This is a genomic window from Streptomyces sp. NPDC048484, from assembly GCF_040651415.1.
Lineage (GTDB): Bacteria > Actinomycetota > Actinomycetes > Streptomycetales > Streptomycetaceae > Streptomyces.
In genome coordinates, this window is the sequence record NZ_JBEZJY010000019.1 from 1 (window position 1) to 56,897 (window position 56,897).

Consider the following 56,897-nt stretch of genomic DNA (forward strand, 5'->3'; position numbering starts at 1 on the left):
CCCGGGTCTGGGAGCGGTGGCGTCGTATGGTCCGCGAGAACGGCGGTCAGCTGGACGAGCTGAAGGCCGGCTTCACCGGCCTGGGCGTGGACACCAGTATCGAGATCCGGCGGATTCCGATGACACCCCAGTTCAAGCTGTATGTGATCAACGACGAACACATGCTGTTCGGCCCGTATCCGGTGCTTCCGCGCAAGATCCAGATTCCCCGTCAGGACCGCCCCGCGGAGGACGAGGCCGTCGACTCGCTGGATGTGCTGGGCCTCGGCTCGACCCTCTCGTACCACCGCTTGGAGGCGGACGAGAGAACGCACGATTCCCTCTTCTTCGGCAGCATGAAGGAATGGTTTACGTCGAACTGGGAGTGTTGGCCGGAAATTATGCGTTTAAAAAGGGAGACCGGGGTGGCAGCCCCGGAAAGGTAGGTGCCGTGTTACTTACCGACAGTGATCGGATGCTGTCCAAATGGTGACACGAGGTGAAAGTAGTCACTCCAGTCGCTACTCTTTGCGCGCATGGTCTCCCTTCAGCCCCGTGGAGCGCGCCAGTCACTGGTCCGCCTCTTCGCGGAGGTGCGCCGCCGCGGCCGCGACGGGCGGGTGGTTTCCGGCCACCACAACTCCAACCGGGTCGCCCACCTGCGACAGCCGCTGGCATTCCTGCTGGGAGCGGAGTCAGGGAACGTCCTCGCCAAGTTCCGTACGCCCCTTCCCGCCGTCGAGGTCGTACCGCGGATCTGGCGCCGCGAGTCGGAGATCCTGCGGGTCGTCGGGGCGCATGTGGGTGAAGTCCCCTACTGTCTGGCGGACTTCGGCGCATGGTCGCTGCACGGCTACCTCGACGGGCGGGCGCTGGCCGAGGAGACGCCCACGGGGCCGATCGGCAGCGCACGGCTGATGGAGCTGGCCGAGTTCTTCGCCCGCCTCGCCGGGGTGCCCGAGAAGGAACTGCCCCCGCTGCCCGCCAACTGGCCCGCGGAGGGCGACAGCCTGGGCTTCCTCGGCTGGCTCGCCCGGTTCGCGGAGCGGGAGGTGCACCAGTCCAATCGCCTGCGCTTCGGCGGCCTCTTCGACGCGGTGGGCATCCCAATCGACGCGGTGGACCGCTTCATGGGCTCGGTGTCCGGGCTGACCCGGCGTCCTTTCTCCGTGCTCCACACGGACGTCCACCGGGCCAATGTGGTGGTCGTGCCCGGACCCGGACCGGAGGGCGGACACCTGTCGGTCATCGACTGGGAACTCGCCCTGTACGGCGACCCGTTGCATGACCTGGCCACCCATCTGGTGCGGATGGACTACGACAAGACGGAACAGAGCCTGATGACCGCCATGTGGGCGGACGCGATGCGGCGCGCGGGCCACGCCGACATGACCGTCGACATGGACCAGGACCTGCCTGTCTATCTCGGCTTCGAGTATGTGCAGTCGGTGTTCCCCGACGTGCTCCGCGCGGCGCTGGCCCTCCCCGACCGCCCCGGCGAGCAGGACCTCACCGAGGCGGCCGGGCGAATCGGCCGGGCGCTGCGCCGGGCACGGGAACCACTGGGCCTCACGGACAGGATCCCGGACGTACGGGACGTCGGTGTGGCGCTCCGCGAGTGGCACACCAGGGACATGGCGGTCCGTGCGGACGGTACGGAACCTGCGGACGGTACCGACCGCACGGAGGGGCCCGGCAGCGGGCAGGAGCTGGAGCAGGAGCAGGAGCAGGAGCAGAAGCAGAAGCAGGAACACGGACAGGGACGGGAGGGGTCGGAGGGGTCGGCAGGTTCGGGTTCGGGGCGGTTGCGACGGGCGAAGCTCATGGAGCGGACCAGGCGCGGGAAGCGGCTCGAACGGCTCGAACGGCCTGACCGGCACGAGGACATCGACGCCGCGGACCGTGCGGACCGTGCGGACCGTATGGAGTCCACCGGCGTCGGAGGATGACCGAGCGGCAGCGACCCCGGGACGGGGCTGCCGGCACAGCGGTGCAGTGAATGGAGCGGTATGACTGCCGACATCGACGAGGTCAGGGATGCCAGGGATGTCAGGGATGTCAGGGGAGCGCGGAGACTGCTCGCGAACGCGCGGTGCGTGCTCTTCGACTTCGACGGTCCGATCTGCCGGCTGTTTCCCGAGGACCGGTCGAGGGAGGTCGCCAGGAAACTCCGGGAGACGACCGACGAGTTCGGCGCCGGAGACGTACTGACGGCGGAGGAGCGCACCGACAAGGACCCCCATGTGGTGCTGAGGGCGGTGCACCGGGCGGGGCGGGGCCGGGACATGCCGGGCCTGCTGGAGGAGTTGGAGAAGCTGGTGGTGGCGGGTGAAGTGGAGGCCACGCACACGGCATGGCCCACACCGGACGCCGACGGACTGATCGACGTCCTGTCGAAGCGGCGGACACGGATGGCCGTGGTCACCAACAACTCGCCGCTGGCTGCCCAGGCCTACCTCGATCGCGCAGGCCTGCTCCACCACTTCACGGCCATCGAAGGCCGCACCACCGACCCCGCTCGCATGAAGCCCGACCCCGACGTCGTGTTCCGCGCTCTGGGAAGCCTGGGCCTCGGTCCCGAAGACGCGGTGATGATCGGCGACACCGGAACGGACGTCGAGGCGGCCGAACAGGCAGGCGTGAGCTTCATCGGATACGGGCGCAACCCTGAGAAACGGGGGCGCTTGCGTGATGCCGGGGCAAGGGTCGTACTCGGCTCGTACGCTCCGTTGCTCCAACAGGGGCGGGAGGGCGGGAGTCCGGAAGGTGCGTAGGCTCGGGGCATGGGTCAGACGGGTGCGAAGGGCGCTGCGGGTGCGAAGGGCGCTGCGGGCGCGACCGGAGCGGTAGGCGCGACCGGAGCGGTGAACGCGACCGGAGTGGTGGGGCTGCGTGAGCGCAAGAAGCTGCGGATGTACCAGGACGTCTCCGACATCGCCATCTCGCTCTTTCTGGAGAAGGGGTTCGAGAGGGTCTCCGTAGCGGAGGTCGCCGCCGCGGCCGAGATCTCCAAGCCGACTCTCTTCCGGTACTTCTCCTCCAAGGAGGATCTCGTCCTGTACCGGTTCGCCGATCATGAGACCGAGGCCGCGCGAGTGGTCGGGGAACGGGCGCCCGGGCAGTCCGTGATCGACGCGCTGCGGCTGCACTACCTCGCCGGGATCGAGCGGAGCGACCCGGTGACCGGGGTCAACGGCGATCCGCACATTCTCGCCTTTCACCGGCTGCTGTACGGAACTCCGTCCCTGGTGGCACGGCTCTACGAGTATCTGGAGCGGTCGGAAGAGGCGCTCGCGGCCGCACTCGGCGGGAACCTGGAGGCACGGCTCGCCGCCGGCCAGGTCGTCGCCGTGCAGCGGATTCTCGCGATGGACAACTGGAGACGGATCGCGAGAGGCGAGGACGTCACGAAGGTGCGGCGGGACGCCTTCGCCGCGGCCGAGGGTGCCTTCACGAGGCTGGGGCAAGGACTGGCAGTGTACGCAACCGGATAAGAAATTTAACTCGGTTACGGTATTCGCGTATCCTCGCCCGAATGACGTCAGCCGACCCGTCCCGCGACCCGTCCCTCCGCGACCCCGCCCGCGTCCTCTCCTGCGCCGCCTCCCACGTCGCCTCCCGCGACGAGTCGCTCGCCGCCTCCCTCCGCCGCGAACGCGACCACCACGCCCTCTGCCGTGCCGCCCTTGCCGCGATGGTCGACGGGGCCCAGGAGCACGTCGTCACCGGAGAGGACGTGTCCGCCTCCGGGGCCGACGCCGAAGTGCTCGGGTACCGGCTCCGCAGCCGGGCGAAGGAGATGCGGGAGCTGCCCGAAGGGCCGTTGTTCTTCGGACGGTTGGACTTCGCCCGCTCGGACTCCGGTCAAGCAGGCCCGGGCCCCGGTGGACCGGACTCAGAAAGCGACCGTCGGGGCGCCGCCGGTGACCATGCCGGGCAGAGCTATCACATCGGGCGCCGGAGGATCTCCGAGCATCCCGCGGCTCCGCCCCTCGTCGTCGACTGGCGTGCCCCCGTCTCCCGCGCCTTCTATCAGGCGAGTGCTCGTGATCCACAGGGTGTGGAGGTACGGCGGCGGTTCGGCTGGGCGCCGGGGAGCCGGGGGGAGCCGGCCGACCTCACGGGGCTGGAGGACGAGCACCTCAGGGACGTACGCCCGGAGGCCGGTCGGGCGGAGAGCCGCATCCTCACGAGCGAGATCGAGCGGCCCCGGGTCGGCCCGATGCGTGACATCGCCGCGACCATCCAGCCGGACCAGGACGATCTCGTACGGGCTGACCTCGCCGTGTCCGTGTGCGTGCAGGGCGCCCCCGGCACCGGCAAGACGGCCGTCGGGCTGCACCGGGCCGCGTACCTGCTCTACACCCACCCGCAGCGCATCCGGCGTGCAGGACTGCTGATCCTCGGGCCGAACCCCACTTTCCTCTCCTACATCTCGGCGGTGCTGCCCGCGCTCGGCGAGACCGGCGTGCGGCAGTCCACGATCGGCGACGAGATCGCCCGGCATCCGGTGGGCGGCGAGGACGACGAGAGCGCCGCCGTCGTCAAGCACGACGCCCGCATGGCGGAGGTGCTGCGGCGCGCCCTGTACGCCCGGGTGAGCCCGGCCGCGGCTGACGACCTCGACGACCTCGACGACCTCGCCGTGCCGGACGGTTCGTACCGCTGGCGGGTGCCCGCCGGGGTGCTCGCGCGGATCGTGGCGGGCGTACGGGCCGAGGAGCCGCCGTACGCCGTCGGACGTGAGCGCGTACGGACCCGGGTCGTCCGGTACGTACAGGAGCGGGCCGAGCTGCGGGCCGGGCCCCAGACGAACGCCTGGCTGCAGAAGGTTTCGCGGTCGCGGCCCGTCGGCGCGTACGTCGAAGCGGTGTGGCCGAAGGCGCGGCCGGAGGAAGTCGTCGCGGAGCTGCTCACCGATCCGGCCGCGCTCGCCGCGGCGGCGGACGGGCTGCTGGACGCGGACGAGCAGAAGGCGATCCTCTGGGCGAGGCCGCCCCGGTCGTGGAAGTCCGCCCGATGGTCCACGGCCGATCTGGTACTGCTCGACGAGGTCGCGGGGCTGATCGAACACCCCGCCGGATACGGCCACATGGTCATCGATGAGGCACAGGACCTGTCGCCGATGGAGTGCCGTGCGATCGGCCGGCGTGCCGCCTTCGGGTCGGTCACGGTCCTCGGTGATCTCGCGCAGGGGACCACGCCGTGGGCTGCACGGGAGTGGGGCGAGCTGCTCGCTCAGCTGGGGAAACCTGAGGCGTCGGTGGTTCCGTTGACCACCGGGTTCCGCGTGCCCGAGGTGGTGGTCGAGCTGGCGAACCGGCTCCTTGCCCGGCTGGATGTCGTGGTGCCGCCGGGCCGCTCCCTGCGCAAGGACGGCGAGTTGCGGATCCGCCGCACGGACGACGTGCTGCACGAGACGGTCGGGGCCGTCCGCCGGGCGCTCACGTACGAAGGGTCCGTGGGAGTCATCACGGCCGACTCGGAAGTCGTACGGGTACGGGAGGCGCTCGGCGCCGCCGGGGTCGAGGTCGCCGACGTGGACCAACTCGGCGCGCGCGTCACTGTGTTGGGTGCCGGTGTCGCGAAGGGACTTGAGTACGACCATGTCGTCGCCGTGGAGCCGGCGGCGATCACGGAGGACCGAGGACGCGGGGGAGGAGAAGGAGGAGAAGGAGGAGGGGTTGGGCGTGGGCGTGGGCTTGGGCTTGGGCTGCATCAGCTGTACGTCGTGCTGACGCGGGCGGTGTCCAGGCTGGACGTCGTACACGCGCGGCCGTTGCCGTTCGAGTGAGGCCGTTGCTGAGTGAGTAAGTGAGGCCGGCCCGCGAGCCCCCTCCCATTCCCACGCGGGTACGCGGGTACGCGGGCACGCGGTCCGGTCCCGTCCGGCCCGGTGGTCCTAGTGGGCGGACCCGGTCGGTACGTCAAGTACGGGGATCAACTGCTCCTCCTCGTACGTCAGGTGTGCCTCCAGCGCGATGGTGAGGCGTTCGACCTCCTCGCGCACGTGCTGCGGGTCTGCCGAGTCCGCGCCGATGACCTGCTTCAACTCCGTTGTCAGCGCCGCGATCTGCACGTGTTCCTCGCGCAGGCGGTCCAGGGTCGGGCTGAGCTCCGGGTGGTGGTCGGCCAGGAACGGGAACATGGCGATGTCCTCGCCGGTGTGGTGGTTGTGCAGTCCCTGGCAGAAGGTCAGGCAGTTGATACGGAGCTGGGCGCCGAGAGCGGGGCCGGCGTCACTCATCTCCGCGCGTATCAGGGCGAGTTCGCGGCGGAAGGCGTCGTGGATCACCTTTACGTACTCGGCCATGGAAGAGGCGTTGACGTTCGGCGGGCCACCGCTCGCGATCTCGTGCAGGGCGATCACCGGAAGCACCCGGCTGGTCTTGGCCTGGTACTCCGCCCAGCCGGAGTCGGCCTCGACCGCCCGGGCGAAGGCATCGTCGCGTGCGACGCCCTCCAGGACCTCGGCCTTGGCGTCGTACGTGAACACCCCTGTCTCGACGGTGACTTGAGGCTGCGCGACGAGGTTGTGGAACCAGTCCGGATGCTTCGGCGCACCGCCGGCCGAAGCGATGACCAGCACGCTGCCGTCGCCGTTGGCGTAGTAGCCGACCGGGGTGGTGTGCCGCTCGCCGGAACGGCCTCCCGTGGTGGTGAGCAGGAGCAGCCGGGCGCCCTCGAAATAGCCGCCGACCTCCCCGGAGTTGGCTCGGAATTCTTCGATGACCTGCTGGTTGAAGTCGTTGGGCATTCTCTTCTTTCTTCTCGGTGAATTCTGGAAATCGGCATGAGGAATCGCCACGGGGCGAATCCGATCCCGCCCGCGGTGGAGGAGCGCAGCGGCACAAGTGCCGTGCCGCAGCGGGGAAGTGGTGAGGATGGTGACGCGGCGAGGTACGCGGATGCATGTCAGCGAGGTACGCGGGCGCGTGTCAGCTGTTAACGAGGTGCGCGGATACGCGGAAGCGTCACGCTTGGCGCACTGGGAAAGGGCGGCCCTCTGGCCTGCCCGGGCCTCACTCGGAGGCCGGGAACCCTACTGTTTGTTGGCCATTGGCCGACCCGGCAGTCACGGCGAAAAGATTAGGGGAATGCGCGCGTACAAGCAATGTTTCGTTTTCAGCCCGGGCCCGGAGACCTGGGGTTGGGGGCAGGGGCAGGGGCAGGGGCCGGGGCCGAGGCGGATCGGACGCGGCTCACGGTGGACCGCCGACACCCGCCCGTGGTCGACTCCCTGCCATGAGTCTGTCGGTCGATGTGTATGTGCCTCGTGCGGAGGGTGGCATCGAGGTGCTGGACATTCCTCCCGGCTGCTCCGACGTGGCGGGCTGGGAACGTTGGCGCACCGAGGTGTGGGGGTCCGAGCCGGTCCGTTCGCTGGGCGCGCGGTTCCTTCCGCGGCTGGCCACCGAGGACCTCACCGTGGCGCCGGACGAGGTGTCCGCCCTCATCGCCGAGTGCGACCTCATACGAACGCACCTGGCGCGGATCGCGGAGCACATGCGGGCGGAGCCGGAGACAGGGCCGGGGAAGTCCCCGGCCGAGCACGCCGACGATGTGAGCCGCCGCCTGGACAACATCGTGGACGCGGCCCGGCGGGCGTTGAACGTAGAGGGCGGGATCATCATCTGGTGACCAACGGCCGTACGGGACACGCGCGCACGACAACCCCCAGGCCAGGTCCTTGGCGGCGGTCCTTGGCGGCCGATAACGCACTTGATGCGACTGCATTGTTCTGTGCGAAAAGAAGACTTCTTCTTTCAGCCAGTACCAATACCGTTTCAGGACGTTTGTTCAGTCGCGTCGCACGTACGGACCATTCCCGACCGTAGAGGATTTTCCCGTGCTCAGTGTTTCTGCAGTCTCCAGTCCGTCGGACGGCTGCGCGTCGTCTGCATTTCCGTCCCGGCGCTCCGTGCGCCGTATGCGGTTCGGCCTCAGGATCGGTATGGCGGCCGCGGTTGTGATGTGCGCCTCGGCTGCGGCGCCGGCATCCACCGTGACCCCCGAGCCGCCGCCGCGATCGCAGCCCGCCGGCGGCCGGGATTTCCCGATGCGGATCGTCGCCTATGTGGCGAACAGCGGATCGGCGAGTGTTTCCTCTTTTGACGTCCGGCTGGAGAGGCCCGTCACCACCACGCCGGTCGGCAAGGGCCCGACGGGGGTGGGCGCGGCCCCCGACGGATCCCACGTCTACGTGGCGAACGGCCTGGCCAACAGCGTCTCCTTCATCGAGACCACGGGTCATAAAGTCGTGGCGAACGTGCCGGTCGGAACGTACCCCTTCGCCGCCGTCCCCAGCCGGGACGGTAAACGCGTGCTGTCTGCCAACTGGGGCAGCGACACCGTGTCCGTCATTGATACGGCCGCCCGGAAAGTCATCGCGACGACGCGGGTCGGTGAGCTTCCCCACAGCATCGCCACCATTCCCGACGGGAGGTCGTTCGTCACGGACAGCGGCACCAATGACGTCACTGTGCTCTCCAAGGCGAACCGGGCGGAGTCACGAATTCGAGTGGGGCATTTCCCCAGCGGCATCACCAGCACCAAGGGTGGGGAAAGGGTGTATGTCGCCAATACGGGATCCGGCAGCATTTCGGTCATCGACACGGCCACCGGCAGAGTGACAGCCACCTGGCCGGTCGGAAAAGCCCCCCTCGGCCTTTCCGTGAGCCCGGACGGCCAGCGCCTCTACGCCGCCGACTCCGGTGCGAACACGCTGTTGATCATCGACACCTCCTCGGGCCAGGTCCTCAAGCGCGTCCCCGTGGGCAAGACACCGCAGGGTGTGGCCATCAGCCCCGGCGGCAGCCGGGTATGGGTCACCAACGAGGCGTCCGACACCGTTTCCGTGATCGATCCGGCGACGGCGAAAGTACGGGTCACCCTGCCCACCGGACACCTCCCGGAAGGCATCGCGATCACTCCCCGATGAGCGCGATCACTCCCCGACGGGAACGACCAGCACTCCCCGACGAGAACGACCAGCACTTCCCAGCCGCCGACAGCCCGCAGGAGGCGTCAGGCGGTGGAGCCCGCCGTGTCACCGGCACGTCGGGAAGAGGATCGCGGCGACCGCAGGTGGTCGTGAAGGGCTGCGAAGGCCGTGCACGTGAGGGGGAGGGTCAGGGCCGCGGTGACCAGGATGCCGACGACGACGGGGGCGAGGATGCCGGCGTAGTAGGCGGCGAAGAAGTTACCCGTGACTTGTTCGAGGAGGGCCCGTACGACCGGTCGCAGCGGCAGGGCGAGCTGCACCACCAGCCGGAGCACCCCGGCGGTGAGCGCGGCCAACGGCAGCCCAAGAGCGAGGACGCGGGCCACCCCGGCGCGCGTCCACACCAGTGACCAGGAACGGCGCAGGGCCGCGCGGGGAGCGAGGCCGCCTGCCGCGGCGGCCGGGGCGAGGCTGAGCCCGAGGCGCAGCAGCACGGCGACGAACACGGCCGCCGCCGGGGAGGCCGCGACGAGTGTGTGGGGCCACGACCCGCGTTCCAGGGGTTGTGGGGTGTCGAGATGGTTTCCGGTGAGACTGTCCGCCACGAAACTGACGATCAGCGGCAGGGGCCATACGATCAGGCCGCGCAGCGTGTACACGGCGAGCACCGGTCGCAGCCGCGCGCGGACTGCGACCGGCGGCCGATCGTCCTTCGCGGGTGCGTGAGTCCCCGCTGTGACGGCTCGGGAGCAGACGCTCTGCAGGGCCGCGCTGCCGGTGCCGAGGAGAAGCAGGAAGAGCGGGAGCGTGTACAGGGCGACCAGCGCCAGGTCTGTGTAGTCGTGCAGGTAGGGGTCCTCGACCTGCTGATACCAGATGCGCTGGTTCCGCATACGGGTGAAGAGGGGCCAGGCGAGAGCGAATATCGCGGCCGTCAGCAGCAGCCCGACCAGTCCGGACAGGCCGACGACACGTACCGTCGCACCCGCCAGAGTGCCCCGGTGCCGTCGCAGGGCCGCAATCGTCGTGGCGGAGACGACCGGACGGGCGATCAGCCGGCCGTCATGGCGCGGTGAACACTCTCGCGGAGCAGGGCGCGACGCCGCTCGTGCAGTTCGGAGGGCTCCTGTGCGGTCGCCGCGTAGACGTTGCTGACCGGTGACCACGCCATGGACATGGCGATGACCAGGGCCATCACGTCGAACGGGTCTCCCTGGCGTACCCGGCCGGCGGCCTGAGCCTCGGTGATGGCGCGCAGTTTATTGTCGTCGAGGCGGTCGGGGTCGTCGACCAGGTGGCCGGCCGGGCGTCGCTCCAGGCGGGCCCAGGTGGCCAGCCGGATGAGGTCGGGGCGGCGAAGGTACTCGTCGTAGAGGCGTACGGCCCAGTCCGCGAGGTCGGCGGCGTCGATCGGGACGACGTTCACGATCCGCTCCAGCGAGCCGAAGAAGATGGCGTCGAAGAGCCCGTCCTTGCTGCCGAAGTAGGCGTAGAGCTGCGCCTTGTTGGTGCGTGCGGCGGCCACGATCCGCTCGACGCGTGCTCCGGCGATCCCGTGCTCGGCGAATTCCTGGGTCGCCACCTCGAGGATGCGCTGGTACGTCGCGGCTCCGCGCGCGGTCAGGGGCTGATCAGCCATGCCCTCAGGTTACCAAACAGAACAGTTGGTTTGCCTGGCGCGCCGGATGGGCCTACTCTCAAATAGACCGACCAGTCTGTCTATGAGGAGGCGTTATGCGGAACACGGTTGGCTGGCAGGTGGAAGGTGCGTCGGGGACGCTGCGGCGGGGGCCACTGGAACGGCGCGAGCTGCGCCCCGACGACCTCGCGGTCCGGGTGGACTTCTGCGGCGTCTGCCACTCCGATCTGCACGCCGTCAGTGCCCGGGACGGCGAAGAGGGCCGGCCCCTGGTGCCCGGACACGAGTTCACGGGCGTGGTGACGGAGACCGGACCCGCGGTCACCCGCTTCACCGTCGGCGACCCCGTGGCGGTCGGCAACATCGTCGATTCGTGCGGCGAGTGCCCCATGTGCCGGGCCGGCCAGGAGAACTTCTGCCACGCCTTCCCGACCCTGACCTACGGCGGCGTCGACCGGTACGACGGGTCAACGACCCTGGGTGGCTACTCCCGCGAGTACGTCGTCCGCGACCGGTTCGCCTACCTTCTTCCCGCCGGTCTGGATCCGGCGGCTGCCGCTCCTCTGCTCTGTGCCGGGGTCACCGTCTGGGAGCCCCTGCACAGCCTGGGCGTCGGGCCTCACAGCCGCGTCGCCGTGGCAGGGCTGGGCGGCCTGGGCCATCTCGCGGTCAAGATCGCCGTGGCGCTCGGAGCCGACACCTCGGTCATCAGCCGCTCACCCGACAAGGCCGACGATGCCCGTCGTCTCGGCGCCCACGGTCTCATCGTCTCCACGGACCCGGAACAGCTGGCCGACGCCCGCGACCGGTTCGATGTCGTCATCGACACCATCTCGGCCCCGCACGAGCTCGGCCCGTACCTGCGCATGGTCGCCATCGACGGCACGCTCAGCCACCTCGGGCACCTTGGACCTGTCACCGTGGAGACCACCGACCTGCTCGTGGGACGCAAGAAGCTCAGCTCCGCGGGCAGCGGCGGCAGGCCCGCGACCGCCGCCATGCTGGACTTCTGCGCGAAGCACGGCATCACCGCCGACATCGAACTGCTCCCCTCGGCACGAGTGAACGAGGCCTTCGACCGTCTCCGGCGCAACGACGTCCGCTACCGCTTCGTACTCGACCTGTCCGACCTGTCCGACCTGTCTGACCGGTCCGACCTGTCTGACCGGTCCGACCTGTCCGGCCGGTCCGACCTGGGCTGAACGGCGCAGACGCAGACCGGGAACCGCAGTACGTCCGAGGGCCGTTGGTCGTGCGTCCGGTACCGGGCCTCGATGGGAACCCGCGACGGGAGCCCTCAATGGGAACAAGGACGCCGCCCGTCCCGAGCCCGACCTGCCCGGCACGCTCCTGATCTCCGCCGGCCTGTTCGCCATCGCGTCTGGAGGACCTGCCGCGCAGGTGACTACGCTGAGACGACGTCAGTGGAATGGGACAGGTGTGGCGTGGAGTCGTCGAAGCCGTTCGCAGCGGGGGATCCCGAGCGGGTCGGGCCGTACCGGATCGTGGGGCGCCTGGGCGAGGGCGGGATGGGGCGCGTCTACCTCGGACTCTCGCGCAGCGGACGGGAGTTCGCGGTCAAGGTGGTGCGGCCGGAACTGTCGGAGGATCCGTCGTTCCGGCGGCGGTTCGCCCGTGAGGTGGCTGCAGCCCGCGCGGTGAGCGGCGCTTTCACCGCGCCTGTGGTCGACGCCGATGCGGAGGGCTCACCGGCGTGGCTGGCCACGTCGTACATCCGCGGGCAGTCACTGGCGGACGCCGTCGCCGCGCACGGCGGATGGCCGGAAGGGCGACTGCTGGTGCTGGCCGCCGGGCTGGCCGAGGCGCTGGAGTCCATCCATCGGGCGGGCGTGGTCCACCGGGATCTCAAGCCGTCGAACGTGCTGCTGGGCCCGGACGGCCCCCTGGTGATCGACTTCGGCATCTCCCTGATCGGCGGGGCGACCGCGCTGAGTACCGCCGGTGCGGTGGTGGGGACAGTCGGGTTCATGTCCCCCGAGCAACTGACCGGCAGGCCGGTCGGGACCGCGAGCGACGTGTTCTCGCTGGGCGCGGTGCTGGCCCTCGCCGCCGGTGGGAACGCGCCGTTCGGGACCGGCTCCGCGCCGGAGGTGATGTTCCGCTCGGTCTACGAGGAACCGGACGTGTCATCGGTGCCTTCAGGTCTGCGGGACGTCGTCGCCCGGTGCCTGGCGAAGGATCCGGAACAGCGGCCCATGGTGGGCGCGTTGCTGGACGAACTCGCCGCGATGGCCGAGCGCGCGGGAGGGCTCGCGGACTGGCGGGCGTTCGTGGCGGGGGTGAGCGGGAGCGGCACACCCCGGCCCGTACCGACGGTCGTGACGCCGGAGGCGGCGGCGCCGCCCCTGCCGGTGAACGAGGCGGTCACGCAGACGGCGCCGCGCGGGGCGGCGCCCGGGCGGGCGGTGACTCCGCCCCAGCCCGAACCGCCGGCCGGGCCTGAGACCGAGACCGGGACGGGGCCTGAAGCCGGGACAGGGCCTGAGGCCGAGGCCGAGGCCGGGACCGAGACCAGGACCGGAACCGGAACCGGAACCGGAACCGGAACCGGAACCGAGACCGGAACCGTGCTCCTCGGCGGGCCACAGCCCGACCCCTCCCGCAGGCAGGTCCTGTCGGTCCTGGGTGTCGGCGCCGCCGCGGGACTCGGCGTCGGTGGATGGGCGCTGCTCAGCAGTGGCTCGGACAACCGCGGCAAGTCCGCCGCCCCTGACCGAGAGATCTGGGCGGCCGGCACCGGTGGAGCGGTGCCGTTGGGGCTGGTGGTGGCGGGAGGCGTGGTCTACGTCAACGATTTCGACGGCAACCTGACCGCACGGGACAGTGCCACCGGCAAGAAGCTGTGGACGTGCCGTATCGGAACCTCCGGGGACTCAGAACCGAACGTAGGCGCTAAGGAGGCGACACCGGCGGTCGCCGACGGACTCGTCTACGTCGGATCCACCGACCAGCAGCTCTACGCGATCAGCGCGGACAGTGGCAAGCGGCGGTGGACCGGCGGCCCCGTCGGGCGGGCCGCGTCACCGGTCGTCTCCGGCGATCTGGTCTTCGCCCATGGCGACGACTCGGGCATCCTCTCCGCGTTTCACGCCTCCAACGGCGAGAAGCGTTGGGAGTTCGCCGCCGAGTACCCGGCAAAGATCAGCACGCTCACCCCGGCCGTCTCGGACGACACCGTGTACGTGGGGACCGACGCGGGCCACCTGTACGCGTTGAACAGCCGGAACGGCCGGCAGCGGTGGAAGTTCGATGCAGGCGGAGTTCTGATCGCCTCTCCGGCCGTGTCGGGCGGGACGGTGTTCGCCTCCAACGACCGCAAGCTGTTCGCCCTGGCCGCGGAGAGCGGCCGTCCACGGTGGACACTCGCCACGGGCAGGACATCGTCGTGGCGTCCGGCGGTCTCCGCCGGCTACGTCTACTTCTCGGACGAGCGCGACCCCCTTCACGCGGTCCATGCCGCCGACGGCAAGGAGCGATGGAAGTCGTCCGTCATCAAGGGCACCGTCATGGCCGCGCCCACGGTGGCGCGCGGAGCCGTGTACCTCGGCACCGACGACCTCGACTTCAACGTGTACGCCGTTGACGCCGCCACCGGCCACCTGCGCTGGAAGTTCCGCACGGGGAGTTACGTTCTGACGCGCCCCGTCGTGGTGGGCCGTGTGGTCTACATCGGCAGCGCCGACGGCCACGTGTACGCCCTTCGCGCATAGGCCGCGCCGGAAAAAGGGCCGGGCCGAACCCAGTCACCTGCGCCGCACTCACCCTCGTCGGTGGTGCCTGGCTCGCGGGTCTGCTGCAGCGGTGCTGAGGCGCGATGCAGATTCTTCGGAGTTCGGTGGCTGAGGATGTCGAGAACGTGTCATCCGCTCCGTCCCAGGGACATCAGCGGCCACCACCGGCCGCACGAGCCAAGAACAACCGGCCGCACGAGCCAAGAACAAGAGGGAGAAACCACCATGGCGATTCAGCGGATGGACAACGTCGGCATCGTCGTCGAGGACTTGGATGCCGCCATCGCGTTCTTCGTGGAACTCGGTATGGAGCTGGAGGGCAGGGCTGCCGTCGAGGGCCTCTTCGCCGACCAGTGCACCGGACTCGACGGCGTCCACTGTGACATCGCGATGATCCGGACCCCGGACGGCCACAGCCGGCTCGAACTGGCGAAGTACCGCAGCCCCGCGGTGATCAGCGACGGGCCGCGCAACCGGCCGCACAACATTCTGGGCACGCACCGCGTCATGTTCGCCGTCGACGACATCAAGGACACCGTTGCCCGTCTGCGCCCTCACGGCGCCGAACTCGTCGGCGAGATCGCCCGGTTCGAGGACAGCTATCTGCTCTGCTACGTCCGCGGCCCGGAGGGCATCATCGTGGGACTGGCCGAGCAACTGAGCTGAGGGGGAGGAACCGGACCAGGCGGCCGGACGAGATCATCGAGGTTCTGAACGGACTCATCGCTGATGAACGGTTACGTGTGACGTGCGATCACCCTGAGCGCGAGTTCTCGTGCGTGGTCGGCTGCCGCCGGTCCGCGGCTCGGGTCGGGCGCCTCGGAAAGGAAGACGAGAGCCAGCATCAGCGCGGCGTCCAGTCGGCACACCAGCAAGCACGCATCGCTGTCGGGCGGAACCGTTGCCGTCCTCGCGTATCCGCTGCGGATCGCTTCCACATCGAGCTCGTTCTCCGGATACCGGGCGTACTCGACAAGGCGCCCGAACTCCACCGAGGGGGACCCGAGCAGGGCGTTCGACCAATCCAGCAGGGCGACGGTCTGCCCCTGGTGTCGTCGGATGTTGTCGCTGCGGACATCGAGGTGCAGGAGGCAGGCCCCGGTGCGGCTGGTGAGATGTCCGGCGACGAGGGACGCGTCCGGCGGTTCGGGCCAGTCGTCGACAAGGCGGCCGATCTCGGCCCAACGGCGCCCGATACGTGCGGTGATCGCACTCGCCGTAGGCACTCCCTCCGACGCGACGGGCGTCAGACGCGGCGTCGGCACCTGATGAAGCCGCGCGAGGAGCTGCCCGAGCGCGAAGGAGTCGAGATCCGATCCGTCGTCGGGGACATATGCGGACAGCAGTACGTCGGGGGACGCCGGCTCGTCCGCCAGGACGAGTTCCTTCGGCTCAGGGACGGGCAGACCGTGGGCGGCCAGATGCCTCGCGATCTCGTACTCCTGCAGGAGCAGGGCCCGGGTGTCCACATGGGGGTCATTGGCGTTCGAGTCGAACCGCCGGTGCGCGAGACGAACCGCGACGGGCTGCCCGTCGCGCCCCTGCGCCCGGTAGACGGAGAATTCCAGACCCTTACCGACCAGTTCCAGGCCGCTCAGGCCCCACCGCTCAGCCAGGCTGTCCAACTCGGCGAATCGCTCATTCATCATGTGCACCCTCGGAGGTCTTACGGTCGTCGGTGATCCTGCTGTCCTTCAGGTGATCCTGCTGTCCTTCAGCAAGGTGAAAGCAATAGGCAGACACATCACCAGCGTGACGGCGCCGCCGACCGCGAAGGCCGCCTGCGGTCCGGCCAGCGTGCTCAGCCAGCCGAAGAGCAGCGCGCCGAGGGGCATCGTCCCCCAGGCGAACAACCGGTACACACCGGTCGCCCGGCCGAGGAGGCGATCCGGGATGAGTTCCTGCCGCAGGGACACAGCCACGACGTTCCAGACCATGAGGCCGAACCCAGCGGCGCAGTAGGCGATGGTGACCACGTACACGCTGTCGGTCGCTGCTACCGCCAGGCCTCCGACACCCATGAGGGCCAGGTTTCCGATCAAGGTGGGGACCCGGCCGATCGCTCCGGTCATACGGCTCGCGGCCACGCTGCCGACCACACCTCCGGCAGCTCCGGCGGCCAGCAGTGCTCCGTATGCGGCGTCCGGGAGCTCCAGCACGTCGCGCACCAGGATGACGAAGACGGCGATCTGTCCGAGGTACACGGCGTTGATGACACCTGCAGAGAGGGTCAGGGCGCGCAGCAGAGGATCACGCAGCACGTGGACCAGACCCTCGCGGATGTCGGCCAGGAGCCGCGGCCTGGCCATGGACCGCTCGGGCTGCGGCCCGCGAACGCCGGTCAGCAGCGCTGCGGACATCAGGAAGGAGAGCGCGTCGAACAGGAGGGGAATCGCCCGGCCGACCGTGAAGAGGACACCGCCGATCACATGTCCCAGCAGATCGCGGCCCACGGTCTGGGCCGCGAAGAGTCGGCCGTTCGCCGCCTCCAGCTTCTCCTTGGGAACGATGCTCGGCAGTAGCGCGAAGGACGCGCAGTCGAACAACACCTCCCCGACACCCAGCAGGAACGCCGCGGCCAGCAGGGGCCAGAACGTCAGCCGGCCACAGGCAAGCAGCACCGCGGTGACGATCAGAGTCAGGGCGCGCAGCAGATCGGCGATGACCATCAGGCGACCACGCTCGAACCGGTCGGCATACGCCCCTGCCGGCAGGCCGAACAGCAGCCAGGGCACCGTCGTGGCCGCGGTGACCGCGGACACCTGGAACGCGTCGTGCAGCAGCGCGGCGGACAGTAGCGGAAGGGCGGCGAAACGCATGCCGTCGCCGACCGCCGACGCGCTCGCGGCACCGATCACACGGCGATAGCCGGAACTGAAGCGAAAAGCGGTGTGTGCGCTCACCTCGGGCCCCCCGGTGAGAACACGGCGCACCGCAGCTCGCTGGTGTAGCGATCACCGTGCATGCTCAACCAGCGTTGGCCGGGCGTGGGCAGCATTTCGGAGATCTCCAGCGTGCCGCCCCGTCGTGCGGCCAGTCGGCACAACTGCCGTACCAGGAGCGGAGCCTGCCAGTCCACGTAGATCGGCTTCGGCTCGCCGGGGACCTTGACGAAGACGTGCTGGGGCAGACCGAGCTCTGAGCGCAGTCGGCAGGCCGCGACGAACTCCGCAGCCTCCTCTCGGCCTTCTGTTCCCACGGGGCCATCGAAAGCAGCCGACCCTCGCAAGCGGTTGGTGGGGACCCGCCAGGTCTCGCGTTGCAGGACGACACGGCCGCACCGGATACGGGGGATGTGCTCCAGGCCGGGGGCGTCCAGTCCCGCCCCGCCGAAGTGACGCGGGAAGGCGAACGGGGAGAGAGGGTCTTGGCGGATGCTCGGTCCGCCGGCCGGGGGCGCCATGAGGCGCAGCCTTCCCGCGACACCGTGGGCGCGCAGCTCCAGCCGTCCGTCGCGCAGCACGACGTACAGCTGGGAGGGCTGTACCACCCGGTCGCGGGACTGCGCGGAGCGGCCGTAGACCTCCAGGTCGTAGCAGGGGTAGACGAGTTGTGTCGACGACTTGTCCGGATGGCCCCGCGACAGGTTGGCGAGGACCTCGCCGTCGTCGAGCAAGGACAGGTAGCCCTCGTACACCTCTGGCAGCAGCTCCGGCGCCCGTTCCTGGATCAGGGGGCCGAAACTGGTGTGTGTGATGACCTCCCGGACGGCGTGGCAATCTCCGATCACCGCAGTGAACCGGCCCTCGCGCAGGTCCAGGCGGCTGGTGGCAGCGAACAGCACGTCCGGATCGACGACTGCCGGCGGACTACTGGGATGGGCAGCGAGGATGGCCTCCATCCGGTCCCGCTCCACGACGACCTCCGGCACGTCCACGCCGCCCTCCCCCAACAGGGCGTCGGCGATCTCCCGGTCGAGCGCCGCCAGTTCGGACTCGACGGCGGTGCACTCCTCCTCGAGGGAGTGTCTGTCCCGGAAGAACTCCGAGTAGAGGCGGTCCAGAGGGACCTCGACGTCGGCGCCGAACCGCTCTGCCACCCATGTCGTGAGAATGGCGAGCTCACGCCGCATGCGCAGCCGTGGACGCGCGAGCACGGTCTCGTACACGATCGACAACTCGTCCGTGATGAAGCGGACAATGTCCGGGCCGATGGTCAGGTCGGCCGGCTCGCCGTGAGCCTCCTCGAACAGGATGCTCCGGTCGGCGTAGTGCAGGCCGCTGTTGCGGTTCGCGGCGGTTCCTGTCAGCTCCTCGAATCTGGCCTTGGCCACGGCCAGTGCGGCCTGGCGCTCGGACAGGGGCAGTTTCGCGAAGCGGGCCAGGTCTTCCTCGAAGCAGCCGATGGCCGAGAGGATCGGCGCGGCTTGCTCCGGTGGAGCGGGGAGCAGCTGTTGGCGAAGGGCGGCCAGGGGTTCGTGGTCGCCGATGGGGATCTCGAATTCGGCGAGCACCCATTCGTGCGCGACCAGCTCCTTCAGCACCTGGTCGAAGGCGATGGGGGCGTGCGGAGGGAACTCGGTGTCCCACTCCGAGCGCAGGTCGCGAAGCGTTCGTTCGCCGTCGCAGCGTTGCCACAGCCATTCCTCGTGGGCTGCCACCTCCCTGCCCCCGAGGTGCTGGAAGTTCCAGTCGGTGTCCAGCCCGTCCCGGGTGGTGAACGCGTAGAGGTCGACACGGCCGTCGCGCAGGAAGGACAGCGGGCGCCTGCGAGGACGTACGAAGTCGAACAGGCCGGGGACCGCCGCGGCACTCTGGGCGAGCTTCTCCGCGGCCCAGTGGCTGAAGAGCGTCCGGCGCTCCATCTCCCGCTCCGAGGTCCACGCGATACCTGGCACGTCCCCGACCCGGCCCACGGTGAACGGTCCGAAGTGTGAGTGGGTCTCGTTCTTCGTCGTCACCCGCTGGAGGTACATCGTGAGCAGGTCGGTCATCCTGCGGGTGTGCCGGCCCATGTCCCCTCGGAAGGAGTCGAGCCATGCGGCGAACTCCGGATACGCGGAGTCGTTCGACAGCAGCAGTACCTGCCGCAGGCGCTCGTCGCCGAACGACTCGACCACAGCGGTTCGCGCGCGGTCCAGGCGAGTGCGGTGCCGGGCCGCGAAGTCCACCTGTTCCTTGCCGAACTGCTCTGCGGACGCCTGGTAGGCGTGCAGGGCGTGCGCCGCCTCGTCGGGCAGTGCCGCAGTGGCACGCCGGAGTTCACGGCCGGGCAGCGGCCGTAGCTGGCCCACGCGCGACGCCGACTGCGGGCAACCGGGGATCTGGTGCCGCCGCAGCACCGGCTTGAGTTCTCGCGCCAGCGACGCCAGTTGGCTCCTGCTCTCCAGGAGCGCGCGGGCCTCGTTGGCGGCGGCAGTGTCGACCAGGGGCTCGAGTGCCTCCATCGGAAAGCCGGCCTGCCGCAGCACGACGACTGGTACGAGTCGCCATACGGCGCCCTGGGCAGGCTTCGTGGTGGTCCGGGGGTCATTGACGGTGGTCACAGCCCTGCCTCGGAACTCGTACGGACGGGACGACGATCGTGCAACGCGTCGATGACGGCCAGGGGATCCGCGGGGAGCGCGGGCAGCAGACCGGGCCGCGGCGCCCAGGGTTTGACCCGCACCCCGTGGTAGTCGGACCCGGCGGTGGCCACGAGGCCGAGCAGGTCGCACACGTCGGCGAGGCGGCCGCTGTCGGCCGGCGTGTGCCAGCTCGTCCACACTTCGAGCCCGGCCAGTCCGGCTTCCCGCAGCGGCTCCAGCAGCGCCACGCACTCGGAACTGTCCAGGCCCGTCACGAACTGGCCGGGGTGGGCGAGGACGGCCACCCCGCCCGCCTCGTCGACCCACGACAGGACGTCGATGACGTCGGGCTTCTCAGGATGCTCCACATGAAGCGGCCGGCCGGGACGGCACCAGTCGGCGACGAGCCGGCCGTACGCCTCACTCGTGTACTCGGCGAACCTCGGGTCGCCGTGTGCCGCCTCCAGCAGCAGGGCGAGATAGTCGCCCACATAGGCCACACGGTGGCCGCCGAGGCGTCGCACCACATCGTCCCAGGTGAGCGGCGTTCCTATGGCCTGCGCACGGTCGGTCCAGGTGCGCCACCACGCCAATTCGGCGTCATGGATGCCACCGATCCGTTCCTGGAACCGCAGGTCGTGAGGGTCGACGAAGTAGGCCAGGCAGTGGGTCTCCTCGCCATGCCAGGAGGCGGTGACCTCGCAAGCCGGTACCACGGTGAGGCGTCCGCCGACGGCCTGCTCGAACGCGGCGATGCCGGCCACGGTGTTGTGGTCGGTCACGGCGGCCACGTGCAGCCCCGCGTCGACACAGCGCCGTGCCAGCTCGGCCGGAGCCTCGTCCCCGTCGGAGTGCCGAGTGTGCAGGTGCAGGTCCACCGGGGTGGCGAGAGTGGCGGACGCCCCCCGCATCACCGCGCTCCGGGGAGGGTACGTCGCCAGGATGCGGCCAGCCAGCGCTCGTACTCGCGGCCGGACGGGGTGTCCATGACCAGGCACAGCGGCTCGATGATCCGCCCCGGGCCGCCGGCCAGGCCGCCGTGGAGCATGGTGAGGTTGTGGCCGAACAGCAGGTCGCAGTGCTCGCCCGGCGCGAGCACTTCCCAGCGGCGCCGGAACCGCGCCCAGGTCAGGCCGGTGGCCATGAGTACCTGGTGGCAGAAGAGACGGGCTGCCTCGCCTTCGCACTCACCGCAGGCGCAACGCTGGGCCAGTGGCACGGCGGCGGGGTGGCGGACCCGCTCCTCCTTCGTCAGCACGGCCTCGCTGTGGTGGAAGGACAGGCCCTGCCAGAGGGGTTCCTCCAGCCCGAGCATGGCGCCGAACGACGGATAGGCACAGCCGTGCTCCGGCTGACGCTCCAGCCCCCGGCGCAGGTTGTCCCCGATCCAGCGTGCCGCAGTCGCCGACCGGTCGTCCCCCGTGTCGATTCCGCGTCGGTCGAGCACGTCGTCGATGACGCCGAGCCAGTCGTAGTACGTGGTGACGCTCAGTCCTTCTCCCACGTCGGGGAGGAAGATGCCCTGGTACATCTTGTGCGCGGGAGTGGTGGTGTAACCGGAGCTGCCGAACTCCCGCCAGGCGGGATCCCAGTCGGGCGCGTCCTGGAGACTGGGCGTCAGGTAGGAGCAGTGCTGTCCGTCGTGGTGGGGCAGCAGGGTCCGGGTGGAGAAGCCCTCGGGTACGTACGTCTGCTGCGGTCGGTCGATCTCCAGCCGCATCTCCGCGGGGGCGCCACGAGCGATCAGCGCTGCGCGGATCCGTTCGGCCAGGGCTGTCGACAGCCGGCGGCTCTCCTCGACACTCAGCCGAAGGCGGCCGATGCGGAACACCGCGAAGCCGACCCGGTGGATGACGTCGACGGACGCGGTGGCCAGGTCGTCCAGCGCCTGCTCGCGCCGGTCCGGCGGCCCGGAGACGAGACCGGTGCAGTCGAACTGAGCCTCGGTGGGGGTGAATTTCACTGGTGCTCCAGAGGTTCGCCGGCGGTGCTGTCGGTCCAGGGCGCGAACTCGGACGGAACGCACTCGGTGCGGAAGAGGAACTCGAAGAGCAGGCGTGCCGCGATCTGCGCGGTGCCGCCGGACGGGTCGTAGCGAGGGGCGACCTCCGCCACGTCGACGGCGTCGACGGGAAGCGCGCGGAGCTCCTCGTAGACGTCGAGGAGGTCTCCGGTGCTGATGCCGCCCATGGTCACATGGCCGGTGCCGGTCGCCGAGGCGCTGTCGAGCACATCGATGTCGAGCGAGACGTAGACCGTGTCGCACCGCGAGCCGAGTTCCTCGATGAGGGGGTGCAGCGCGGCGGCGGCGCCGTCCCTGACGATCTGCGAGCCCGGCACGATGTGGAAGCCACTGTCGATCAGCCCGCGGTACTGGTCGTACTTGGTTACGTCGCCGACGCCGACGAAAGCCATGTCCTGCGGGCGCATCTGGGGGATCTCGCTGATCCTGCGGGAGTTGGAGCCGTGGTACAGCGGCCCGTGCAGCGTGCTCCAGTTGCCGAAGTCGAAGTGGTGGTCGATGTTGATGAACCCGACGCGGCCCGCGCCGCGGTCGAGCCGCCCGGCACGGAAACCGGCGAACGTGGGGAAAGTGCACGAGTGGTCACCGTTGAGGAAGATCACACGCGGCGCGGACCGGCTCAGCCGGCGGCTCTCCGCCGCGACGGCCTGAAACGTCCGCACGGTGTCCGTCGGGTAGACGTGCAGGTCACCGGCGTCCGCGACCTGGGGGGCGCGGTAGCGGAAGGACTGGCCGGTGCGGGTGTCCAGCATCCGCCACTGGCCCAGACTGGTCAGATAGCTGGAGAAGACCAGGCTTGCCTGGCGGATGGCCCGGGGCCCCTCCGCGGCTCCCGGCCGGGAGCTGGCGGTGGCGTCGAAAGGAACGCCGGACACCACCCAGCCGTCCTCCCCGACGTCCACCCGGTCGGCGCGGGTGGTGGGGGTACCGAAGAGCGTCGCGATGCCGGCCCAGCCCGGCAGCGGATCCTCCTCGAAGTCCTCGGCCTTGACGCTGTTCCGCAGCGCTTCGAAGTCGGGGAGCTCGCTGTCGGGGAGCTCGGTCATGTCACTTCTCCTGCGCAGAGGACGTGGGAACGGTCATCGGGGTGCGGATGATGTCGTGCGCAGCGGCGATCTTCTCCCGGAACAGATCCCAGCTCGCTTCGGGAGACAGGTGCTGCGGCCGGTAGACGACGGGTGCGTCCTCCCGCCAGTCCGCGAAGTCCCAGTTGAATATGCGCTCACGCAGCCTCGGGAAGTCGGGGGTGAGTGGATAGGGAACGAAGTTGTAGAGGTTGAAGAGCCACAGTGCCGAACTGTTCTCCCGCATCCAGTCGACGGTCTGGCCGTGCGCGGTTTCCGTCTCCTCGTCGAGGCCGCCCATCATGTTGAGCACGACCTTCAGGCCGGCGTCGCTCAGCTTGTGGATTCTCGTGGTGTAGTCATCGAGGCCCCGTGAGAGTTTGTTGAGCCGTTTCAGCATCTGGGAGTCGGCCGACTCGAAGCCGAGTTCCACGGCGACGACGCCGAGTTCCAGCATGGCGTCGACGATCCAGTCCTTCACCTGCATGACATGCGTCTGCACGATGAACCGGTAGCCGGGCCGATCGCGGAAGACGTCCAGCAGGTTGGCGACTGCTTCGCGCGACTGACCGAACGTCTTGTCGCCTATGTAGAAGAGCCGGGTGTCCGGGAACCGGGCGGTGAGTTCGTCCACTTCCTGGTTGAGGGCGCCCTTCTCCACGAGGGTGAGCTGCTTGCTCCAGGCGTCGCCGCAGAACGAGCACTGGTACAGGCATCCGTGGCTGGCGTTGAGGCGCAGCAGGGGCACCTGGCTCTCGTAGCCGCCGAGGTGGCGGTAGTCCGGTGCCCAGGTGATCCGCTCGGACACCAGCCCGGGCAGCAGAGGCTTCTCCAGGCCCCCGCCCACTCCGGAGGCGAGCCCCACAAGTCGGCGGACGAAGGTGGCGTCGAGCTGGCCACGGTGTACCGCGTGGACGGCACCGTCCGGGGCGAGCGGGGCCATGTTCCCGCCGAGGACGACACGGCGTCCGGCGTGCTCCAGGTGTTTGGCCACGTCCAACGCGAGGCTGAAGTTCTGGGCGAGAGGGGACATGAGGATCAGATCGCCGGGGGCGGTCGCCGCCAGCAGCGGTTCGGAGCAGACGTCCGGTTCCGCCGGAGTCCTCGACAGGTCACGGAAGACGGAGTCGATGCCCGCGGTGTCCAGCAGGGCGGTCAGATGGGCGACCCACAGCGGCATCTCCCATAACCCGTCGGACGGGATGAAGTACTCGGGAAGCAGCGCCCGGAATCTCCGGTCGTAGTCGTCGTAATAGTCCGACAGCTGAGGGTCCGGGTCATGGCTGGAGGGGAAAGGAAGTTGGACTATGCAGCTCTTGGGCATGGTCGTCCCTTTGCTCGATGATGATGGGGCATCCTCGAAGTGGAGCCGTCAGCCGGAACCGCGGGAGAAGACCGCACAGCGCAGTTCGCTCGTGTGGCGTTCTCCGTCGATCTCGAGCCAGAGTTGTTCCGGCGACGGGAGCATCTCGCTGAATTCCAGGGGAGAAGCCGACCTCCGGGCGAGCCGGAAGATCTGCCTGATGAGGAGAGGGGACTCCCAGTCGACGTACACCGGTTTCGGCTCGGCGGGAATCTTCAGGAAACCGTGGCGGGGTAGGCCCAGGTCACGGCGGAGCTTGTGAGCGGCGGCGAACTCGGCCGCGTCCCCCTTCGCCGGGCGCGTTCCGGGGCTCCATCCGCGAAGGGCGTTCGCGGGTATGCGCCAGCGCTCCCGGTGCAGTACGACGCGGCCGCAGCGGATACGCGGCAGATGGGTGTGGCCGACGCTGCTTGTTCCGACGCCGCCGAAGTGGCGGGGGAAGGTGAAGGGGGACAACGGGTCCTGGCGGATGCTGGGTCCGCCGGCCAGCGGGGCGAGCAGCTTCAACCGGCCCCGTACTCCCTGCGCGCGGAGCTCCAGGCGTTCGGCGGTCGCCACGACGTACAGCTGGTGGGGTTGGAGCACGGCGTCCCGACTCTTCGGGGACAGTCCGTGGACCTCCAGGTCGGGGCAGGGGTAGGTCAGTTGGGCGGCGGTCTTGTCCGGATGTGAGCGGGAGAGGTCGATCAGTACCTCGTCCTCGTCCAGAAGGCTCTGGTACCGCGCGTGGACCTCGTCGAGCAGGTCCGATGCCTCGGCCTGCATCATCGGGGCGAAGCTGGAGTGGGTGAGCACCTCACGGACGGCATGGCAGTCGCCCACAACGGCGAGGAAGTCTCCGTCGGCGAGCGCGTCGGCGTCCCGTGCGGCGAGCATGACGTCCGGATTGCACAGCGCCGGTGGTGTGGCCGGATGGCGTGCAAGCAGTTCCTCCAGCCGGTCCCGGTCGACGACCGTCTCGTGCTGATCGCCGGTGGTACCTGCCAGCAGTACGGTGGTGATCTCGTGGTCGAGCGTCGCGATGTCCCGGTCCACCTCCTCGCACTGCCGGGCGAGCTGCGGCTTGTCTTCGAAGAAGCCGGCGTAGAAGTGCTGGAGCGCCACAGGGTTTCCCAGGCCAAAACGTTCCTTCATCCAGCCGTGCAGGATTTCCTGTTCGCGGCGGACGCGGAGCCGGGGGACGAGGAGTGTCAGGTCGTAGACCACGGACAGCTCGCGACTGATGACGTTCTCGACGTCCTGGCCGAGTGCCATGTTCCTGACCGGGCTGTACGCCTCCTCGTAGAGGACGCTCCGGTCGGAGTAGTGCAGACCCTGGGAACGGTTGGCCGCGGTCCCGGTGATGTCCTCGAAGTTCTTCTTGAGGCGGCCCAGCAGGGCTGCACGGTCTTCGACCGGGCCGTCGGCGAACTGTCGCAGCGTGTCGGCGAACCACCGCACCACCGCGGTGTCGGCTGCCGCTTCCTCCAGGTGTCCGGTCAGCGTCCGGAGGGGATCGGCGGCCCCGACGGGAATCTCCCAGCGTGCTGTCAGCCAGTCCTTGCCCGCCAGGTCGTGCAGCACCTCGTCGAAGGTGCGGCGGGGCGGGGTACCGCCGCGCCGCATCCATGCGGCGCGGAGCTGTGCGACCGTGCGCTCACCGTCGCACCGTTCCCACAGCCATGACTGGTCGTCGTCGAACGTTTCGGCCGTCACCTCGACGAAGCGCCAGTCGTCCGGCATGCCCGTCCGCGTCTCGAACGCGTACAGCCGGATCCGCGAGCCCTGGCCGAACGCGAGCGGGCGCCGCCGAGGACGTACGGTCTCGAAGAGCTCAGGGCGGCCGCTGAATGCCTCGGCCATCGCTTCACCTGCCCAGTGGCTCAGGAAGGCGACGCGTCGCAGTGGACCGGTGGACCAGGAGATCCCTGTGGTGTCGGGTGCCACCCGGGCTACCGCGAGAGGGCCGAAGTGTGAATGTGTCTCGTTCTTCGTCGTGACCCGCTGGAGGTACATGGTGAGCAGGTCGGTCATACGCTTGACATGCCCGTCCGATCCGCCTCCGCCACCGTCGATCCAGCCGGCGAACTCCTCGAAGCGTGCGTCGTTCGACAGGAGCAGAACCTGCTGGAGTGCGGGGTCCCGGAAGAGGCGTACGACAGTCTCGCGACCGCGAGCCAGCGCGGCGGCGTGATCCTTCTCGAAAGCAGCCCACCCGCTCCCCAGGGCCACAACCGCTTCCTGGTAGCGCTTGACCATCTCCATGGATGTCGGGCTGAGGTCTGCCTCCAAGCGGGCGAGGTCCCGCGGCGGGAAAGGACGCAGCATGCCCACCCCGGAGGCGATGTCCCCCTTCGTACCCACGCGCTCCTCGCGCAGCACCGCTTTTAACCGTTGCCCGGCCTGAAACGCCTCATCACGGCGGGTGAGTACGGCATCTGCGGCTTTCGGAGTCGACGAATCGGCAACTTCTTGCAGGAGAGAGCAGGGGAATCCTGCGTGGCGCAGCAGCATGATCGGGGCGAGCGCCCACTCGTCACGGTCATTGAAGTGGTCGGTCAGGGTGTTGCCATCCCGAAGCCGTGTGTCGTCCTGACGCTGCTCTCGCTCGTCCATGACTGCCCCCGTTGCCCGCTGAGTGCCCACAACAGGGGGTGACGCTAGTCATGCAATAAGGCGTCTTCAACGGCATATGCAGGGGTTCGCTGACTTCAAGCCAAAGATGGCGTGGTCACTCTCTGCATCAGGTGCTGTGCGCTCCGAAGCTTGGGGCGTGGCGATCTTTCCAGCGGAGCGGTCCGATGGCCATCCCGGATGCCGGATGCCGGATGCCGGATGCGGTGTGCGGGGACGTGGCTCGGGGCACGACAGACGTCCCGCAAATACGACACCTATCGTGCTCACCACAACACCTGTGACTGAGCACGGAAGTTGTCACCTGGCAGCTGCCTCGACCCTGCACTCCGGGACGGCGTGAGCAGGATTGCTGTCACTGAAAGTGCATCCTTCTTGTCACCTTGAGACTGTTTGCGGTCTTGTTGTCATCAGTACCGAAGATCGCCTACGCCGTACGCAGGGCTTCGCTTTTCTGAGGGAATGGCGGAGATTCAGGGATCCGGCAGCGTACATGCCGAGGCGGTCGACGGCGCGAGGCACAGGCCCTTGTGGTCGCATTCGTGCTGGTGGGAAGACCTGCTCGTACCTGTCTCGCTCGATGCCGGGCGGGACAGGTTAGACCTGGCCGAGGGCTGGACACGCCGGTGGACGGCGACCTGGCGTCACGCCGGGGGCGAGGTGACCTGTCCGGTGGCCGACCTGGCGGCGGCTCCGGTCACCGGGCTGGGGCTGATGCGGGGCTTCACATGGAGGCGGGATCAGCGTCATCGTCCCGGGCTGAAGTACATGGTCAGTACGGGGCGTCTGCACGGTTTCGAAAGCTTGGAAGAAGCCGGGCTGCTGCTGGCTCTGGACTTCGCTGGCGATGTGACCGAGGTTCTCTCGCAGCCGTTGCGGCTGAAGTTCCGTACGGCTGCCGGTTGGCGCAAGCACACCCCGGACTTCCTCGCGATCAGTCGCCTGGGCATCTGGCTGATCGACGTCCGACCCGCCGACTTGATCCAGCAGGAGGACCGCGAGTCCTTCGCGGCGACAGCCGAGGCCGCGCTGACCTGCGGCTGGCATTACGCGGTGGCAGCGCGGTGGAAGCCACATGTGCTGGTGACGGTGGACGAAATGTCGTCGCGGCGGCGACCGCTGGCGGACCCGTTGGGCGTTCAGCCGGGCCTGTTCGCCGGGGCCGGCGAGGGGGTGAGCTTCAGGGAGATCGTGACGGGCAGCGCGTTCGAACCGGTCGCGCGGGCTCATCTCCTCCATCTGCTGTGGCACCGCCGTCTTGGTGTCGATCTGAGCCGGCCGCTTGCGGACCGCTCGACGGTCGTACTTGGTTCGGAGGGTTCGTGAGCACCGCTCATACGCTGGATCTGTCTGTTGGCGCCGGAGTGGTGCTGGACGACGTGGAGTGGACCGTTGAACTGCGTGAACCGCACCTTGGACGTGTCCAGTTGGTGGGGCCGGACGGCGTCCGGCAACGGCTGACCTTCCGCTTCCTCGCCAATCACGAGCATTGCCGTTCCTCGTCGCGAACCTCGGAACCGGGTGCGAGTCGAGGACGACAGCCTGCGTCGGTAGGAGACTTGGAGCCCGGCAAGCGCCGACTGGCCGAGCTGCGCGCGGCCCATTTGCTGGAGGTCAAGACCGGGTTCCGCAGCGGGGACCCGCTTCGGCCGGGGCCGGGTGAACCGAAGCCCGAGTACAACCCCGAGGCGACCACGCTGACCCAGCGGCGGCTGGCGAAGGTCGCCGAGCTCAAGGCCCTGGCCAGCCAGGAAGCAAAGCTGCTCGGCCTGGCAGAGGTCGGCTACCGGACCCTGATCCGCTGGGAGAAGAACCGCAACCGCTTCGGGCTGATCGGCTGCGCGGACGACCGATGGCTGCGCGAGAGCGGCGGACACCCGAGCATCAGCGAGGAGGTCCGGGAGGCGATCTTCGCGGTGAGGGCCGAGACGCTGCACCGCTCGCGGGTGGACGGCCGAACCCGTGAGGCCATGATCCACCAGTACGTGCGCGAGACTTTCGGGGCGGATGTTGCGGTCCCGAGCTATCACACGCTGCTGAGGGTCTGGAAGGAATGGTTCGGCCCTGGTGGGGCCCGTCAGCGCTATGCGCGGTCGGCGGAACTGCCTACCAAGGCGGGGCATGTGGTGGTCCACCGTCCCGGGCAGGTGGTGGCGCTGGACACCACGGTGCTGCCGGTCATGGTCCGTGAAAGCGTGTTCGGCGACCCTGTGAAGGTCCATCTCACCCTCGCCATGGACGTCTACACGCACTCGCTCTGTGCGTTCAGGCTCACCCTGGTCTCCGACACCTCGGTGGACGTCGCGATGCTGCTGCGGGACGTGACGCTGCCGCTGCCAATGCGGGCGGACTGGGGAGAAGAGATGGAATGGCCCTACCCAGGGCTGCCCGCCGCGGTGGTTGCGGAGTTCGCTGGCCACAAGGTTGCCGGGCTGCCGTTCTTCGCTCCGGAGACGGTGACGACCGACCACGGGTCGGTCTACCGCAACCACCACCTCGTCGATGTCCAGCGCGTACTCGGATGCAACATCCTTCCCTCCCGCGTCTTGCGCCCCACAGACAAGCAGGTCGTCGAAAGAGCATTCGGAAGTATCCGAACTCTGCTGTTCGAGCAGCTGCTGGGTTACACCGGGGTCGACGTCGCCGACCGCGGAGCCGACCCGGAGGGTGATGCGACGTGGACCATCGAGGAGATGGAACACCTGATCGCTACCTGGATCGTTCAGGTGTGGCAACAGCGCCGCCTGGGCGAGTACGCGCCGAGCTGGGACCCGGGCGGGGACCACAGCCCGAACTCGCTGTTCGCCGCCTCCTTCGCACAAGGCGGCTTCGCGATGGAGATCCCCTCGCCCGAGCTCTACTACCAGCTGCTGCCCGAGCACTCGGTGACAAGGATCCACGGTCGGCGCGGTGTGAAAGTCCGCGGGCTTTGGTACGACGGCCAGGCCCTCGCCCCCTACCGCGACCAACGGTCCACCCGCGGCGGCAAACACAAATGGCAGTGGATCGTCCACCGGGAACCACGCGACCGCCGCACGGTGTTCTTCCAGGACCCGCTCTCCCATGAGTGGCATCCGCTCACTTGGACGGGGCTGCCACCGAAAGGGAAGGTGCCGGCCTTCGGCGATGCCCGGGTGCGTGATCTCTTGCAGCGCGCGGAGAGGGCCGGTCTGAAGCCGAAGACAGATGCCGAACTCCTGCCACTGCTACTGGACTTGATCGGCTTGCGGACACCAGTCACGCAGTGGCCAACCCGCCTGAAAAAGTCTCAGCGCACCGAGTACGCCCGCGATGTCACACAGGCCGAGGCCGCAGTTGCCGACCAGCTCGCCCCCGCACGAAGCGAGAAGAAACCCGTCGTCCGGGAGGCAGAGGGCACAGTCGTCCATCTCCACTGGCCGGATCAGGCCCGGCAGGCAGCCGACAGCTTGGACGCCGAGCGCCGTCGGCGCCGGGAACAGGCCGGGCCGTCACGGCCCGCACTGCCGCCCCCGCTGGGCGCCAGCTATCGCAAGGGAAACCTGTTCCACCTCCCCGACGAGGACGAGTGCAACGCTGCCGAGCCGGTCATCGGCCCGGACGACAACGCGGAGGGAGAGGACTGAGATGGCAGACAGCCAGAGCGGACCACAGGACGGTGTCGTCCCGTTCCTCCGGTTCGGCCCCTCGCCGAACCGGGTCACCCACGAGGGATACCAGCAGTGGCGCCAGACGCGAGGAACGTTCATCCCCGCCCCGAGACTCTCGCTGGACCAATACCGGGCTATGAGCCCCCGCAAGCGGGGCCTGCACGACCTGCACCGCACCGCGACCCACGTGAACCTGCGGATGCAGGAGACACCGATGAGCGCGCAGGTCACCGCGCTGATGCGGTCCCGGATCCAGAACAACGCGCTGAAGCAGACGCCCGGCACCCGCGACGGACTGATGATCAACGGTGGTGGCTATCAGGGAAAGACGGAGACGGCCTGCGAGACCGCCGCCGAATTCGAGGACTTCTGGCGCGACCTGCACGACCAGCTCAACCCGAACGCGATCCCCGGCACCCGGGACCTCTTCTTGCCGGTGGCCTACTGCCAGACACCGGTCAAGGCCACGCCGAAGGGACTGTGCGAGTCCATCCTGGACTTCTACGGCGCCCCTCACGCCAAGACCCTGCGCGGGCTGATCCGCAATGTCCGTGAATCCCTGCACGCGCACTGCACCACCGCGCTACTGCTGGATGACATCACACGCTTGAAAATGCACAGAGAGGACGACCAGGACACCCTCGATCTCATCCGCGACCTGATGAGCTTGAACGTCACCCTCATTCTTATTGGCGTCAACATCCCGGGCTCCGGGCTCCTGCGGGAGGGGCGCCACGATCCCCGCACTGGGCAGATGGTCCTGTCACCCACCAAGCGCGGAAAGAGCTACAACGACGAGGCGGCCACCCAGACGGAGCGCCGCTTCGACATGATCAACCTCAATCCGTTCCACTACGACACTCCCCTCGGCATCGCCGCCTGGGTCAACCACCTCGCCGGAGTCGAGGACCAGCTGCGGCTCTTCCGAGCCGCACCGGGCATGCTCACCGACGGCACGATGCCCGAGTACTTGTTCCGCCGCACCGAAGGCATCGTGGGGCTGCTGAAACGGCTCATCGAGGACGGCTGCACCAAGGCCATGGAGAACAGCCAGGAGAACCTGACCATCAACCTGCTCGACGAGATCCCCATCAACCTCGGCAACATCCCCGGACGGGACGCGGCCTCCGGTGAGATCCCCGTGTTGAGGGATGAAGAAGAGGCCGCCCCGCCCAAGCGCCGTAAGCGCGGCCGGAACACCGTTTTCGACGACCAGGGAGGCCGTCCGGCAGCCGATGCCTGACACCCCTGATGTCCGCCTCCGGGCCTTGCCACGGAGCCTCGACCCGCTGGAGGACGAGTCACTTCGCGGCTATCTGCTCCGGCTCGCCCACCGGTACGGCGCCGCTCCCTCGGAGATTGCGGTCTGCACGGGGCTGGTCTCTTCGGCCTCGACCCGCAGCACGGTGCGCATTCCCATGCGTTTTCTGCATGACTTGGACGAGCAGCGGCTCAATGCGTTTGCCCGTACTACTCACCTCACGTCCGACGAGGCTCGCAGGTTGCTGACCGCTCCGCTGGGCAGGCGCTACGGTCCGCTGAACGCGCGTCTGCTGGCAGAGACCCGCACCCCCGCGGGGATACTCCAGAACAACAGTTGGATCCTCACCAGGACGACCCGGTACTGCCCCCGATGCCTTTCAGGCGACGGGTCCGCGATCCAGGAGCGTCATGGCGGATCTTGGCGGCGGTCTTGGCGGCTTCCTCCCGTCTTTGCCTGTCTGAGGCACCAGCGCCTGCTTCTGCACGGTTGTCCCCGCTGCGGGCAGGACATCAATGCCACACGTACGGGGAGCTTGATCGCCCGCAGCTCCGAAGCCGGGCTTCACCCCGCTCAGTGCCGGGCCACCCTCCCCGGCACGCGGACGGTCTGCGGCGCCGGGTTGGCCGGCGACGGGGCGGACCCGGCTCCTCAAGCTCCGGCCACGGTCGCTGCGTTGCTGAGGCTCCAGTACCACTTCGACGCACTGCTGGCACCGGACGGACCGAAGTCGGTGTGCAGCTTCGGTTGGACGATCCCTGCGGCCCAGTACTTCATCGATCTTCGTGCTCTGAGCGGGCTGATCTTCATGACCTGGCCTCACGCCAGGGAACTGGCTGACACGGAGGCCCTGGCAGTGCTGGTTGACCGGGAAGCCGAGCGACGGCACGCCGAGTTCGCCAAGTCCCGCGCCCCGATCGGAAAGCAGCGCCGGGCCTCACACCACTACAGCGACCCATCGGCGGACCCGGTCTCCGGCGGCGCGGTGTTCGGCATCGCCGCCCGGCTGCTGTCGGCCTCCGACGAGATTGCGGCCCACGAGGCGATGGCACCGATCATCGATGGAGCCAAGGACCGAGACTTCTCGGTGGGGTACCAGTTCCGGAGCCTGAGCGGGACCTCCCACCCGCTCCGAGTGGTGCTCCGCACCTCACGCCAGGACAAGAGCGCGTTCCAGCGCATGGGGCAGCGGATCGAAGACCAGGGGCTCAGCCGGATCAGTTCTGAACTGACCGCGGACCTCGAATAGGCGCCGCGCCGGGCGGATACTCGAAGTGGGCCCTACGGCCCCACCCCTAATCACGCATCAACTTGTCAGAAGCCGAAGGAGTTGTGCGGTTCGGGGTCGGTCCGGAACAACCGGGCCAGCTGCCCGATCGCGCCATCGCGGTGCGGGGTGATGTGGCCCGCATACGCCAGGTCGTGCGCCGACATGCCACCGAAGTAGAGCGAACTGAGCGCCGGGATCGTGATGGTCATGTCCGCCACCTGGTCCTGGTTGGTCGGAACGCACGTCACCGAAGCACCGTCTGCTCGGAGATGCCACGTCCGGTTGTTCGCTGGGCACATCCGGTCGCCGTCGATGGTGAACTTCAGCTCGCCAGATATGTCGTACGACCGTTGTGTCAGGGCGAGGGGGACGTCGAGAAGTCGCGCCCACAGGTTGTCCGACTGGCGGGTAATGCGCATCGCGCGGGGGTTCGTGAGCATCCACCGCAGGGGTTCGTCGCGCGGACGGCCGGGTGCCACGATGGTCTTGGTGAGATCGAAGTCGATCAGCACACTCCACAAGGCGCGGTAGGCGATCGGATTCGTCGCCTCAAGGGCCTCCACGACGAGCGTTCCCGCGTTGTCCACTGTCGAGGACCACGGCAGTCGAAAGTTGGCGATGCCGTCCACATCGCCGCGCTGGTCACGGTGGACGAGATACCGCAGCGGTCCGTTCGTACCGTCTGCCTTGTCGGACAGCCCGTCCCAGCGTCCGGGGAGGGCGGTGAGCTCACCGACGCGGGATGCACACACGCCCGCATGCACCACAGGCCAGGCCTGCTTCGCCTGCGTAGCGCCGACCAGCTCCAGCGACCCGGGATCAGTCTCTGCTGGAAGAAGGGCAGCTTCGTGACGGGCCAGCTCCCACCGAACGCGGTAGGTCGACGGCGAGAACCCGTACCGCCCGTAAATGCTGCCTTCACTCGCGCTGAGCATCGCCAACGGCTCGCCTCGGGCCAAGGCCGACTCGAACATGGCCTGCATCATCTGCCGCAAGTAACCGCGTCGGCGGTGGGTCACGATCACCCCGGTGGCAGTGACGCCAGCCATGCTGACCGTACCCCCGCCGGGGACCGTCACCTCGAAGGAGATGGTGGCCGACGCGCCGACGCATGTGCCGTCGACGAACGTCGCGATCGGGTGGAAGGACTCATCCTTGACGTCAGCCTCTGCCCAATCATCGAGCTGCTCCGCGGTCGCGGGGGTGCGCTGCGGGGGCCACGGCTCAGGACCACCGTGCCACGCAGCGTCCGCAGGCTCCCAGCTCGGCAGCCCGTTCGCGAACGGCAATGCCCGGTAGTACGCAGCCATTTCATCCGGTCGTGGCGGGCGGACCTGAGTCACCATGCCGGACATTGCATCCGCCACCCCCACCGTCCGGCAACCGAATATCGGCCCTTGAGCAACGAGAACTGATCGGTAGATCCGGCTATGGGCACTATGAGGCTATGCGCCCGCTGCCACGCAGTCTCCACCCACTACCCGACGAGACACTCACCGGCTACATACTCCGCCTCGCACACCGGCTCGGAACATCTCCCGGAGCGATCGCCATCCGCACCGGGCTGACCGGTCACCGAAAGGCGAACGTGCTGTTCCGAGTCCCCATTCGTCTTCTGCATGACCTGGACCCCGACGAGATCCAGACCTTCGCCGAGACCACCCGACTCACCCGGAAAGAAGTCAGGCATCTGCTGACCTCCTCGCTCGCCGAGCGGTACGGGCCACTGAGCGGGAAGTTCACCCCGCGCAAGAGCGCCGCGAGAATGGTCAACGACAACGCATGGCTGCTGACCCACACTCCCCGTTACTGCCCGGGGTGTCTTACCGGGGACGGAAGCGAGATCCAGCAACTCCACGGCGGATCTTGGAGACGCTCCTGGCGCCTCCCGCCGGTCTTCGCCTGCACCGAGCACCGTCGCCTGCTGCGAATCAGTTGCCCTGCCTGTCAACAACCTGTCCACACCGCCGAGTCGAACAGCATCATCGCCCGCCCCTGGGACGAAGACCTGCACCCCACTCAGTGCCGCACGACCATAGCTCCACGCACCGTCGGACGCCTCCAACCCGCCTGCGGCGCCCAGCTCGCTGAATCTGACGCCGCGCGCCGCGAAGACCTTCCCGACGCACAGACACTGGACCATTTGCTTGGCCTCCAGCAGCGGCTTCTGGATCTCCTCAACCCGATCGGCCCCGAGTCGACGCCGTGCGTCGGCTGGCTGATCCCTGCCGCTGACTACTTCGCCGACCTCAGAGCGCTGGTCGGTCTCGTGTTCCTGTCCTGGCCGGCGGCCCGACCCTTTGCCGCGACACCCACCCTCGCGGAAGCCCTTGACCAGGATGCTGAGCGGCGTCACGCGCGCGCGGCAGTCCTCCGCGGCAGACCCGGCAAGAGGCACAGCTCCCGCCCCTTCACCGATCCACCACTGGACCCGTTCCTCATGGGGGCAGTACTCGGGATCGCCGAACGACTCCTGGATGCCGACGACGAAGAACAGGCTCGCGAACGCATGTTGCCCCTCATCCACCAGGCCAGCGGTTTCGATCAGGCCCTCTCGCTCTATCTCCGGCGCAAGGACTGGATCTCCTTCCCGCTTCGGATCGTCATCATGAACCACTTCAATCACATGGCTCCGATGCACCAGATCATCGCTCGCGGTCCTGTCCCATCGGACGGCCAACAAAAGCCGACCACGAAGGGCTACCGTCGCGCCTACCGCAGCCACCCTTGACCGAGCCGGACGGCGTCGCGGGTGCGTCAACGAGAAGCAGTTGGCCCGTGGGCCTCGCCGGACGCGCCTTTTCACCGAGAGATCATGTGAGCGTGATGCTGTGGATCCGCGCCTACGACGGCGAGAGCGACATCTGGTCGTACTTCGAGCTCGACGACGAGGAATGGGCGCTACGGCACGTCGACCTGCAAGGACTTCAGCGCCAGCCCGTGACCGCAGCCTCGCTGGCGGAGGTCATCGAGATCCGTGACCGCGGTGACCTCGCGGCCATGGCCGCCTACGAGCGGCAGTATGGCGTCCTCGCGGAAAGCGCACTGCGCGGATGGCAAGAAGCGGACGGCGCTGCCGAGATCACCCGCCAAGAATTCGAGTCGACGTGGGCTGCTGCGCGAGAGACCCTCGACGCGGATCGCACCGAGGAGACGAGTTGATCACGGAGTACCAGCAGAAGGTGCGCGAGCGCTACCTCGCCGCCCCCGTCCTGCCGGCCCCGGAGCCGTGGCGGCCGGTGCTGGACCGCAGGACGCCGATCGGGGGCCTCCTTGGCATCGGATTCGCCGTCCATCCCGACAGCCGCCACGACCTCGTCATGGTCGTGTCCAGCGATGGCCATGGAGTCTTCAACGCGGTCACCGGCGAGAAGATCGCTCGCGACAGGGATCCTGACCCCGAAACGAGTACCCCCGACGCCCACCCGGACCTCACCTGCCCTGGGCTCGGTCCGGTCGCAGGCGTCCCGGTGCGCATTGCCGGGCTCTTCGGTGGTGGCCTGCACAGCACCACACCGGACGGCTGGACCCTGGACGTCGTCAGCCCCGAGTGGCCCCACGACCGTGTCATCCTCTCCGCCGACGGCGGGTCCCATAAAGGCCCGGCAGGAGGGACGTGGTGGCACATCTTCCACTCCGAGTACTCGGAACTCCGCGCAGCCGGGTTCTCTCCCTCCGGCCGGACCTTGGCGGTCGCCACCAGCAGCGACCTCACCCTCTGGACCCGGCCCGAACTCCACTTTGACGACTGAGCGGACATTGGGGCAGCACGCGAGAGGACGGCAGATGGATCGGGCGGAACTCGTCGGGATGCTGGGCGACCAGACTGCGGCCTGCGAACCCGCCAGAACGGCGCTTCTCGACGGAGGCGGCTTCGTCGTATGGGACGGCAGCGTTCCCAGTCATGAGCTTGCCGGCATCTACGCGGCTCGTCTCCGACGGGCGAGGAAGCGAGGTGCTGAGACTCTCGCCTTGCCATCCGCCGTCGGCATCCTCGCCCGGCTCGAAGCCGCTCAGGTCAGGATCGGCTGCGTCTTCTCGCCGGACCGGACGTGGGCCTTCATGCTCTTCCTCGCCGACGACGCCAGCGCAGTCCTCGCCTGTACGGGAGTCCGCCAAGCTGAGCGGTGACAGTTGTCCTGCTCAAGTGACAACTACCTTGCTCAGGCACAACCGACCGCACGTGGCGTAGCGCACTTTTGCAAGCATGTGCTTGCAATAGTTAGCGAGGGTGGTGCAGGGTAGGGGCATGGCATCGCTCAACGTCGGCAATCTTGGGGAGTACCTGCGGGATCAGCGGCGCAACGCGCAGCTGAGTCTGCGGCAGCTCGCCGAGGCGGCCGGGGTGTCCAATCCGTATCTGAGTCAGATCGAGCGCGGGCTGCGCAAGCCGAGCGCGGAGGTGTTGCAGCAGGTCGCCAAGGCCCTGCGGATCTCCGCCGAGACGCTGTACGTCCGTGCCGGGATCCTCGACGCCGAGCGGGACCGGGACGAGGTGGAGACACGTGCTGTCATCCTCGCCGATCCGACGCTCACCGAGCGGCAGAAGCAGGTGCTGCTGCAGATCTACGAGTCCTTCCGCAAGGAGAACGGGTTCGAGATCAAGGCCGTCGAGGATGTTCTGGGTGCAGGGGGCGTCTCGGACGTCTCCGATGTCTCGGACGTCGCGAATGACGTAGGCGTTACGGATGGTGGGGGCGCCGTCGTTGACAGGGCCCGCCCGGCCGACGGCAGCGATGCCACGCAGAACGACCCGCATGACCCGCATGATCCGCACGACCCGCAGTCCTCCGTGAGCTGACCTGGTCCGGCATGGCCGGGCGGGGCGGCATGACCGGGGCCGGTTTGAAACGGTCTGGTCGGCTGCGGAGCAATGACAGACAAAACCCTCACGCACCACGCGATAGCGATTCCGGGAGGACCATCCCATGGCCATCACCGACGACCTGCGCAAGACCCTCAGCGACCCGACCCCGCTCTACTTCGCCGCCGGTACCGCCGATCTGGCCATCCAGCAGGCCAAGAAGGTGCCGGGCATCGTCGAGCAGCTGCGTGCCGAGGCGCCGGCCCGCATCGACGCCGTTCGGGGCATCGATCCGAACGCCGTCCAGGAGAAGGCCACCGCCCGCGCCAAGGAGGCGCAGGAGACCCTGCAGACCAGGGTGACCGGCCTCATCAGCAATCTGGACACCGACCTGAAGAAGATCGGTGAGACCGCCCAGGACTTCGCCCTCCGCGGTGTCGGCGTTGCCGCCGAGTACGCCGTGAAGGCGCGCGAAACGTACGAGAAGGTCGCCGAACACGGCGAGCAGACCGTGAAGACCTGGCGTGGCGAGGCGGCCGAGGAGATCGAGGAGCTGGCCATCGCCGTAGAGCCGGCTCCCGAGCCGGCCGAGGGCAAGGTCGAGAGGCCCGCCGCGGTCCAGGCCGAGCCCACCCCGGCGAAGAAGGCCCCGGTCAAGAAGGCTCCCGCCGCTCGCAAGACCACCACCGCCGCCACGGCCAAGAAGCCGACGCCGCCCGCGAAGTAGGGCAGCAGAAGCCGGGACAGAAACGCAGGACAGAAACGCAGGACAGAAACGCAGGGACAAGGGAGCGGCGGGATATTTACGCCGTGACAGCGGACCCGTGTCACGAGAACGGGCCGGGCACTCCGGGCACGATCGGAGTGCCCGGCCCGTTCTGCGGGTACGGTGGCCGCGTAGGCAAGACGACTCGACTCGGGTGGTGGGCAAAGTGCTCTTGACGGCATTCGGCGGCCTCATGTGGCTGATCTCCACCGCCATGCTGGTGCTGGCGGTGGTGGCGCTGGTCATGGCCGGTCTGGCCCGAGAGGACGCCTACCGCGCCGCGAGCAAGCAGAGCAAGATGTTCTGGCTGATCATCCTCGGTGTCACCGTGGCCGTGAACCTGCTGGTTCCGATGATCTTCCTGCAGATCGCGGGCCTCGTCGCCACGATCGTCTTCTTCGTGGATGTCCGGCCCGCCCTCAAGCAGGTATCGGGCGGCGGCCGGGGCGGCCGTCGGGGCGGAAGCAGCAGCGACGGTCCGTACGGGCCCTACAACGGCGGGCGCTGAGTCCCGGAGCTGAGAGCCTCCTGTGTCACAGGCTCTGAGTGAGGCCCGAGGGAGCCTGAGCACGGCCCGAGGGGTCTCCTGAGCTGAGTGAGGTCTGCGGGAGCTGAGTGCGTCCCTGGGCCGGCGGCGATCGGTGCTCTACGCCACGCGATCCAGCAGCAGCACCGCCACGTCGTCCGTCAGCTCGCCGCCGTTGAGGTCCCGTACCTCGTTCACGGCGGCCCGCAGCAGTTCCTCACCGCGCAGGCCCTGTGCCAGCTGGCGGCGGACCATGTCCACCATCCCGTCCTGGCCGAGCCGCTCCTTGCCCTCGCCGGTCCGGCCCTCGATCAGGCCGTCCGTGTAGAGCATCAGGCTCCACTCGCCGCCCAGCTCCACCTGCTGGCGCGGCCACCGGGCGTTCGGCAGCAGACCGAGCGCAGGGCCGCCGTTCTCGTACGGCAGCAGCTCGGCGACGGGAGGCGCCCCGGCACCCTCGGTGTCGTGGGCGCCGACCAGAGACCGGCTACGGGCCGGGCGCGAGATCAGCGGAGCGGGGTGGCCCGCCAGGCAGAGGCCCGCGCGGCGCCCGTCCGGCGCGATGTCCACCGTGCAGAGCGTCGCGAAGATCTCGTCGCTGTCACGCTCGTGCTCCAGGACCTGCTGGAGCGTCGACAGCAGCCGGTCGCCGCACAGGCCCGCCAGCGTCAGCGCGCGCCAGGCGATCCGCAGCTCCACGCCGAGCGCGGCCTCGTCGGGGCCATGCCCGCAGACGTCGCCGATCATGGCGTGCACGGTGCCGTCGGGGGTGCGGACCGTGTCGTAGAAGTCGCCGCCGAGCAGCGCACGCGAGCGGCCGGGCCGGTAGCGCGCGGCGAACCGCAGTGAGGAGCCCTCCAGGAGCGGGGTGGGCAGCAGACCGCGCTCCAGCCGCGCGTTCTCCTGCGCGCGCAGCCTGGACTCGGTCAGCCGTCGCTCGGCCCGGTCGGAACGCTTGCGCTCCACCGCGTACCGGACCGCACGGCTCAGCAGCCTGCTGTCCAGCTCGTCGCGGAAGAGATAGTCCTGGGCGCCGACGCGCACGGCTTCCGCGCCGCGTTCGGTGTCCTCGGCCGGGGTGAGCGCGAGGACGGCGTGCCGGGGCGCGAGCCGCAGCACGTGCCTGAGCGTGGCCAGCTCGTCGTCCGCCTCCTCCGGTTGCTCCGCCGCGTTCGTAGCCGCCGCAGCCGTGGTGGCCGTCGTGACCGCCGGGCCGGGCGTCCGCAGTGCGAGGTCGAGCAGGATGCACTGGACGTCAACGGTGAGCAGCCGCTCGGCCTCGGTGAGGTTGCGGGCGGTACGGACACGGATCTGCCTGCCTGCCGCGTCCCGCAGTTCGGGCACGGTCAGCGCGCCGGCCGGGTCGTCCTCGATCACGAGCAGCGTCAGCGGGGCGGCGTCGGCCGCGGCATCGCCGTGATGGACGCCGCCGTCGTGGCCGGTGTCGCCGTGGGAGGCGTCGCCGCCGGTGCCGTGCCTCGTCGAGGACGGCTCGCGGCCGGTCAGCGCGCCGGGCGCGGGTGCGGGTGCGGCCTGTGCCGGTCCGCCGGATGGAGACGCGGCGTGAGCCTGACCACCTTCCACGGCGGGGATCGCTCTCTGCCGCGGCACGGGTACGGGCATCGTCTTGGGTTCCTTCCCTCCCCCTGAGGGCATGGCGGGTCAAGGGATCTCGATCCACCGACGGGGACCATAGCGTCAGGCGCCGCCACAAAGGAATGGCGGCAGTCCAGACGTGTGGAAAACAGCCGCCGTCATATGCCGCATCCTGTACCGCAATTGGGCAGGATGCGCGCTTCTACGGGATGACGTACATCACGCCCCGGAGGTTGATCCCCGACCCCGAACGTGCCGCGGATCACGTGCGGCAGGTCACGCCGACGAACGATGTTACGGGGCCGACGCAGGGCCAGTACCAACGCGACAGGCCTCGCTGTCCAGCTGGACAGGACGAACAGGCGAACAGGCGAACAGCCCGCCCGGAGGGCCGTGGACCGAGGATTCGGCCGAGCCGCGGGCGGCCGATGGAGCGGGGTTCGCCCGCGCCCCGGCCGGCCGACGAGCCAGGCGTCACCCACGGCCCGGTCGGCCGGAGCCGGCGCACCGGGGTGACGTACGGCGCCTCCACAGTCGCCCGGCGTATCCGCAGCCGGGCAGCGCGTCCATAACTGGGCGGCGCATCCGCGGAGGCGTGCGCCCCGTACCGGTTCGGCAGGGCGCTCCTGACGAACCGGTACGGGCGAGCCCTACTTGCCGGGTCGCACGACCCCGAGGATCGGCATCGAGCCGGCCCCCGCGATCGTCACCGTACGGCCGGGGCGAGGGGCGTGGATCATCGCGCCGTCGCCTATGTACATCGCGACATGGCTGGCGTCGGAGTTGTAGATGATGAGGTCGCCGGGAAGCATGTTCTCGACGGTGACGCGGTCGAGCTGCTTCCACTGCTCCTGCGAGGTGCGGGGGATGCCCTGGCCGGCGGCCGCCCACGCCTGTGAGGTGAGCCCGGAGCAGTCGAACGTCTTCGGCCCCTCGGCGCCCCACTCGTACGGCTTGCCGATCTGTGCCGTCGCGTACTCCACGGCCTTCTTGCCCTGAGCGGAGGCCTCACCGCTGATGTCGTCGAGGACGCCGGAGCCCAGCCAGGCCGTCTGCGCCTTGTAGGCGGCCCGCTGCTCCAGCTTCGCCAGGCGCTGCTTCTCTTCCTTCTGCAGCTCCGACTCGACCTTCTCGGCGGCGGCGATCTGCTCCTTGACCTTCTTCTTGGCCTTCGCCTTCGCCTCGCGGTTGGCCTCAAGCTTCTTCCACTGGGCCGCCGCGTCGCGCGCGTACTGTTCCAAGTCCTGTTGCGTGCGCTTCATTTCGGCGAGCAGGCCCTTGGTCGCCTGTGCGCCCTGGCGGGCCCGGCCCGCGCCGGCCAGGAAGTCCTCCGGGTCGTCACTGAGCATCAGCTGCGCCTCGTCCGGCAGGCCGCCGCCGCGGTACTGGGCGCGGGCCGCGGCACCCGTGCGCTCCTTCAGCTCGTCCAGCCGGGCCTTGCCCTCGACGATCTCCCGGGCGAGCTCGACGATCTGTGTGGACTGCTTCTCGGTGCGCTCCTCGGCGAGGTTGTACGCGTCCGTCGCGACCGCCGCGTCGTGGTAGAGCGCGTCCAGCTTCTTGCGGACCGCTTCGATGTCCTTGTTGCTCGCGGGCGTTGCCCTCGGCGTCAAGGGCGGCGACGGAGTTGACGTCGGGTTCGGTGTGGGTTTCGGGGCCGCGTATGCCATGCCTGGCGCGGACAGGATGACTGCCGCGCAGGCCACGGCCATGGCCGCAGTGGTCACGCTCCGCACGCCGGATCCCATGAACCGACCCCCAAACTGATTTACCGTCAGTAACTTACGAACGCCTCGGGGATGGTGCCATGTCGGTGCGCAATCTGACAGAGGTGGGCAAGAACTACCCCTTCCCTGTCACCCGTTCCCTCCTCCTCACTGCCCACCCGGTCGTGATCTCTCTCCCGTTCCCCGCCAATGTGACGAATGACTCAGTGAGATCGTTCCCTCCGCTTGGCAGCCCGCCGTATTCAGCCCGATCTTTTCTGATCTCGTCTGATCTCGTCCGGTCTCCTCCCATCCCGGCGTGTCCCGCCGGTGGGGGCCGCAGCATCCCGCCCGTATCCCGATGGAGGCGAGGGACGCGTCCCGTCGAGTGTCCTCGCGGTCCTACCTGGCCGGCGCCAACGCCTCCCACCGCACGGTCACTTCGCCCTGCCGCCAGCGCGCCGCCCCGTCCGTGACCGGCCAGTCGGCCGTCAGGTCGCGGATCGCCCGGATCCAGCGCTGCCGGGCACCGTAGGAGGCGTACGGGGCGGCGGCCGCCCAGGCGTGGTCGAAGTCGCGCAGGAAGGCGTGCACGGGCTCGCCGGGGACATTGCGGTGGATGAGGGCCTTGGGGAGGCGTTCGGCCAGGTCGGACGGACGGTCCAAGGAGCCGAGGCGGGTGGCGAACGTGACGGTCCGCGGACCCTCGGGGCCGAGCGCGACCCACACGTGCCGACGGCCGATCTCGTCGCACGTGCCCTCGACGAGGAGCCCGCCGCGCGAGGTGGCGCCCGCCGGTGCCAGGCGCCCGCACAGCCGGACCCACACCTCGGCGACCTCGGCCTCGTCGTACTGCCGCAGAACGTTCGCCGCGCGGATCAGCGAGGGCCGTGCGGGGAGTGGGACCTCGAAGCCGCCGTGCCGGAACTCAAGGCCGTCGCGCTCGAACGCCTTGGCGGCCGCGACCCGGGCCGGGTCGATCTCCACGCCCACCACGCGCGCGCGTGGAGCGGCGGTACGAAGGCGCTGGAGCAGCTCGACCGCGGTCCAGGGGGCCGCGCCGTATCCCAGGTCGACCGCCACGGGGTCGTCGGCCCGGCGCAGTTCGGCGCCATGGGTGGCGGCGATCCAGCGGTCCATGCGGCGGAGGCGGTTCGGGTTGGTCGTCCCGCGCGTCACCGTCCCCACGGGTTTCGCTGCGCGGGCTTTCATGGGTCAAGGGTATGCGGGGCGATCGTGGGCCACCCGTGCCGGTGTGGGAGCCCGGGAGTTGCTGTCCCGGGGTCCCCGGACCAGCCCCCGGACCCCCGCCGGGCCTCAGCGGTCGGCCTGAACGGCCTCGCCCTCGAACGCCGGACGAGCTGCCGACGGACTGCCCGGACGAACTGCCGCCGGACCGCCGGACGGGGTGGCGCCGGACGGGCTGAAGGGTGCACCCCGACCTTAAGAGGGTGCAGGTCCGGCCCGAAGGGTCCAGGCCCAGCCCGAAGGCGTACCGCGGACCCGGTCGTACGCACAATTGGTTGTACGCACAGTTGCCTCGAACGGTTGAGCGACCTTCGGCAATGATTCGGCAAAGAGGAAATGGAGCAGGATCCTCCGATGTTCAGGACTTGAAGGGTGTTCCACGTCTCGCCACCGGCATGCCCGCAGCACGGTCCGTAGAACCGTTCCGTAGAACCGGTCCGCCGGTCCGTAGAAGGAGGAACGCCACGTGAGCCAGTACGTGAGCAGGCTCGGGCGCCGCTCTCCGGCGGCCTCCACGAGGCTCCGCCTGTACCGCAAGCCACGTCGCGTGGCGATGCTCTCCGTGCATACCTCACCGCTGCACCAGCCGGGCATGGGCGACGCGGGCGGTATGAACGTATACATCGTGGAGCTGGCCCAGCGCCTCGCCGCGATCAACATCGAGGTGGAGATCTTCACGCGCGCGACCACCGGGGCCCTGCCGCCCAAGGTGGAGCTCGCGCCCGGCGTCCTGGTCCGGCATGTCGACGCCGGCCCCTACGAAGGACTCGCCAAGGAGGACCTGCCCGCGCAGCTGTGCGCCTTCACGCACGGCGTGATGCAGGCCTGGGCCGGCCACCGCCCCGGCTACTACGACCTGGTGCACTCGCACTACTGGCTCTCCGGCCACGTCGGCTGGCTGGCCGCCGAACGCTGGGGCGCCCCCCTGGTGCACGCGATGCACACCATGGCGAAGGTCAAGAACGCCGCCCTGGCCGCGGACGACACCCCCGAACCCGCGGCCCGCGTCATCGGCGAGACCCAGATCGTCCGCGCCGCCGACCGGCTGATCGCCAACACCGCGGAAGAGGCCGACGAACTCGTACGGCACTACGAGGCCGAACAGGACAAGGTCGCGGTCGTCCATCCGGGCGTGAACCTCGACCGCTTCCGCCCGGCCGACGGACGCGCCGCCGCCCGCGCAAGGCTCGGCCTGCCGCAGGACGCCCTGATACCGCTCTTCGCGGGCCGCATCCAGCCCCTGAAGGCCCCCGACGTGCTGCTGCGCGCGGTCGCCGTGCTCCTGGACGAGCGTCCCGACCTCCGCTCGAACATCGTCGTCCCCGTGGTGGGCGGTCCGAGCGGCAGCGGCCTCGCCAAGCCTGAGGGGCTGCAGAAACTCGCCGCCCGGCTGGGCATCGCCGACGTGGTGTGTTTCCGGCCGCCGGTCGACCAGGAGCAGCTCGCGGACTGGTTCCGGGCCGCGTCCGTCCTGGTGATGCCCTCCTACAGCGAGTCCTTCGGTCTCGTCGCCATAGAGGCGCAGGCGGCCGGCACCCCGGTGCTCGCGGCCGCGGTGGGCGGCCTGCCGGTCGCGGTCCGCCACAAGGAGACGGGCTTTCTGGTGCCGGGCCACGATCCCGTCGACTACGCGCGCGTGCTGCGCGACTTCGCCGACAACCGGGCGCTCGCGGACCGGATGGGCGCGGCCGCCGCCTGGCACGCGAAGTCCTTCGGCTGGGACACGGCCGCCGCGGCCACGGCCGACGTCTACACGGCGGCGGTGCACGAACACCGTCGTCACGTACGCTCCCACCATGGCTGAAATGGCTGACAGGGCTGGCGTGGAGCGGGCGGCGGGGACCATCGAGGAGGTCCTCAAGGACGCCGAACTGGAGTGGGAGAGCCCGGAGTCCGGCCACTTCGTGGTGAAGCTCCCCGGCACCCGGAAGCTGTCGACGACCGTCTCGCTGATCGTCGGCAGGCACTCCCTGTCGCTCAACGCCTTCGTGATCAGGCACCCGGACGAGAACGAGGCCGGGGTGCACCGCTGGCTTCTGGAGCACAACCTCAGGCTCTACGGCGTGGGTTACGCGGTCGACCCGCTCGGTGACATCTACGTGGCGGGCAAGCTGCCACTGGCCGCGGTCACCGCCGACGAGGTCGACCGGCTGCTCGGCTCGGTCCTGGAAGCCGCCGACGGCAGTTTCAACACCCTCCTGGAACTCGGTTTCGCGTCCGCGATCCGCAAGGAGTACGCGTGGCGGGTGTCGCGCGGCGAGCCCACACGCAATCTGGACGCGTTCAGTCACCTGACCGCACGTCCGAGCGACTGACTAACCCCACCACTGACTAACCCCTGCACGACCCTTTCCCGCCGTCGGGGCGTCATGTCATGCTCGCCGCAGACGCACATCTGAACTTTGTTCACATCCATGGAATTCCCCATCCCTGGAAGGCGGTTCGGGCATGAGTGATCGTGGCGAGGGCATCACCAGACGGGCGCTGCTCGGCAGCGCGACAGCCGTGGCGGCGGTCGCCGTGACCGGCGGGCCTGCGGCGGCAGCGGCCGCGACCTCCCGGCCGGACGCGGCCACCGTGCGGGACAACGGCACCCGGGCCCGTACCGGCGCAGACGCAGGCGCAGGTGTGGACGCAGGCGCAGGCGTGGGCCAAGTCCCCGGCCTCTGGCGGGAGTACACCCGCGCCCCCTTCGCGCACCCGCAGATCCCGTACGTCGGCAGAGCCGGCCAACGCGCCGGGGCGGCGCACTTCCCCCGCCGCCCCGTCGTGGCCGACGTCCGCGCGTACGGCGCCAAGGCGGACGGCTCGGCCGACTCCGCACCCGCGATCAACCGTGCCATCGCCGCTGCCGGAAGGGCCGGCGGTGGCACGGTACTCATCCCGCCCGGCACCTACCGCCTCGACGGCCTGATCCACATCGGACACTCGAACGTTGTCCTGCGCGGTGCCGGAAGCGGCCGTACGAAACTCCGTGCGACCCGGAACCTCACCGAGCTGATCGGTGTCTACGGGTCGCGCTACGGCGGGGACAAATCCTCCTGGTCCTGGGCGGGCGGCCTCGTCTGGTTCTGCCCCACGGACCGCTTCACGAGCCTGACGAACGCGATCAGGGCCAAGGAGTGGCCCTTCGAGGGCTGGACGGGCAACAAGCGGGACGAGTGGAAGACGCTGACCACGGTCGAGCCCGCACGCCGGGGCTCCTGGACGGTGACAGTGGCGGACCCGGGCAAGCTCGCACCCGGCAAACTCGTCCTCCTGCGCCTCGCCGACGACTCCGACCACACCCTCCTGGAACACATGGCGGGCGGCGGGCCGGGAGCGGAGGCGTACTACTGGGACGACAAGACAAAGTTGACCAGCTACGTCCCGTACGAGTGGCCCGTGCGCATCGCGCGCGTGCGGGGCAGAAACGTCACCCTGGAGCGTCCGCTCCCGCTCGACATACGCCCGGAGTGGGACCCGCGCCTGACCACCCACGTGAAGGCGCTGACGGGATCCGGCGTGGAGGGCCTCACCCTGGAGGCCGTCGAGACCCCGCAGTCCCTGCATCTCCTGGACAAGGGCTACAACGGCGTCACCTTCCAGTGCGCGTACGACTGCTGGGCCGACGACGTCGTCGTGCGGCACGTGGACAACGGCTTCGGCCTGGTCGCCGCCTCGGCGTGCACCCTGCGCGACACCCGGGTCGCGGGGCGCGGCGCGCACCACCCGTACTTCTGCCGCGAGGGCTCGCACGACAACCTCGTCGACCGTTTCACGATCGAGGAGCGCACGACACCCGCCCCCGCGGGCACCCAGCTCCACGGCATCAACGTGGAGGGGCTGTCCTCGTACAACGTCTGGTCGCGCGGTGACATGCGCATGGGCACCTTCGACTCCCATCGCGGCATGCCCTTCGCGAACGTCCGCACCGACATCACGGTCACCAACAACGGCCGTCACGGCGGCGACGCCAGCGCCGGCCCTCTCTTCGGCGCCCGCTTCACGCACTGGAACATCCGCGTCACCAACGCCCGCGCCGGCCTGATGAAGATCGACGCCCTGGCCCCGTACAGCGCCACGGTCGGCATCAACGAGGTGACGGAGTTCGACCAGATCGACGTACCCGACTTCACCGGACCCCTGCACTCCCGCCTGGAGCTGTACGGGACGACGGACGCCGTACGCCCCCGGAACCTGTACGACGCTCAGCGCGAACTCGCTCAGCGCGAGCTGAGGCGGTAACGCCCCGGCGCCACCCCGACCAGCCGCTTGAAGTGGCGGTTCAGATGCGACTGGTCGTAGAAGCCGGTCTCCGCGGCCACGTCCCCCGGGGTGCGGCCCTCCAGCAGCAGCCGGCGGGCGCGTTCGACCCGGCGCGACATCAGGTACTGGTGCGGGGGTATGCCGTAGGCGCCGCTGAAGGCCCGCACCAGGTGGGTGGGGTGCGCGTGCACGAGGCGGGCGGCCTCCTGGAGGGTCACGCCCTCAAGGAGGCGTTCGTCGAGGAGCTCGCGCAGCCGGCGGGCGAGCGGGCGGTCGGCGCTCAGGCCGGCTCCGGCACTGGGCCCGGCACTGTCCAACGCGCTGTCCTCGGCCGGTCCGGGCCGCAGATGGCCGCGCAGCCGATCGCCGATCAGCGTAAGCCTGCTCTCCGCCTCCAGCTCGTCGCCGGGGTGGGCGAGGACGGTGTGCAACTGCCCCACACGCCGCCGCAGCACGGGGTCGACGAGCTCCGGGGTGTCCACCGCCGGACCGATGTACGTCTCGTCGAGCCGGCTGAGGTCCAGGTACAGCACGCGCTTACGGAAGCCGTACGGGGTGACGGGCGAGCCGTTGTGCGGGATGTGCGGCGGGAGCAGCGAGACCGCGCCCTCCGGGGTGCCGTGCTCGTGCCGGTCGAGGTCGTACCGCACCGCCCCGGCGTCGACGATCAGCAGGGTCCACGCGTCATGGACGTGCATCGGATACGCGTACTCGGTGAAGTGGGCGTGGAAGACCTCCACGACACCCGGCACGCTCGGGCGCCAGGCGGAGACTTCACGCTGGGCCACCATGCAAAGAACGTACAAGACGGACGCGTACGGGGCTCGGCAGTCTCAGAGCATGAACGCTGAACCCGGTCCTGCCGCCTCTTTCCCTGCGGACCCTTCCCCCGCGGAACCCGCTCGCACCGGCACCGATCCCGTCCGCGCAGACCCCGCTCTCGCCGAACCCGTCCGCTTCGACACCAAGATCGCTGTCCTGCTGCGGGAGGACCTGGAGCCGTGGCAGCGGCTGAACGTGACCGCGTTCCTCGTGAGCGGGCTCGGCTCGTCGGTCCCCGAGGTGGTCGGCGAGCCGTACGCGGACGCCGACGGTGTCGGTTACCTGCCGATGTTCCGCCAGCCGGTGCTGGTCTTCGAGGGCACGAAGGAGACGCTGACGGCGGCCCACGGCAAGGCCCTGTCCCGGGCGCTGCCCCGCGCGCTGTTCACCTCCGACCTGTTCACCACCGGCAACGACCGCGACAACCGGGCGGCGGTACGGGCCGTAGCGACCGCGGACCTGGATCTGGTGGGCCTCGCGGTGTACGGCCCGCGCAACGCGGTGGACAAGGTGGTGAAGGGGGCACGGATGCACCACTGAAAGCACCACTGGATCTCGGACCTCGGATCTCATGGGCACACGGCACCCCAGTGGTCAGGCGACTGGGTCCGGTACGTCCCAAGCGCCGGGGTGTGGCTTTACGGCCAGCGCCGAAGCCGCACCCCGCCCGCCCGTTGCTCCCGCACACCACGGCTGCTGTTCTGCTGCGGCAAGGAGCAGCGGAGGGGCGTCAGTTGGCCGACGCTCTCAGGGCGAGCGACTGAACTGTGGCGGAGCTCGCCACAGGCTGGAAGAGACTGGAAACACGGAATCTCAGCAGCACACCGGCCTCCTCTCGTCGCGCACAGAGTTGTGCCGTGATCACATGTGCGCCTACCGGGCCGAGGAGGTCAGGCCGCCTGTTCAGGCAGGGGCTCCGCCGCCGGGGTCGCCGGTCGTCGAGCGGAGGTCGCGTCCTCGTCCGGCAGCCGCCGCATGAGCAGCCCGTACCCCAGTCCGGCCACCGTGCCGACGACCGCGCACACGCCCCACAGCCACTCGGCCCCGTACCGGTCGATGACGACCCCGGACATCAGGGGCGCGACGAGGGAGGCGACGGACCAGGACATCGCGTACATGCCCTGGTACCGGCCGCGGCCCTGCGTGGGGGAGAGGCGGACGACGAGGCTGATCTGGGTGGGCGCGTTGACGATCTCGGCGAGGGTCCAGACGCAGATGGTGAGCGCGAAGACGCCGACCGAGCCGGCGAAGGCGGTGAGCCCGAACCCGTACCCGGCGAGGAGTGACGAGACGACGAGCAGACGCCGTGGATCCCGGTGCTGGATGAAACGGGTGACCGGGATCTGCAGTACGACGACGAGGACGCCGTTGACCGCGATCACCAGGCCGTAGTCGGCGGGCGTGAACCCGGCCGCGCCCATCGCCACCGGCAGGCCCACGTACCCCTGTTGAAAGATCAGCGCGATGAGGAAGGACAGCCCGACGACGCTCATGAAACGCCTGTCGCGCAGGACCGTCCGAAGGCCCACCGCGGGCTCGTCGGCCGCCTTGGTGACTGGTTCGGGCCGCGACTCGGGCAGCTTCGCGAAGACGACGATCGCGCAGGCCATCGTCATCCCGGCCTCAAGGAGGAACCCGGCGAGGTAACTGACCTCGGCGATGAACCCGGCCGCCGTGGACGAGACCGCGAACCCCAGGTTGATGGCCCAGTAGTTGAGCGAGAAGGCCCGGACCCGGTCCTCGGGCTTGACGATGTCGGCCATCATCGCCTGCACGGCCGGGCGGGAGGCGTTGCTGGCCATGCCGACGAGGAAGGCGACGCCCGCGATGGCGACCGGGTCGTGCATGAAGCCGAGCAGCGCGACGGAGACGGCGGTGGACGACTGGGCGATGAGCAGGGTGGGCCGCCGCCCGAGCCGGTCCGTCATCACACCCGCGCCGAGCGAGGAGACCACTCCGCCGAGTCCGTGCAACGAGGCGACGAGTCCGGCGTACGAGGCGGAGTAGCCGCGGTCGAGCGTGAGGTAGAGGGCCATGAAGGTGGCGACGAAGGCGCCGAGCCGGTTGACGAGCGTGCTGGTCCACAGCCACCAGAACTCGCGCGGGAGCCCGGAGAGGGTCTCACGAGCAGCACGTCTCACGCTCACTGATGTGAACGGCATCGGGGACCCCCAGGTTCTGATGAGCGCGGCTCATGTAAGCGGTGCATGCGCCAAGCACAACTTACGAATAACTTACGAGGGCGAGATCGGCGGGAGCCACTCAATTAACAGAAGTCGTCAAGCGTCGGGGCGGGCCGGGGCAGGGCAGGGTGGGCCTCCGACAGATGTCCGTCCTCAGGTGTCCGTCCTCCGGTGTTCGTCTTCCGGGCGGGCGAGCGGGCTCCGCAGGGCGTCGATTACGCTCGGGTCCATGGCCGACGCACCGTACAAGCTGATCCTCCTCCGCCACGGCGAGAGCGAATGGAACGCGAAGAACCTGTTCACCGGCTGGGTGGACGTCAACCTGACGGAGAAGGGCGAGAAGGAGGCAGTCCGCGGCGGTGAGCTGCTGAAGGACGCCGGCCTGCTCCCCGACGTGCTGCACACCTCGCTCCAGAAGCGCGCCATCCGCACCGCCCAGCTCTCGCTGGAGTCCGCGGACCGCCACTGGATCCCCGTGCACCGCTCCTGGCGCCTGAACGAGCGGCACTACGGCGCGCTGCAGGGCAAGGACAAGGCGCAGACCCTCGCGGAGTTCGGCGAGGAGCAGTTCATGCTGTGGCGCCGCTCGTACGACACGCCGCCGCCGCCCCTTGAGGACGGCACGGAGTTCTCCCAGTCGGACGACCCGCGCTACGCGACGATCCCCCCGGAGTTGCGCCCCCGCACGGAGTGCCTGAAGGACGTCGTCGTCCGCATGCTCCCGTACTGGTACGACGGCATCGTCCCGGACCTCCTGGCCGGCCGCACGGTCCTGGTCGCCGCCCACGGCAACTCGCTGCGCGGCCTCGTCAAGCACCTCGACGGCGTCTCGGACGAGGACATCTCGGGCCTGAACATCCCGACGGGCATCCCGCTCGCGTACGAACTCGACGCGTCCTTCAAGCCGGTGAAGCCGGGCGGCACGTACCTGGACCCGGCCGCGGCCGCGGCGGCGATCGAGGCCGTAAAGAACCAGGGCAAGAAGAAGTAACCCCCTCTAAAGAAGCCCCCTACCTGCAGTTTTACTGTCAGGAGGGGGCTCTTCTGTGCGCGTGGGCCGTGCCTGGGCCGTCAGGTGCGGTGCTTTCAGTAGCGGACGCGGATGTCGAGGATGTACACAGGCTGGAAGGAACCAAAAGGAACCAAGCGGACGCGTGCCAGAATGAACCGGTCTTTATTCGAGGCCTCTGGCGTCCACGGCTGACATCAACGACGCCGGACGGGGGCGTATGCCAGCACCTCTGCCGGGCCGCTGCCCCAGTCGACAACAGCCGTCGGAGGGGCTCGGATCGAACTCCTAAAGTGCGTGTCGCAGGTTGAATCCTGCCGGGAGCACAGTTTTGATCAGGGCTTAGGCCCCGGAACTCCAAGGCCAGGGGGGCGGTCCCCAGGGGGCAGAACCGCAGTGGGTCATGACGGCCACCCCTCACTGGACAGGCCGCCATCATCCCGAGATGAACGCGGGGTCCATCCGCGTGGGTCTGGGGGGTCTACACAGCGCGCCACTTGGCCCATAGATCCGTGGCGGCGTCACACCGTCGGTTGCCGTAGTCGCAGTCCGCGCAGTCCATCGAGTGGTCCATGTAAGCGCGGAACCTCTCCTGCTTGAGGGTCAGCTGGGTCTCGCCTGCTGTGGACCGCAAGTGGCCGAAGGCGCTCCCCGAGTCCTGGAGGGGGTCTTCGCTCATGACGCCCTGCCGTGGGGGTGATTGCGGATTTCGACCCCCCACGCTGTGGCCTGCGAGACCTGACCCTTGCCCTCGAAGCCGGCGCGCTGCCTGTCGAGAGCCGCGCACACGTCACAGCCAGGCGCCGGCCTCGGCGGCCGAGTTGGATCCGGCAGCGTGATCGGTGGTTCCGACGTGGTCTGCTGAGTGGTCATGCTGTGGCCGCCTGCTCTGCGGCACCAGCACGTAACGACCGGCCACACGCGATTGCTGCCAGGGAGGGTGATAAACCCGTCCCCGTACAGCGTCGTGGCGACGGTTCCGCAGTCGAAGCACGCCTCGCCATGCTGCCGAGCGATGCTCACCGGCCCCTGCACGAGAGTGGGGGCGCCAGGCTTCTCTGTGCTCATCCCTGTTCCCATCTGCCAGTTCGGTGTGGACAGACAGATGATGGGCGCCCGCAAGTGCCACAAGTGACACAGACTGTGTCACTCGATGGGGGGAAGGTCAGACGGCGCCGATCCACTCAGCGAAGTTCGTCAGTGACTCCGAGTCGGCCCGCTTCAACCGGCGGAGTGTGGCCGCATCTTCCCGCGCCCACCGGTGGCCGCGCGTGTGCTGCGGCGCGATCCGCCGCGCGACCTTCAGCGACTCGAACGCGTCGTCCGCCAAGCCTGCCCACAACTGGGCTCGGCCAAGCTCGATATAGAACCCGGAGCGCCGATATGCGCGGCGCGTAGCCCTGATCGCTTTGCTGGGAACAGGTCGTTGGCCGGATGGTCGCCGACGTACAGAGTCCTCTGGGGCGCGGCCTGGGCCACGTCCAGGACCCGCTCGAAGAACCCCGTTGCGGGCTTGGCGACGCCCCACTCCTCGGAGGTGACGACCAGGTCGGCAGGCAGGTCGAGAGCGCGGAGCATCTCCCCGGCGCGCGCGCTCTGGTTCCCGGCGACGATGACCCGGACACCCAGATCGCGGAGCGCCGACAGGGCGGGGCGGACATCGTCGTACAGGTCCGTCTCGTCGAGGGCTTCGCCGTGGCCTGCCTGTTCGCGTGCGCGGTACTCAGCGGGGATGTCAATGCCGGGGCGCGCGAGGCGTACTGCGTCGGCGTTGTCGTGGCCCTGTGCGACGACGGCGCCGACGAGTGCGGAGAGGGTGTGGCGGGGGATGTTCAGCCAGTCGGCCCAGGCGTTCCAGTAGCGGTCATCTCGGGTGATGGTTTCGCCGACGTCGAACACGATGGTCTCGATCATTCGGGGAGCCTACGGCTTCGTGGGCAGGGTCGGCTGTGCTGGGGACCGCCCACCCGATCCCGGACATGACGAAAGGGCCCCCGCTCCGCGAGGGAGCGAGGGCCGTCGTGGCCTTGTGTCGTAGGGCTTACGGGTACTGGCGGCGGGTGGGGTCAAGGCCCGCGGCCAGAGGAGTGGACGGATCACCGCCGCTGGGCATGGGACGTCCTCAGAGGCTCGCCGCTGGGTGAGGACGCCGAGTTGATGGTGAGCGAGTTGAGCGCGAACGTGATCCTGCACACCGCCAGCGGCCGACAGCCGGGCAGCTTTCGTCTAGCTCTAGCAGTCTCACTTGCAGATGGTCGCCCTCTCGGTCACGGGTGACGGAGGCACCGGCCATGCCCCCAAGATCGAGGACCAGGAGGCGGCGTGCGGCCGGGGGACTGGGCATGGTCAGCGCAATTGCCCACCGGGTCGTGGTCCACGACAGCGACGTCGGCCACACGGTCACCGCAGAACTCTTCATCGGGACCCGCCCGGGAGGACCCCCATGCTGACGGACAAGCCGCAGTGGGGCTACTGGTGCGAGTGCTGGACAGAGGACCTCACCGAGGGAGCGGCGCCGGAGCTCCGAGCATCCTTCGATGCACTCGGCGCTGCAGGCCGACAGATGGGTAGCGGTGGCACTGCGCACGATCTCACTGGCACTCGACGGAGGGCCCGGAGTTCAGCGAACTGAAGTCTCTTCACGGTGATCTGCGGACGGTGGTGGGGTCTGGCGGGGGACAGCGGGGAAGGTCGTCGGATACTCCGGCGTGCAGTGGCGTGCAGTGGCGTGCAGTGGCGTGCAGTGGCGTGCGGAAGCGGGCTGGGCGACCTACATATTCGGGTCCGGTGGGTGGCTGTGTTGGGCAGGTCGTGCAGGTTGGCGGTATGGGGTCGGTGCAATATGTGGAGTTCCGGTTGCAGTGACAACCGCTCAGGAGTCGCCCCTGAGCTGGTCGCGTTGGATCTGGTAGGCGAGGGCACGACGCACAGAGCCAGATGCGGTGGTGGTGACCTTCGCGGGGAGGTCGAGACCGCGACTGATCTCGTCGTATGCGTTCCGGTAGCTGCTGGGCATCTCTGCCTGGTGCAGCATCAGGTCCTCTTCGACGAGGCGCCGCAGCTCGTCGACGTTCTGGGGCGTGAAGCGCTTCTTCCTTCTGGCGATGGCGTGGACGTAGCGCGTGCAGCGGGCGGTGTCGTAGTTCTCGGAGATTTCCTCAGCGAGGCTCCAGAGGCGTCCTTCGAGCCAGGGCACGTCGTGCTGGTCGAGAGAGAGCTTCGTCGGGGGTAGTGGGTCGCCCATCTTGTACTTCGTTACCTGCTTGGATACGGCGGGCTGACTCATGTCGGTGAGCTGGGCGATCCTGTCCTGGGTCCAGCCGAAGTCGGCGAACAGCTTGATCATCTCGGCGCGTACCTTTCGCATCTCCTCGCCCGCGCGGATGACCTCGTTCATGCCGGCGAGCATTCGCTCAGCCTGTTCCTCGGTTAGCGTCGCGGGGTTCTGGTGTGTGTCCTTTTCGCCTGGCATAGCTCGGTTATATACCCGAGCGATCCTGCCGTCATAACCAGGTTGTATAACCCGGCTATGGCTGGCAGGGTCCGCAGCATGCCTATCTTCTCCGCACCTGACGGAACCCAGCTCGCCTACCGCGTGATCGGAGACGGCGACCCGGTCATCTGCCTCCCGGGGGGCCCTGCGGACTCCCTCTACCTCGGCGACTTGGGCGGCCTGTCCACGCACCGTCAGTTGATCATTTTGGATCTTCGCGGCACCGGCCGGTCCGCGATTCCCGAAGACACCTCTTCCTACCGCTGCGATCACCTGGTCAACGACGTCGAAGCGCTGCGTGAACACCTCGCGCTCCCTCGGCTGGACCTGCTCGGTCACTCCGCCGGTACGAACGTTGCGACGCAATACGTGGCCCGATACCCGAAGAACGTCAGCAAACTCGCCCTGATCGGTCCCAGTCCCAGAGCTGTTGGCATCGCGATCACCGGGGAGACGCGACGCCAGCTCGCGCAGCTTCGTGAGAGCGAGCCGTGGTTCCCGGCGGCGTTCGCCGCTCTGGAGGCGATCGCGGAGGGCACGGGCAGCGACTGGGAAGCTCTCGCTCCCTTCTTCTGGGGCCGCTGGGACGCTGCGGCACAGAACCACCACGCGTCCAGCCAGCCGAAAAACAAGGAAGCTGTCGCTCTCTTCGCGGACGAGGGGGCCTTTAACCCGGAGACGACTCGTGCGGCGCTCGCCGCCTGCGAGGCCCCCGTGCTGCTGCTCGCCGGAGAGTTCGACTTGAACAGCCCCCCTCATTCGGCGGCCGAGTTCGCGGCGCTGTTCTCCGATGCCACGCTCGTGGTTCAGCCGGGAGCGGGCCACTATCCCTGGCTCGACGACGCCGACCAGTTCGTGGCGACCACTGCTGCGTTCCTGGGATAGAGAGCTCCACCCGCGGTTGGACATCGAGCTGGCCCTCTGGCGGTCGGCCGAATTGGAAGTTGCTTACGGTGGTGTCGCGTCGCCTGCGAGGATCTGGCGGGCAGCTTGCGCGATCGGATGGCGCTGGCGGCGCTGATGCCGAAGACGACAGCAAGTGCAGGGATCGGGGCCGCGGTTGAGGCTTCCTCCATCCAGCGGTCCACGCGGAGCCGGTCGAGGGTGGCCTTGTGGCCGCGCGATCCTTTCTGCTCCGTTCAGGGCGAGGGCGTGAAGCCGGCGGACTGATCGAGGTGGAAAGCGGAGCCTGGAGCCGTCGGAGTCCAACCTTCGCGGAGGGCCAGCTGAATGGCCTGGGCAACGCCGGACGGCAGTGCCGGCTTGGCCTCACGTCCGAACCAGTTGCTCTGATGCGGCTGGTTGGTGGTGACCACGAGCGTCGTCCCTGGGGTGTCCGCATGCTCGACCGCGAACGTGCACGGCGACCAGGCCAGGCCCTGGAAGTAGGTCGGCCTGTCTCGGAGCCGCCAGCGGTAGGCCGTGCCGTCGACAACGATGCGGCGTGATCCCT

47 protein-coding genes and 4 pseudogenes (1 of these 51 running past the window's edge) are annotated in these 56,897 nt (G+C 68.9%); 29 read left to right on the forward strand and 22 right to left on the reverse strand.

What is annotated here, in order from left to right; translation table 11 throughout:
- The 5 genes and pseudogenes from AB0D14_RS20075 to AB0D14_RS20095 form a co-directional block, all read left to right on the forward strand.
- Positions 1-425: pseudogene (locus AB0D14_RS20075) on the forward strand (hypothetical protein); the annotation flags it as partial.
- Positions 426-515: 90 nt separating this feature from the next.
- A complete protein-coding gene (locus AB0D14_RS20080) occupies positions 516-1,928 on the forward strand; it encodes an aminoglycoside phosphotransferase family protein (protein WP_362780782.1) in 1,413 nt (470 codons plus the stop codon).
- 60 nt (positions 1,929-1,988) lie between these two features.
- Positions 1,989-2,753 carry an HAD family hydrolase gene (locus tag AB0D14_RS20085; RefSeq protein ID WP_362780784.1) on the forward strand — a complete coding sequence of 255 codons (765 nt, stop codon included), beginning with the start codon at positions 1,989-1,991 and terminating at the stop codon, positions 2,751-2,753.
- A gap of 138 nt (positions 2,754-2,891) precedes the next feature.
- Positions 2,892-3,473: a TetR/AcrR family transcriptional regulator gene (locus AB0D14_RS20090; RefSeq protein ID WP_362781133.1), complete on the forward strand. Its 582-nt coding sequence runs from the start codon at positions 2,892-2,894 to the stop codon at positions 3,471-3,473.
- Between the two features lie 41 nt (positions 3,474-3,514).
- Complete coding sequence (locus tag AB0D14_RS20095) at positions 3,515-5,773, forward strand: AAA family ATPase (protein WP_362780787.1); 2,259 nt, start codon at positions 3,515-3,517, stop codon at positions 5,771-5,773.
- A 108-nt stretch (positions 5,774-5,881) separates the two neighbouring features.
- On the opposite strand, the gene AB0D14_RS20100 is transcribed toward AB0D14_RS20095, so the two are convergent.
- Complete coding sequence (locus AB0D14_RS20100) at positions 5,882-6,736, reverse strand: nitroreductase/quinone reductase family protein (RefSeq protein WP_362780789.1); 855 nt, start codon at positions 6,734-6,736, stop codon at positions 5,882-5,884.
- Positions 6,737-7,224: 488 nt separating this feature from the next.
- On the opposite strand from AB0D14_RS20100, the gene AB0D14_RS20105 reads away from it, so the two are divergent.
- Both AB0D14_RS20105 and AB0D14_RS20110 read left to right on the forward strand, forming a co-directional pair.
- Positions 7,225-7,620, forward strand: coding sequence for a hypothetical protein (locus tag AB0D14_RS20105; protein WP_362780792.1), 396 nt, complete (start codon positions 7,225-7,227; stop codon positions 7,618-7,620).
- Positions 7,621-8,038: 418 nt separating this feature from the next.
- Positions 8,039-8,920 carry a beta-propeller fold lactonase family protein gene (locus tag AB0D14_RS20110; RefSeq protein ID WP_362780795.1) on the forward strand — a complete coding sequence of 294 codons (882 nt, stop codon included), beginning with the start codon at positions 8,039-8,041 and terminating at the stop codon, positions 8,918-8,920.
- An 86-nt stretch (positions 8,921-9,006) separates the two neighbouring features.
- Here AB0D14_RS20110 and AB0D14_RS20115 read toward each other — a convergent pair whose 3' ends face one another.
- Both AB0D14_RS20115 and AB0D14_RS20120 read right to left on the reverse strand, forming a co-directional pair.
- Positions 9,007-9,816, reverse strand: a complete 810-nt coding sequence (locus AB0D14_RS20115) for a hypothetical protein (protein ID WP_362780797.1) — start codon at positions 9,814-9,816, stop codon at positions 9,007-9,009.
- Positions 9,817-9,974: 158 nt separating this feature from the next.
- The gene (locus AB0D14_RS20120; RefSeq protein WP_362780800.1) at positions 9,975-10,562 is read right to left on the reverse strand and encodes a TetR family transcriptional regulator; all 588 of its coding nucleotides are present in this window, start codon (positions 10,560-10,562) and stop codon (positions 9,975-9,977) included.
- 95 nt (positions 10,563-10,657) lie between these two features.
- Between AB0D14_RS20120 and AB0D14_RS20125 the strand changes: the two genes are divergently transcribed.
- The 3 genes from AB0D14_RS20125 (at position 10,658) to AB0D14_RS20135 (ending at position 14,980) form a co-directional block, all read left to right on the forward strand.
- On the forward strand, positions 10,658-11,764 hold the full coding sequence (locus AB0D14_RS20125; RefSeq protein WP_362780803.1) for an NAD(P)-dependent alcohol dehydrogenase: 1,107 nt from the start codon (positions 10,658-10,660) through the stop codon (positions 11,762-11,764).
- A gap of 243 nt (positions 11,765-12,007) precedes the next feature.
- Positions 12,008-14,293, forward strand: coding sequence for a serine/threonine-protein kinase (locus AB0D14_RS20130; protein WP_362780806.1), 2,286 nt, complete (start codon positions 12,008-12,010; stop codon positions 14,291-14,293).
- A gap of 246 nt (positions 14,294-14,539) precedes the next feature.
- Positions 14,540-14,980 (forward strand): VOC family protein, encoded by a 441-nt coding sequence (locus AB0D14_RS20135; protein ID WP_362780809.1) that lies wholly within the window; start codon positions 14,540-14,542, stop codon positions 14,978-14,980.
- A gap of 71 nt (positions 14,981-15,051) precedes the next feature.
- Here AB0D14_RS20135 and AB0D14_RS20140 read toward each other — a convergent pair whose 3' ends face one another.
- Genes AB0D14_RS20140 through AB0D14_RS20175 form a run of 8 tightly spaced genes read right to left on the reverse strand, consistent with a single transcriptional unit; the run spans position 15,052 to position 26,865 of the window.
- Complete coding sequence (locus AB0D14_RS20140; RefSeq protein ID WP_362780812.1) at positions 15,052-15,963, reverse strand: aminoglycoside phosphotransferase family protein; 912 nt, start codon at positions 15,961-15,963, stop codon at positions 15,052-15,054.
- A gap of 45 nt (positions 15,964-16,008) precedes the next feature.
- Complete coding sequence (locus tag AB0D14_RS20145; protein ID WP_362780813.1) at positions 16,009-17,217, reverse strand: MFS transporter; 1,209 nt, start codon at positions 17,215-17,217, stop codon at positions 16,009-16,011.
- Positions 17,214-19,799 carry a lantibiotic dehydratase gene (locus tag AB0D14_RS20150; RefSeq protein ID WP_362780814.1) on the reverse strand — a complete coding sequence of 862 codons (2,586 nt, stop codon included), beginning with the start codon at positions 19,797-19,799 and terminating at the stop codon, positions 17,214-17,216. The genes AB0D14_RS20145 and AB0D14_RS20150 overlap by 4 nt, the downstream gene beginning before the upstream one ends.
- The gene (locus AB0D14_RS20155; RefSeq protein ID WP_362780816.1) at positions 19,796-20,731 is read right to left on the reverse strand and encodes a PHP domain-containing protein; all 936 of its coding nucleotides are present in this window, start codon (positions 20,729-20,731) and stop codon (positions 19,796-19,798) included. The genes AB0D14_RS20150 and AB0D14_RS20155 overlap by 4 nt, the downstream gene beginning before the upstream one ends.
- Positions 20,731-21,783: a hypothetical protein gene (locus AB0D14_RS20160; protein WP_362780819.1), complete on the reverse strand. Its 1,053-nt coding sequence runs from the start codon at positions 21,781-21,783 to the stop codon at positions 20,731-20,733. The genes AB0D14_RS20155 and AB0D14_RS20160 overlap by 1 nt, the downstream gene beginning before the upstream one ends.
- The gene (locus tag AB0D14_RS20165) at positions 21,780-22,889 is read right to left on the reverse strand and encodes an arginase family protein (protein ID WP_362780821.1); all 1,110 of its coding nucleotides are present in this window, start codon (positions 22,887-22,889) and stop codon (positions 21,780-21,782) included. The genes AB0D14_RS20160 and AB0D14_RS20165 overlap by 4 nt, the downstream gene beginning before the upstream one ends.
- Position 22,890: 1 nt before the next feature.
- Positions 22,891-24,231 (reverse strand): radical SAM protein, encoded by a 1,341-nt coding sequence (locus tag AB0D14_RS20170; protein ID WP_362780823.1) that lies wholly within the window; start codon positions 24,229-24,231, stop codon positions 22,891-22,893.
- Between the two features lie 48 nt (positions 24,232-24,279).
- Entirely contained in the window at positions 24,280-26,865 is a 2,586-nt protein-coding gene (locus AB0D14_RS20175; RefSeq protein ID WP_362780825.1) for a lantibiotic dehydratase, read from the reverse strand.
- A 480-nt stretch (positions 26,866-27,345) separates the two neighbouring features.
- Here AB0D14_RS20175 and AB0D14_RS20180 point away from each other — a divergent pair, with 480 nt between their 5' ends.
- The 5 genes and pseudogenes from AB0D14_RS20180 to AB0D14_RS20200 all read left to right on the forward strand — a co-directional run bounded on the left by AB0D14_RS20180 (position 27,346) and on the right by AB0D14_RS20200 (position 33,022).
- Positions 27,346-28,209: a TnsA-like heteromeric transposase endonuclease subunit gene (locus AB0D14_RS20180; RefSeq protein ID WP_362780827.1), complete on the forward strand. Its 864-nt coding sequence runs from the start codon at positions 27,346-27,348 to the stop codon at positions 28,207-28,209.
- Positions 28,206-30,488 carry a transposase gene (locus AB0D14_RS20185; protein WP_362780829.1) on the forward strand — a complete coding sequence of 761 codons (2,283 nt, stop codon included), beginning with the start codon at positions 28,206-28,208 and terminating at the stop codon, positions 30,486-30,488. The genes AB0D14_RS20180 and AB0D14_RS20185 overlap by 4 nt, the downstream gene beginning before the upstream one ends.
- Position 30,489: 1 nt before the next feature.
- A complete protein-coding gene (locus tag AB0D14_RS20190; protein ID WP_362780832.1) occupies positions 30,490-31,755 on the forward strand; it encodes a TniB family NTP-binding protein in 1,266 nt (421 codons plus the stop codon).
- A pseudogene (locus AB0D14_RS20195) lies at positions 31,748-32,242 on the forward strand (TniQ family protein); the annotation flags it as partial. The gene AB0D14_RS20190 and the pseudogene AB0D14_RS20195, both read left to right, overlap by 8 nt.
- 207 nt (positions 32,243-32,449) lie before the next feature.
- Positions 32,450-33,022: a hypothetical protein gene (locus AB0D14_RS20200; protein ID WP_362781149.1), complete on the forward strand. Its 573-nt coding sequence runs from the start codon at positions 32,450-32,452 to the stop codon at positions 33,020-33,022.
- Between the two features lie 65 nt (positions 33,023-33,087).
- On the opposite strand, the gene AB0D14_RS20205 is transcribed toward AB0D14_RS20200, so the two are convergent.
- Positions 33,088-34,353, reverse strand: a complete 1,266-nt coding sequence (locus tag AB0D14_RS20205) for a GNAT family N-acetyltransferase (protein WP_362780834.1) — start codon at positions 34,351-34,353, stop codon at positions 33,088-33,090.
- A 137-nt stretch (positions 34,354-34,490) separates the two neighbouring features.
- Between AB0D14_RS20205 and AB0D14_RS20210 the strand changes: the two genes are divergently transcribed.
- From AB0D14_RS20210 to AB0D14_RS20240, 7 genes are all read left to right on the forward strand, one after another.
- A complete protein-coding gene (locus AB0D14_RS20210; protein WP_362780836.1) occupies positions 34,491-35,774 on the forward strand; it encodes a TniQ family protein in 1,284 nt (427 codons plus the stop codon).
- Between the two features lie 95 nt (positions 35,775-35,869).
- Positions 35,870-36,205, forward strand: a complete 336-nt coding sequence (locus tag AB0D14_RS20215) for a hypothetical protein (RefSeq protein WP_362781135.1) — start codon at positions 35,870-35,872, stop codon at positions 36,203-36,205.
- Positions 36,202-36,795: a hypothetical protein gene (locus tag AB0D14_RS20220; RefSeq protein WP_362780839.1), complete on the forward strand. Its 594-nt coding sequence runs from the start codon at positions 36,202-36,204 to the stop codon at positions 36,793-36,795. Before AB0D14_RS20215 ends, AB0D14_RS20220 begins: the two co-directional genes overlap by 4 nt.
- Before the next feature lie 34 nt (positions 36,796-36,829).
- On the forward strand, positions 36,830-37,174 hold the full coding sequence (locus AB0D14_RS20225) for a hypothetical protein (protein ID WP_362780841.1): 345 nt from the start codon (positions 36,830-36,832) through the stop codon (positions 37,172-37,174).
- Between the two features lie 118 nt (positions 37,175-37,292).
- Positions 37,293-37,844 carry a helix-turn-helix transcriptional regulator gene (locus tag AB0D14_RS20230; protein ID WP_362780843.1) on the forward strand — a complete coding sequence of 184 codons (552 nt, stop codon included), beginning with the start codon at positions 37,293-37,295 and terminating at the stop codon, positions 37,842-37,844.
- 127 nt (positions 37,845-37,971) lie between these two features.
- Positions 37,972-38,574 (forward strand): hypothetical protein, encoded by a 603-nt coding sequence (locus tag AB0D14_RS20235; RefSeq protein ID WP_362780844.1) that lies wholly within the window; start codon positions 37,972-37,974, stop codon positions 38,572-38,574.
- Positions 38,575-38,779: 205 nt separating this feature from the next.
- On the forward strand, positions 38,780-39,121 hold the full coding sequence (locus AB0D14_RS20240) for a DUF2516 family protein (protein WP_362780847.1): 342 nt from the start codon (positions 38,780-38,782) through the stop codon (positions 39,119-39,121).
- A gap of 138 nt (positions 39,122-39,259) precedes the next feature.
- Here the strand turns inward: AB0D14_RS20240 and AB0D14_RS20245 are convergent, their stop codons facing one another.
- The 3 genes from AB0D14_RS20245 to AB0D14_RS20255 form a co-directional block, all read right to left on the reverse strand.
- A complete protein-coding gene (locus AB0D14_RS20245) occupies positions 39,260-40,762 on the reverse strand; it encodes a SpoIIE family protein phosphatase (RefSeq protein ID WP_362780849.1) in 1,503 nt (500 codons plus the stop codon).
- Positions 40,763-41,385: 623 nt separating this feature from the next.
- Entirely contained in the window at positions 41,386-42,483 is a 1,098-nt protein-coding gene (locus AB0D14_RS20250; RefSeq protein ID WP_362780851.1) for an NlpC/P60 family protein, read from the reverse strand.
- Between the two features lie 360 nt (positions 42,484-42,843).
- Positions 42,844-43,653: a class I SAM-dependent methyltransferase gene (locus AB0D14_RS20255; protein ID WP_362780853.1), complete on the reverse strand. Its 810-nt coding sequence runs from the start codon at positions 43,651-43,653 to the stop codon at positions 42,844-42,846.
- A 502-nt stretch (positions 43,654-44,155) separates the two neighbouring features.
- Here AB0D14_RS20255 and mshA point away from each other — a divergent pair.
- The 3 genes from mshA (at position 44,156) to AB0D14_RS20270 (ending at position 47,916) form a co-directional block, all read left to right on the forward strand.
- Positions 44,156-45,493, forward strand: a complete 1,338-nt coding sequence (gene mshA, locus AB0D14_RS20260; protein ID WP_362780856.1) for a D-inositol-3-phosphate glycosyltransferase — start codon at positions 44,156-44,158, stop codon at positions 45,491-45,493.
- A gap of 1 nt (position 45,494) precedes the next feature.
- Positions 45,495-46,004, forward strand: a complete 510-nt coding sequence (locus AB0D14_RS20265; protein WP_362780859.1) for a YbjN domain-containing protein — start codon at positions 45,495-45,497, stop codon at positions 46,002-46,004.
- Between the two features lie 133 nt (positions 46,005-46,137).
- A complete protein-coding gene (locus tag AB0D14_RS20270) occupies positions 46,138-47,916 on the forward strand; it encodes a glycosyl hydrolase family 28-related protein (protein WP_362780861.1) in 1,779 nt (592 codons plus the stop codon).
- Here the strand turns inward: AB0D14_RS20270 and AB0D14_RS20275 are convergent.
- Positions 47,895-48,728 (reverse strand): AraC family transcriptional regulator, encoded by an 834-nt coding sequence (locus AB0D14_RS20275; RefSeq protein WP_362780863.1) that lies wholly within the window; start codon positions 48,726-48,728, stop codon positions 47,895-47,897. The genes AB0D14_RS20270 and AB0D14_RS20275 overlap by 22 nt on opposite strands.
- A gap of 49 nt (positions 48,729-48,777) precedes the next feature.
- Here AB0D14_RS20275 and AB0D14_RS20280 point away from each other — a divergent pair, with 49 nt between their 5' ends.
- Entirely contained in the window at positions 48,778-49,299 is a 522-nt protein-coding gene (locus AB0D14_RS20280; RefSeq protein WP_362780865.1) for a DUF2000 domain-containing protein, read from the forward strand.
- Between the two features lie 350 nt (positions 49,300-49,649).
- On the opposite strand, the gene AB0D14_RS20285 is transcribed toward AB0D14_RS20280, so the two are convergent.
- Entirely contained in the window at positions 49,650-50,921 is a 1,272-nt protein-coding gene (locus AB0D14_RS20285) for an MFS transporter (protein WP_362780868.1), read from the reverse strand.
- 250 nt (positions 50,922-51,171) lie between these two features.
- On the opposite strand from AB0D14_RS20285, the gene AB0D14_RS20290 reads away from it, so the two are divergent.
- Positions 51,172-51,933: a phosphoglyceromutase gene (locus tag AB0D14_RS20290; protein ID WP_362780870.1), complete on the forward strand. Its 762-nt coding sequence runs from the start codon at positions 51,172-51,174 to the stop codon at positions 51,931-51,933.
- Between the two features lie 499 nt (positions 51,934-52,432).
- Here AB0D14_RS20290 and AB0D14_RS20295 read toward each other — a convergent pair whose 3' ends face one another.
- The 3 genes and pseudogenes from AB0D14_RS20295 to AB0D14_RS20305 form a co-directional block, all read right to left on the reverse strand.
- On the reverse strand, positions 52,433-52,630 hold the full coding sequence (locus AB0D14_RS20295; RefSeq protein WP_362780873.1) for a hypothetical protein: 198 nt from the start codon (positions 52,628-52,630) through the stop codon (positions 52,433-52,435).
- 486 nt (positions 52,631-53,116) lie between these two features.
- Positions 53,117-53,338 (reverse strand): annotated as a pseudogene (locus tag AB0D14_RS20300) (transcriptional regulator); the annotation flags it as partial.
- Complete coding sequence (locus AB0D14_RS20305) at positions 53,254-53,865, reverse strand: HAD family hydrolase (RefSeq protein WP_362780876.1); 612 nt, start codon at positions 53,863-53,865, stop codon at positions 53,254-53,256. The gene AB0D14_RS20305 and the pseudogene AB0D14_RS20300, both read right to left, overlap by 85 nt.
- Before the next feature lie 222 nt (positions 53,866-54,087).
- Here AB0D14_RS20305 and AB0D14_RS20310 point away from each other — a divergent pair.
- Positions 54,088-54,401 (forward strand): annotated as a pseudogene (locus AB0D14_RS20310) (ATP-binding protein).
- 422 nt (positions 54,402-54,823) lie between these two features.
- Here the strand turns inward: AB0D14_RS20310 and AB0D14_RS20315 are convergent.
- Positions 54,824-55,348, reverse strand: a complete 525-nt coding sequence (locus tag AB0D14_RS20315; RefSeq protein WP_362780878.1) for a helix-turn-helix domain-containing protein — start codon at positions 55,346-55,348, stop codon at positions 54,824-54,826.
- A 153-nt stretch (positions 55,349-55,501) separates the two neighbouring features.
- Here AB0D14_RS20315 and AB0D14_RS20320 point away from each other — a divergent pair, with 153 nt between their 5' ends.
- Positions 55,502-56,329, forward strand: coding sequence for an alpha/beta hydrolase (locus AB0D14_RS20320; protein ID WP_362780881.1), 828 nt, complete (start codon positions 55,502-55,504; stop codon positions 56,327-56,329).
- A gap of 254 nt (positions 56,330-56,583) precedes the next feature.
- On the opposite strand, the gene AB0D14_RS20325 is transcribed toward AB0D14_RS20320, so the two are convergent.
- Positions 56,584-56,897: the 3' portion of a hypothetical protein gene (locus AB0D14_RS20325; protein ID WP_362780883.1), read on the reverse strand. It continues 16 nt past the right edge of the window; 314 of the gene's 330 nt are visible here — the last part of the coding sequence; its start codon lies off the right edge, out of view — the gene reads right to left on this strand; its stop codon occupies positions 56,584-56,586.

Excerpts from the sequence above, each read along its gene's own strand:
- AB0D14_RS20175 (WP_362780825.1), bottom strand. The coding sequence starts at position 26,865 with ATGGACGAGCGAGAGCAGCGTCAGGACGACACACGGCTTCGGGATGGC.
- AB0D14_RS20190 (WP_362780832.1), top strand. The coding sequence starts at position 30,490 with ATGGCAGACAGCCAGAGCGGACCACAGGACGGTGTCGTCCCGTTCCTC.
- AB0D14_RS20155 (WP_362780816.1), bottom strand. The coding sequence starts at position 20,731 with ATGCGGGGGGCGTCCGCCACTCTCGCCACCCCGGTGGACCTGCACCTG.
- AB0D14_RS20250 (WP_362780851.1), bottom strand. The coding sequence starts at position 42,483 with ATGGGATCCGGCGTGCGGAGCGTGACCACTGCGGCCATGGCCGTGGCC.
- AB0D14_RS20245 (WP_362780849.1), bottom strand. The coding sequence starts at position 40,762 with ATGCCCGTACCCGTGCCGCGGCAGAGAGCGATCCCCGCCGTGGAAGGT.
- AB0D14_RS20135 (WP_362780809.1), top strand. The coding sequence starts at position 14,540 with ATGGCGATTCAGCGGATGGACAACGTCGGCATCGTCGTCGAGGACTTG.
- AB0D14_RS20110 (WP_362780795.1), top strand. The coding sequence starts at position 8,039 with ATGCGGATCGTCGCCTATGTGGCGAACAGCGGATCGGCGAGTGTTTCC.
- AB0D14_RS20140 (WP_362780812.1), bottom strand. The coding sequence starts at position 15,963 with ATGATGAATGAGCGATTCGCCGAGTTGGACAGCCTGGCTGAGCGGTGG.
- AB0D14_RS20180 (WP_362780827.1), top strand. The coding sequence starts at position 27,346 with ATGGCGGAGATTCAGGGATCCGGCAGCGTACATGCCGAGGCGGTCGAC.
- AB0D14_RS20170 (WP_362780823.1), bottom strand. The coding sequence starts at position 24,231 with ATGCCCAAGAGCTGCATAGTCCAACTTCCTTTCCCCTCCAGCCATGAC.
- AB0D14_RS20295 (WP_362780873.1), bottom strand. The coding sequence starts at position 52,630 with ATGAGCGAAGACCCCCTCCAGGACTCGGGGAGCGCCTTCGGCCACTTG.
- AB0D14_RS20290 (WP_362780870.1), top strand. The coding sequence starts at position 51,172 with ATGGCCGACGCACCGTACAAGCTGATCCTCCTCCGCCACGGCGAGAGC.
- AB0D14_RS20115 (WP_362780797.1), bottom strand. The coding sequence starts at position 9,816 with ATGCGGAACCAGCGCATCTGGTATCAGCAGGTCGAGGACCCCTACCTG.
- AB0D14_RS20255 (WP_362780853.1), bottom strand. The coding sequence starts at position 43,653 with ATGAAAGCCCGCGCAGCGAAACCCGTGGGGACGGTGACGCGCGGGACG.
- AB0D14_RS20210 (WP_362780836.1), top strand. The coding sequence starts at position 34,491 with ATGCGCCCGCTGCCACGCAGTCTCCACCCACTACCCGACGAGACACTC.
- AB0D14_RS20315 (WP_362780878.1), bottom strand. The coding sequence starts at position 55,348 with ATGAACGAGGTCATCCGCGCGGGCGAGGAGATGCGAAAGGTACGCGCC.
- AB0D14_RS20090 (WP_362781133.1), top strand. The coding sequence starts at position 2,892 with ATGTACCAGGACGTCTCCGACATCGCCATCTCGCTCTTTCTGGAGAAG.
- AB0D14_RS20275 (WP_362780863.1), bottom strand. The coding sequence starts at position 48,728 with ATGGTGGCCCAGCGTGAAGTCTCCGCCTGGCGCCCGAGCGTGCCGGGT.
- AB0D14_RS20285 (WP_362780868.1), bottom strand. The coding sequence starts at position 50,921 with ATGCCGTTCACATCAGTGAGCGTGAGACGTGCTGCTCGTGAGACCCTC.
- AB0D14_RS20165 (WP_362780821.1), bottom strand. The coding sequence starts at position 22,889 with ATGACCGAGCTCCCCGACAGCGAGCTCCCCGACTTCGAAGCGCTGCGG.
- AB0D14_RS20280 (WP_362780865.1), top strand. The coding sequence starts at position 48,778 with ATGAACGCTGAACCCGGTCCTGCCGCCTCTTTCCCTGCGGACCCTTCC.
- AB0D14_RS20225 (WP_362780841.1), top strand. The coding sequence starts at position 36,830 with ATGGATCGGGCGGAACTCGTCGGGATGCTGGGCGACCAGACTGCGGCC.
- AB0D14_RS20125 (WP_362780803.1), top strand. The coding sequence starts at position 10,658 with ATGCGGAACACGGTTGGCTGGCAGGTGGAAGGTGCGTCGGGGACGCTG.
- AB0D14_RS20235 (WP_362780844.1), top strand. The coding sequence starts at position 37,972 with ATGGCCATCACCGACGACCTGCGCAAGACCCTCAGCGACCCGACCCCG.
- AB0D14_RS20320 (WP_362780881.1), top strand. The coding sequence starts at position 55,502 with ATGCCTATCTTCTCCGCACCTGACGGAACCCAGCTCGCCTACCGCGTG.
- AB0D14_RS20230 (WP_362780843.1), top strand. The coding sequence starts at position 37,293 with ATGGCATCGCTCAACGTCGGCAATCTTGGGGAGTACCTGCGGGATCAG.
- AB0D14_RS20305 (WP_362780876.1), bottom strand. The coding sequence starts at position 53,865 with ATGATCGAGACCATCGTGTTCGACGTCGGCGAAACCATCACCCGAGAT.
- AB0D14_RS20270 (WP_362780861.1), top strand. The coding sequence starts at position 46,138 with ATGAGTGATCGTGGCGAGGGCATCACCAGACGGGCGCTGCTCGGCAGC.
- AB0D14_RS20120 (WP_362780800.1), bottom strand. The coding sequence starts at position 10,562 with ATGGCTGATCAGCCCCTGACCGCGCGCGGAGCCGCGACGTACCAGCGC.
- AB0D14_RS20100 (WP_362780789.1), bottom strand. The coding sequence starts at position 6,736 with ATGCCCAACGACTTCAACCAGCAGGTCATCGAAGAATTCCGAGCCAAC.
- AB0D14_RS20105 (WP_362780792.1), top strand. The coding sequence starts at position 7,225 with ATGAGTCTGTCGGTCGATGTGTATGTGCCTCGTGCGGAGGGTGGCATC.
- AB0D14_RS20215 (WP_362781135.1), top strand. The coding sequence starts at position 35,870 with ATGCTGTGGATCCGCGCCTACGACGGCGAGAGCGACATCTGGTCGTAC.
- AB0D14_RS20095 (WP_362780787.1), top strand. The coding sequence starts at position 3,515 with ATGACGTCAGCCGACCCGTCCCGCGACCCGTCCCTCCGCGACCCCGCC.
- AB0D14_RS20265 (WP_362780859.1), top strand. The coding sequence starts at position 45,495 with ATGGCTGACAGGGCTGGCGTGGAGCGGGCGGCGGGGACCATCGAGGAG.
- AB0D14_RS20085 (WP_362780784.1), top strand. The coding sequence starts at position 1,989 with ATGACTGCCGACATCGACGAGGTCAGGGATGCCAGGGATGTCAGGGAT.
- AB0D14_RS20205 (WP_362780834.1), bottom strand. The coding sequence starts at position 34,353 with ATGGCTGCGTACTACCGGGCATTGCCGTTCGCGAACGGGCTGCCGAGC.
- AB0D14_RS20080 (WP_362780782.1), top strand. The coding sequence starts at position 516 with ATGGTCTCCCTTCAGCCCCGTGGAGCGCGCCAGTCACTGGTCCGCCTC.